Origin of the sequence: Enterobacter cloacae complex sp. P29RS (assembly GCF_014893445.1) — a bacterium.
Taxonomy (GTDB): domain Bacteria; phylum Pseudomonadota; class Gammaproteobacteria; order Enterobacterales; family Enterobacteriaceae; genus Enterobacter; species Enterobacter intestinihominis.
In genome coordinates this window covers 115,071-171,521 of sequence record NZ_JADBPZ010000008.1, presented here as the reverse complement: position 1 = coordinate 171,521, position 56,451 = coordinate 115,071, and the positions used below count along the sequence as shown (strand labels likewise).

Sequence of the window (56,451 nt, the reverse complement as noted above, 5' to 3'; positions counted from 1 at the left end):
TTTAGCATCCCGGGCACGGCGGAAAACGGCACCGTGAAGGACTGCTGTGAACCGTCCGCTTCACGCACCACCACCAGCAAATCGCCCGCAGAGCCGGTAGGCTGAATGCTGTCGAGGGTAAACTGGCCCGGCGGTACGTTCTCCTGATAGATCACGTTGCCATTCTGGATAACTTTCACCAGGGCGTTCGTCCGTGCCACGCCGTGAACCACCGGTGAAAAACCCTGCTGTGAATTTGGGCGCATCTTCATGTCCGACGCCAGCGACACGCCGCGCACGCGCAGGGAATCAAACAGATCGCCAGGAATATAAAAGTCACCCAGCGTCAGGTTGGATTTCAGCGAGGCCAGGGGACGGCGCAGGTAGCGGGTATTATTCTGCCAGCTACTCTCTCCGCTGGCCGTTTTCCGCCAGGCGCTGCTGTCGCGAAACTGCCAGCCGAACAGGTTGGCGCCGGAATCCAGCCCGGCATAAAAATCATCATTTGTGTCTTTCGCAGCGCCTTTTGCACGGGTGTTATACCAGGTCGTGTTCCACGAGAGCATCAGCGCCGGGATCCCCTCATCCCAAAACTGGGGGGCAATGTAACCTTCTTCAGTACGCAGCACAGCCGCCTGCGGAACGGTAAGCGCCAGACTCAGGGTGCTGGTATCGGTTTTGACTTCACCGCCCTGAACCAGATCGCGCAGCTGCACCTGCCCGTGCGCAATGGCGGGCGCAGGTACGGACGTGGTGTTGATGCCAAGCGACCGGGCATCTTTCCAGGCAAGGCGGATGTCGTCACGCTGCTCGCCGTAGATGACGGTATAACGTCCCTTCCAGCTGCCGTTTACGTAGATATCCATCTCCTGATTGCCGGCAGGCATGGCGTTGTTTTCGGAAAAGCGAGACAGATCGGACTCACCGGATGCGCCAGCAAGCAGGGAGGGATCAAACGAGACGGCCCCTGATTTATGCGAAAGCAGAAGCGTGCAGACTGCCAGCAGACAGAGTCTGTTTTGTTTCATTTTCATGGTGAGTCTTTCCGATCACTGACTGGTGAAAGTCCGGGTTTTATACGCGCCAAGATCGTCCACATACATCAGCTGGAAGGTCTGTCCGCGCTTAACCGTATTTTTTGCGGCGACCGTCAGCTGCCCAAACGGGGAAACCATCGGGGACTCCTGGAGCAATTTCGTTTTACCCAGCGAAATATTGGCGACCGTAATATGGAACGGACTGTTATTTGTAATGCGAAAGCGATCGCCTTCGGCGGCGAGCGTCAGTTTCGCCACCGCGTCATCCAGCGTGCCTTTCAGCGCAGCGGGCCGGTAAAAAAGTTTGATACGGGATTTAATCGCCAGCTGAACGGTATTCTGATTTTGCAGATTTTCAGGTCTGGGCGGAATGTCGAGGACATTCAGGAAAAAGACGGATTCGCGATCCGCAGGCAAGCTGGACGGCAGCTTTTTAATACGAAGCTGTTGGCCATTATGTTCGTTAACTTTTATCACCGGCGGCGACAGCAGAAACGGCACATTGGCTGTTTCCGGCGTGGAATTAATATCACCGTCATCTATCCAGGATTGCACCAGAGCAGGCGCATCGCCCGTATTCATTAACTGGACGATCACCTCTTTGTTATTTTCAGGATAAAGGACACGGGTGCCATTAATGACAATATTGGCCCATGAGTGACCGGTGCTTAGCAGTAAGCCTGCCAGCAAAATTGCCTTGCGCATGATTGCAACCTTAAATACAGGCTCTGCGAAAACAGAGCCTGAATAATCATTATTACAGGTAGGAAATGGTATACGTTACGTTGGAGCTTAACTCGCCCACGGTGGCGGCAGCGGCGTTCGTTTTATAGTAATAAACATCCAGCGTCAGCGTCTCGGAATCTGGCGCGGTCGCTGTACCCATAATATCCGTAGTGTAAGGCTGGTTCAGGGTAATTGGCGTAGACGAACCTGGCTCCACTAACGCAAAACCGACATTACGTGCCACACTGGCATCGCTTTCGTTCACGCTGTTATTCAGCAGGTATTTACCGTCAGTGGAAATATTATCCGCGCTGGAGAAATACACTTTCAGCGGGGTACCGGTTGTTCCGGCTGCTGGTGAACAACCTGAGAACGTCAGCGCAATAGATTTTTTATTCTTAGTGATCAGGCCAACCGTGGTGCCTGCATCTTTTACCGAAATAGGGGAAAGCGCAACGGTAAAGTCCGCGCTTTTACCGCCGTTAATGGTACAGGTTGTATCGGTAATAGCGCCGGTAAAGTTAATGATACCACCCGCTGAATTGTCTGCGGCAACTGCGCTGGTAGAAGCAATAGCGGCGGCCAGCAGTGATACGGTCATGATCGATTTGAACATGATAAACTCCATGAAGATTTGTGTTATTTAAAATGAATGTTAATCGGCTACACATGTCCCTGATGTACCGGCTAGACGCATGGCGACTCGGGAGAATGCTTTGACGATATTATGTTGCACTAAAAAAGTACATAACAAAACATTATTCCAACAACTTCTAAAGTTTAAGATTATAATCTTGCGAGTTAGTTTTTTTTAATGTTTTAACCTAAATGCGTTAGTTCGAATATTTTTATTAATGATTTAATAATTGTTAATTAATGAAGCTTTATGAATTCATCTCTCAATTAATATCACGCGACTTGACCACACAAACTTTAGACTTATTATTGCCTGGCAAATGCACATAATTTTAACAATGGCGTAATAATAATATGAAGTATCTCATTGATCTTACAATGCTTTATGAAGTCGACACCGGTATGATCATGATTAATGGAGAGGAAGAGTCATCCATTAAGTTATCTAACCAGGCGGGTCGTCTGCTTTATGAACTTATCATCAATAATGGTAAAACTCTCGACAGAGACGACCTGATAAAGAAGGTCTGGGAGGATCATGGTTTCTCTGGTTCTTCGGTGAGTCTGAATGTTGCCATAAGTGAAATCAGAAAAGCATTTCGTACATTAGGATGCGATCCTTTACTGATAAAAACGATACGTGGCAAGGGATTTAGCCTTGCCGCGCATATTGAACATCACACGGTCAGGCCGCCGGTCGTTTCAACGCTTAGTGAGCAATCTGCCTCTGAAGCATTCGATACGCTAGCGCATAAGAAAGATGCCGATCCGCCTAAACAATTAATATCGCTGCACAGACTCTTTATTTCTCTTTGCACGTTATTACTGATTACCGTTATCGGCACCGCTGTTTTACTGTTGCACCAAAGGGATTCCTATGCCGAGAGCCTGAAAGATTCTGATATGCATCTGCTCGGTAAAGTGGACCGGTGTACGGTGTACCTGATCGATAAGAATATGTATCAGCCGCGACAGCACTACTTTAATCACGTAAAAGAGGTCATTGCCAGTCAACATATCGACTGTCAACACCAGGTTGCAGATGCTTACTATTCCAGGTTTAAAAAGTCGCAGATAGAAAATTATTTCCTGGCCATCTGTTATCAGCAGGACAGTATCGACGATTATAAGAACTGCATTTCTTACAGAAGCCTGACCGGGAGTTAAAATATGTCAAGGACTAAAATGAGTGTACTGTTCAGTATCGTACTGGCGCTGTCTGCCATCGCGTTGTTGTGGATCTATTTTACCAGAACGCAGGATGAGGGGTTTGGCTGCCAGTCAGATACCATTTCCTGGAAAACCTATTCCACGGGTGAGTTAACCGATATGTCGCTAACCACGCTTTTCCTGTTTAACAACAAAGATGTTGTGACGGTTATTCATAAAGGCGTACTCAAGAAAGAGGGCAAAAGCTACCTGATTGACAGAAATTACACGCTCAGCGTGGAAAAAGTCGACGGAAGCAATATCTTTTATATTAAGGATAAAAAGCTGAATAAGTCTGAAGATGATGCGGCGCCGGATGGCGTTGTAAACGAAATGTTACTTGATAATATCAACTTCTTCTATATTACCCGCGTTAAACCGCACGCCTGGTTAATTAAGGGGCTGGTTTTGCCTGTAATGATGTGTGTGGCTGTTCCGACGTCCTGATATTTCTCTTTATTGAAAAATCGATATTTATCTATTGCTCGGGAAATTGAGTGATTTACTCAATACGTAACAATAAGATACGAGAAATTTATTTATATTTTTATTGTTATTCTCCGGCGAGTGAATTTTTCTGTATTGCCTCGTTATTTTGCGGCTGTCTATACTCCGCCTCGAAAAAGGGGCTCCCCTTTTTATACACGTGGATTCTTTTTTGAAGGACTAAATAAATGAACAAACTGAACGCTATCGTTCTGGGCTCCCTGCTGTCTGTTTCTGCCCTGAGCGCAGTTAATGCAGCAGAAACGACGGCTTCTGCCACCTGGCAGGCAACCGCGACCAAAGACAGCGAATCCGACCTGGTTGTTACGCCAACGCGTGCTTTGAACTTCGTTTACAGCGCCAATACCAAATCTTTCAACACCGATACCGGTCTGTTTGATGTGGCTATCCGTGGCGATCACTCTACGGCGACCAGCTTCAAACTCGAAGCTATCCTCGATGATTCAAACAACACGCTGTTCAGCGTGGGCGGTGAAGCGACCAAGCTGAAAGTGGGTGCGCGTTGGGGCGGTAACGACCTGGGCTCTATCGGTGGCACCGTGGGGGCGAAATCAACCGCATGGACCACGCTGGTTGATTCTTCTTCTAACACCGGCGTCTCTTCTGGCCTGTGGAACCTGACCACCAGCGCAGGCGCGGCGGCAGATACCGAAATTACCGGCCAGGACAAATTCGTCTTCTACGTTGACTCCGCTCAGGACAACGCGGGTACTGCGAAAGAGTTCAAAGACCTGACCAACAGCCTGTGGGAAGGGACCGTATCTGTTGCGTTCCGCGCAACCTGGGGCTAAGGCCTGATCGATCCAGGGGCGCAAGCCCCTGTTTAGGGAAATAGCATGTTTAACCTCAAATCCGCCTTCTTATTTTTATTATTTATCTCTTCCTCCGCGCTGGCCATTAATGTGGGAAAAGTCACCACCATTATTCCTGCGGATGCTGACTCCACCGCCAAGGAAATAAAAAACGAAGCAGACAGCGTGCGTATTGTTTCTGTTCGCGCACAGCGGATCAGCAGCCCAATGGATGAAGGGATCGTCATTAATCCGGAGAAAGTGGACGAACTGTTGCTGACGCCCACGCGCATGGTAATGCCCGCCGGTACCAGCAATATTGTCAAATTTTACTATCACGGAAACGCCGATAACAAAGAGCGTTACTACCGCATTACCTTCACGGATGAAGGGGTGAGCGAAGAGGTGGACAGCGGTTCACCAAAAAACGGTACCGGGATGACGCGCGCGGTGGTGAGCACCATTCTGGTGGTTCAGCCCCGTGATAAGAAGATCGACTTCGTCTATGTGGCGGGAAAAATAACCAATAAAGGGAACACCGCTTTTCGCGTCAATGCGACCGGAACCTGCCTGAAGCCGAATCCGGAATCACCGACTACGCCGTGTACCAAAAACTTCTACCTGATGCCGGATACCTCGCGCGCTATCGAGGATATCAACGTTACGGATAACCATTTTCATCTCGGAATATGGGACCTGAAACAGTTCATACCTGTTAAGTAAGGATGCATGGTGAAAAATAAATTAGTGTTGCCGGTGATGATGGCTTGCGCATCCGGCACGCTGCCCGCGCTTGCGCATGCAGCCTCAAGCTCCGTGGTTATCGCTAATTACCGTTTTCCCGACTCGCTTTATGCACTGCTGGAGCAGGGGATCAAAATTCCCGTCTATCTGGTGAATACGCGTCCACACTCAGCACAACAAGGGAACCACGAAGGCACGGCGAGCGAATATGTTCGTATCGGTGACGTGACGCTCTTTGCAAAAGATCTGAAGCTGGGGCTGAGGGACGTTCAGGTCCAGGAGTCTGATAACGGCATTCGTCTGTCAAAAGAGATGAGAACGTTATTGCAGAGCATTAACGACAAGCAGTTTGATGACCAGATGCGCATTCCGGTAAGTACGGGGTCCGCGTTCGAGCTGGATCAGAAAAAAATGCGCCTGTTGCTGAATCTGTCGCAGAGCGACTACGGGGTGAATATTCGCCCGCGTGAGGTGGACATTGATGCGCCGGAGTCTGACGACCTGAGCGGCACGTTCTCCTACAACCTCGGGGCGTATCACACCGAGAGCGGCTACGGTGACAGCTGGTCGTCGGGCTATCTGAACGCAAGAAACTGGATCTCAATGGGCGTTGATCATGTGCTGATCGACGGCTCTGGCTACGTCAACGAGAGCAGCAGCGATACCCAGATGAATGCGGTTATGTGGGAGCGCGACTATCAGGGGATGCGCTACGCCGCGGGCATGCTGAACGGCTGGGCGATGCAGTCTCTGGCGAGCGTCAGCGGGATTTCCGGCGGTGAAGTCTACGGCGTTTCCATGGGCAACCAGGCCAACTCCCGTAAGCGCGATAACACGCTCTCTCTGACGCCTGTGGTGGTCTATTTCCCCACGGCGGGCGAGGCCCGTATTCGTCGTGACGGGCAGCTTATCGGGATTCAGCGCTTTGATGTGGGTAATCACGAAATTGACACCAGCAGCCTACCCTACGGGATCTACAGCATCGAAGTTGAGGTGGTGAGCGGAAGCCGCACCGTGTCACGTAGCATGTACACCGTGAATAAGCCGTTCTCCAGCAACGTGTCGGAAACGCTGCGCTGGCAGATGTGGGGCGGGATGTATAGCCGCGATAAATCCGTCGTCAATTATAAAAAATACGCGAAACACAAAAACGAGCAGGACAACACCTACTACTACGATTACGACACCAAACATAAAGACACCATGTCGCTGGTGGGGGCCTCGTTCAGCAAGCGCAGCGGGATGGTCGACTGGAACGCCTCCACCTACATGATGCGCGAACACATCGTCAGCGAGCTGTGGGCCTCCCTGAACCTGACGGGCTATTTCTCGGTGAATACCCAGACCATGGCCGCCTCCGACGGAACGTACCGCGCCAACTACGGCGCGAATCTCAGCCTGCCGTGGCAGATCGGTTCGGTCTGGTACTCCCATGAACAGCTCTCCAGCGGCAAGTTCCTCGATATCTATGAGAGCAAGGGCAACACCTGGGGCGCCTCCTTTAGCCTGCCGTCGTTCGGCCTGCCCTCAGCGGGCAACCTGAGCCTGATGCGTCAGGAGGACGACCTCTATCGCTATAAACGCTATCAGCTGGACTACTCCCAGGGGTTATACGCCGGTCGCTACGGTACGGCGCGCCTGCGGGTGGGGATGTCGCGCAACAAATACGACGGGTATTACGAAGAGAAAGATCGTTACGTGATGCTCGATTTCGCCATACCGCTCGGCAATACCGTGTCGGTTGGCGTTTCCCACAATCGCGATACCGGCACGGCGCTGAACGTCAGCGCCAGCCGCCAGTTTGAAGGCGATTACCTGAAATCGGCCACAGCCAACGTCTCGAAAGCCTTTAACAGCCGCCAGGATCGCAGCGTAAGCGGCGGCGGCAGCGTGAACTTCGACACGCCGTGGAACAGCAACATCCTCAGCGTCCAGAGCGGCATGAGTAAAGGCTGGAACTCCACGCTGACCAGTGACGGCAGCGTGGGCTGGTCCAAAGAGGCCATCGCCGCCGGGAAAGGCACCGAAAGCGCAGGGGTGATTGTCAGTACCGGTCTCAAATCTGATGAAGCGCTGACCCTGAAGCTTAACGGCCGGGCAGAACGCATCAAAGGGGATAAAACCTGGCTGTCGCTGCCGGCATACCAGGCCTATGACCTGGAAGTGATGAACAGTGAAACCGGTACGGAGAGCTATGAGATTGGCGCGAATGCGCGTCGCCATATCACGGTTTATCCGGGCAATACCGTGGTGATGAAGCCGCAGGTGAAGAAAATCGTCACTCTGTTTGGTCGTCTTGTGGATGCAAACGGGGCCCCGATTGGCGCCATGCAGATCAAAAACCACGTCGGGCTGACCCGGACGGAAAACGACGGACGCTTCGTGATCGACGTTGATAAGAACAACCCTGTCCTGAGTATCGCCACGCCGGACGACAGCGTCTGCGAAGTGCGCCTGGACATCGAGTCTAACCGCGGTGCGCTGTGGCTTGGGGACATCTCCTGCGACAAAGGCGATTTCGTCTGGCAGGAAGCAAAAGGAACGCAGGAACGTGACGATGAAAAAGATATTCGCTCTTAATTTACTGCTGATGAGCGCGGCGGCCCAGGCGCAGGAGCTGCCCTATTTCGCCATTAATAACCCGGACAATAACGGGACGGGAAACAGCGCGGGGCTGTTTAGTCTGAACAGCACGTCGACCGCGTTTTTACACGGTTCGCGCGAGTGGCCGACCCTGAGTGCGAAAACGAATAACGGTATCGCCACTTACATCCCGGACAACAGCTACAGCGGTCCGGCAGGCAGCGCGCTGACCATCAACTTTTCGGTGACCGGTTCCAGCGCTTCTCCGTTCTTTAAAGGGACGGCGTGTTCCTCGTCCTGCGGCAACACGGGGTACACCCCGACGACCCGCTATACCGATACGTCGATGGTGGTTAAGCCGCCGGTGATGGAGCCCGGCACGTCATACGGGCGCTGGGTACTGGGCGATCCGTTCTTTAACTATTTGCTCAACGCCGCGCCAGGGGATGAAGTGACCATCACCTCCACGCCGCAAATCAGCTCCATCAACAAAGTGACCACCACCAATACGCTTCACAAGGTGGGTACGCTGACTATGACCAACGCCAGGGCGCTCAACCTGGGGATTGACCCGATCAGCGGCGAGGTGACGATTGTCGATGGATCAACAGGGGCCACCTGCACCAAATACACCCGCAACACGATCTCTGGCGTGCTGTGCGACCTGCTTGAATACACGTTTGTTGGGGAAGATATCTCCGGTTACAACGGGGGGCTGGCGCTCACCTCTTCCCGCGTCAACAGCGTGCTGCAATCGCACATGAACGGCGGCACCGGGCTTGCCGCCGAGCTGACCTTCGATGAAAACACCTGGTACAGTATCTCCGGCGGTATCCTGAGTGATACGCGTGTCCTGGCAAACACCTTCCTCGCGGCGCCGCAGAAAAACGGCGGCAAAGCGTACCTTAAAATATTTTTGCCGAAAGCGTTAATTCTGAGCGTGGCGCAGGCGGGGGACGGCAGCAGCATTGGCAATATCGTCAGCCTGTGCCTGACGCCCGGCAACAGCTCGCTGGCGGCGGATTTCTGCTTCCAGCCGGGGGGCGGCCTGGTGATTAACCCTATTCAGCCGGGGCTGGAGATTACGCCCGACAACCCGGATTACGCCCTCGATCCTGACGGTCTGGGCGGCTCCGGGAAAGGCGCCATCGGCGAAACGCCCATTGAGATCCCCTACACCATCACCTACAGCGGGGCGCAAAAAGATGCGGCGATTGCGGTCACGGTAAAAGTCACCGGGCCTACTCAAAGCCTGAATGGGGTGGACTACTGCGCCTTCAGCGGCAACGGCTTTACGGTTCCCATTCCGGGCAACGTGCTGGTGGGGAAAAGCCAGACGCGCATGGCGCATAACTGTAAAGGCGAGGTATTGTCGATCCCGGCGCCGGCCACCCATGCGGAAGAGTGGGACAAAATGAGTTCCGGCGTGACCGATATGTGGCTCTGGAAAACACCGCTGATCCTCCAGTTCGTTATGGATAATCCGGTATCGAAGACCACCTATGACGGAAATAGCTGGTTTGGCGAAGTGACCGCGCAGGGAAGAATAGATGTTAGCGCATCCTGGAATTAATCAACCATGACTGGAAAATTCCTGGCTATTTTTGCAATAAATTGCTTCATTTCCACAGGGGCAAATGCTTTAATTATCGAAAGTCTGAATATTGATTTTCTTCCCGAAAGAGAAGTTGTTTTTCAGCCGATAAAAAACGATACCAGCGAACGTCAGAATTATACCGTTTCGCTTATTCAGGTAGACGTTCCTAAAGAGAAGGGAAAAGAAACCGAAATAAAAGACGGCGAAGTCATGTATTCGCCTAAGCAATTAACGCTGGGGAGCGGTGAGCGCGCGGGTTTTAAATTTTACTATACCGGCCCGCATGACAACAAAGAGCGATACTATCGCGTAAAATTCACCGAGACGCCGCTCCAGGCAAAGGTCATCACGCGCAAAGGCCAGCGCATCCAGTCGGATGTGGTGGTCTCGCTTGAGGCTATTTTGATTGTCCGTCCATGGACACGACATTTTGATTATGCGTTTAGCAACGGGGTGGTGAGTAATACCGGGAATACCTATTTTAAATATGTTTCCTCGGTCGGGTGCAGTACGCAATACAATAATTCAAAATATATTCCTCCGGGGCAACGGCTGGAAATAGATAATGCCGGGCAGGCTGCAAGACGAATGATTATTTATGGCAATAAAATCATTCCGCTGACCACCTGCCCGTAGCAACCGCTTTCCTTCATAAAAGGAAATTAGCCTTTAGCATCATGCTAAAGATCCATCACTACAGGAGATAAAAATGAAAGCGATTTCATTCGTAGAAGCGAAAGACATTATTGGCGGCGCGTTAAACCCGTTCGCTGGTCTGGTTAAAGGTGCACAGCTGGGTTACGACACTGGCGCCAGCATCATGGGCATGGTTGGCGGTGTGGTTGGCGGAGTTCTGGGTGGCGCAATGGGCTTCCTGGGCGCGCTGGTTGGTAGCTACAACTAATTCACGTTTACAGGAAAAGTATCATGCAAGTTATCGATTTCAAAAAAGCACAGGCCATCATCGGTGGTTGGGATCCGTTTGCTGCCGCTATTCAGGGCGCAAGCGCGGGCTATAACGCGGGCAGCCAGATGTTAGGCGCGCTGGGCGGCACCATCGGTGGCGTATTCGGCCTGGTGGGCGGCTTCATCGGCGGTTTCTTCAGCGCTTAAGCGAGAAGCACGTTGTACGCATGGCCCGCATTGCCGGGCCATTTTTTTATTTCAGCCACGGATCATTATGTTTTCGCTCTTTCAGTATAAAAAACAGGGTAAGACCCCTGTTATTCGCCAGCATGAATTTACCGAATGTGGACTGGCCTGCCTGGCGATGGTGTTGGGGCACTATGACCACCATGTCTCCGTCAGCCAGCTGCGCCGGGAGATTTCCGTTTCCGCCGATGCGGGAACCTCAATGGCGGAATTGTTGACCCTTGCCAGCGATAAAAATATGTCTGGCCGGGTGCTTAAAGGCGAAATCACTGAAATAGAAACGTCTGAGCTGCCGCTCATCGCCTTCTGGCGCGGCAACCATTTCGTGGTCATCGTGAAGATCGACAGCCGCAGCGTGACCGTTCACGACCCGGCCAGCGGCGTGCGTCGTTACCGCCTGAAAGAGGCGGAAAAACTGTTTTCCGGGTATGTGCTTGAGCTTAAGCCCACGCCGTGTTTCGAAAAGAAATCCCCGGATGAAAAGCTCACGCTTGGCCGGTTAGCCAATAAATCTCCGAGCCTGTTCCAGCGCCAGCTGCTGCTGTTTGTGCTCTGTATTTTTACTCTCATCACCATGGTGGCGAGCCCCACCTACGTGCAGCTGATTATGGATGAGGCCATTTCCCGCAGCGACAGCGATCTGGTGATCCTGCTCACCGCGATCTTCGCTATCGTCTTTATCTTTGAAGTCATCGGTAAATTCCTCAAGCAGCTGCTTGAGATCCTGATGCGTAACATTGCCTATGACGATTTAAGCCAGTCCGTGCGCCACTACATGCTGCGCACCCAGACCAGCTGGTTCCGCTCGCGCCCGCCGGGCATCGTGCTGGCTATTGAAAAATCGCTCCACGCCTGCGCGGAGTTCATCAGCAATGGCTACGTGCAAATTCTCTTTTCCAGCCTGATCGCCGTCACCAGCCTGCTGTTTATGCTGCTGTATAACGTCAAAATTGCGCTGCTGACGATGCTGCTGATGGGCGTGTTTTTCCTGATCCGCTTTTCGCTGATCGGCCCCTATCAACGCGCGGTGGATGACTCCATCGAACGTACCGCCCAGTATGAATCTCTGCTGGTAGAGACACAGAAAGGGATCATTACGCTCAAGGCGAACAATATGGAGCAGGCCCGGGATGCGGTGATGGACAAATCCCAGCGCGAACACATCGCCGGGCTGATGCGTAAAGAGCGGCTGCTGGCCCGCTTTGACGTGGCTTCGCTGCTGGTGATCAATGCCGAGCAGCTGCTGGTGGTCTGCTTTGGCGCGTGGCTGATCCTGGAAGGGCAGATGAGCATCGGGATGCTGTACGCCTATATCAGCTATAAGCGCTATTTTTCCGATGCCATGGTGCAGGTGGCGCAGAAGCTGCTGGACAAAAATGCCCTTAAGGGGCCGCTGGATCGCGTGGGCGACCTGCTGTTTGCCCCCTCTGAAACCAGCCAGTTTGGGAAGCGGATTGTCACCTCGCCGGTCTGTCTGCAATTTGAGGATGTCTCATTTGCTTATCCAGGCCGGGAGGCCACGCTACAGCATATCAACATGACCCTGAAGCAGGGCGAAGAGGCGGTGATCGTGGGCCAGAGCGGGTCGGGAAAAACCACGCTGCTGCGTCTGATCTCCGGCATGTTGCTGTCATCGTCTGGCACGCTGCGGATCAATAAGATCCCCATTGAAGAGTGCGATCTTTCCTCGCTGCGCCAGCACATCCGCATTGTTCATGCAGACGATATTCTCTTCACCGGCTCGATTCTGGACAACATCGCCTGCTTTGACAGCGCGCCGGATAAAGAGCAGGTCATCGCCGCGTGTCGGCTGGCGGAAGTGGACCACGTCGTCGCCCGTCTGCCGCACGGTTACGAAACGGAGATGCTGCCGGGGAACACCTTTTTCTCAGCCGGGGAGATGCAGCGTCTGGTCCTGGCGCGCGCCCTGTACAGCCAGCCTAAGCTACTGCTCTGCGACGAAGTGACGGCGAACCTGGATAAGACCACCGCGCAAAAGGTGCTGGCGAACCTGCGTAGCCTGGGGATTGGCCTGGTATTTGTTACCCACTCGCCGGACGTGGTGGGCTGTCAGGGGCGTCTCTATACCATGGAAAACGGCACCCTGCGGGAGAGTGAGCAATGATGTTTCTGCCGCGTCTCTATGCCCGACTCTGCGCGCGCCAGGCCGGACGCACCTTAATGGCAAACCGGATTGCGCAAAACTACAGCCAGTTTATGCCCTGCCCGGAGGCCGATGTGCCGGCTGATTTTCTGCATCAGAACGCCCATGAGCTGAGCGGGTTTAACTTCGTGGAACAGATTTTCCCGCCCGCGCTGTGGGCGCGCAACGTTCGCTTCGATCTGCATGCGTACGTGGCGCAGTGGACGCAGGATCAGGGGTTTTACAGTTCATCTCGCACCCTGCTACTGGGCATGCGCTGGGCGGGCTTTGGCCTGATTATGGATGCGCTGCTCGCCACCGCGCCAGATGATGTGCGCTTTCAGTTTATTACCCGCCACCCTGCGCTGCACAAGCTGATGGCCACACACGACGGACGGCGCGCCGGCTCGTTTTTCGCCCCTCAGCGCCTGGTGACGGTGCTGCTGATGGATGAACGCCTGCCGGATGCGCCGCTGTTCCCAATTCAGGCAGGCGATCGCAAGGCGTGGTTAACGGACGTCTCCACGCGGTTTTTATCGCGTTATGGCTACAGCGTCCGAACGCTGCTGCCGGTCTGTTCGCTGCACGCGGTAGAGTTTGGGCTGGAGAGCCAGGCGTATGCGCCAGAGGATTACCGTCTGGCCGCCGCCGACACGCTGAACGCGCTGCGCAAAACCCCCACGCTCTGGAGTGGATGGGACGATCTTTCAGTGATTTATCATGGATGACATATCGTGAAATTAAAAAACCGAAGCCGACAGCGTCGGGCGCTAATCCCGCACCACTTCTCAAAAAGCTATCAAATCAACGCGCCGCGGCTGAAAACCGTGCTGACGCTGTTCATCGCCTTTTTTCTCTGCCTGCTGGTCTTTGCGATTGCTTTCAACTTTTCGGAAACCACGCTGGCACGCGGGGTGCTGATCCCGGCGCAGGGCGATGTGGAGGTGCGCGCCAGAGAGTCCGGAACCCTTGTTGATTTTGCCGTCCGGCCCGGCCAGTACGTGAAGGAAAACGATCCGCTGTTCACCGTGTCGCAGGACTATGGCGGCAAGCAGGGCTCGGTGGTGCAGTTTGACCGCCAGCAGATGGAAGCGGAGAAAAAGCGCAGCGAGCAGCGCATCCAGGCCATTGAGGACTCGATTGCGTCGTATCGCAAAAATCTGGCGCAGCAGCTGGCTCTCACTGACAAGCAGATCGCCGTTTCCCGCGATAAGGTGAAGAAGCTGCGCGCGCTGTTAAAAAACAGCACCGACACCTACGAGGCGTGGAAATCCGTCTCCGGGAAGGGCTATGTCTCCAAAGTGGATCTCGATAAAAGCCATAACGATGTGCTCAACGCCCAGCTCAACCTGACGCTGGAGGAGAGCACTATTCTTGAGCTTGAGGCGCGCAAAACCAGCCTGACCGACAGCACCCAGTCGCAAATTGATTCGCTGAGCGAAGAGCAGCTGTACGTGAAAAACCGCATCAGCGAAATCGATCGCAACCTGTCCAGCCGGGGGAGTTCCACCATGGCGATGCTGGCCCCTTCAGATGGCTACGTGGTGGCGATTAACTTCCCGCCAGGCCGGGCCATTACGCAAAACAGCGAGGTGGTGGTGGTGATCCGTAAAAATACCGCGGCGACGATGGAGGGGTACCTGTATGTTCCGGCAACGGGGGTGGGGCGCGTGGCGAAAGGCGATAAGGTTAAGCTGCGCTTCGACTCCTGGCCCGTGGACAAATACGGTTCCGTGGAGGCGACGCTGTCCGATTTCTATGAGGTAAACATTGATGCCCATTCGGCGCTGATCCCGCTCCAGGAAGGGCAGAACTACTACCTGGCTAAAGTGCGCGTCCCCTCCTGGTTTACCGACCCGGACAAGAAAAAGCGCATGCTGATGGGCGGGATGACGGTGAACGCCGATATCGTTATCGATCGTAAGCCGCTTATCAATCTGCTGATTGCGCCGCTGGAAAGGGTGCGCAAGCGGTTTATCGATTGACCCGATTTCATCGATCATCGCCCTTTAGCCCACATTCTTAACGGCACCCTGGGGCTATTCTCCTTCTCATACCAACCGGAGGATAGCCCATGAACATTACGCAAATTCGCAACGCCACCCAGCTGATCACTTACGCAGGAAAACGCTTTTTAATCGACCCAATGCTGGCGCCAAAAGGCGCTTATCCGGGTTTTCCCGGCACCGCGCGGGCCGATATTCGCAACCCGATGGTCGAGCTTCCCGTTGACGTTCAAACGCTGCTGGACACCGATGCGGTGATCGTCACCCATACCCATGACGATCACTGGGATCAGTATGCCGTTGAGCTGATCGCCAAACACAAGCCGATCTACGTGCAAAATGATAGCGATGCCGCGCTGCTGCGCGGACAGGGCTTTCACAACCTGACGGTCATGACCGACGAAACGACGTTCGGCGATATCCGGATTGCGAAAACTTATGGCGGCCAGCACGGCACTGACCGCGCTTATGCCGTGCCGGAGCTGGCAGAGCGTCTGGGTGAAGCCTGCGGCGTGGTCTTCCGTCATCCCGATGAGAAGACGCTTTATATCGCAGGGGATACCATCTGGCGCGACGCGGTTGCGGCCGATCTACAAAAGCATCAACCGGACGTTGTCGTGCTCAACGCTGGTTACGCCCACGTCATCGGGTTTGGGCCAATTATCATGGGGGAAGAAGATCTGCTTAACGTGCATTTCCTGCTGCCGCAGGCGAAAATCGTGGCGACCCATATGGAAGCTATCAACCACTGCCTGCTGACCCGCCGCGCGCTGCGCGAGTATGTTGACGCCAACGAGATAAGTGACGCGGTGAGCATTCCTCAGGACGGCGAAACCGTTATATTCTGAGTGTTAAAGGGGAAAGGAGAGACAGATGCCGCTTGTTAACGTTGCTATTGTCGCGGTGGACGGGTTTAGCCCGTTCCACTACTCCGTCCCCTGCATTCTGTTTGGCGATACGGTATCCGGGGAAAAGCGCTTTAACGTCACGATCTGCGCTGAAAAACCGGGATTCCTGACCTCGAAAGACGGTTTTGCCCTGCATGCGACGCAGGATTTTTCCGCGATCGCATCGGCTGAAATTGTGGTTGTACCCTACTGGCAGCACGTACTGGAGCGCCCGCCTCAGACGCTGCTCGACAGCCTGGTTAAGGCCAGAGACAACGGGGCGGAAATTGTTGGGCTGTGTCTGGGATCGTTTGTGCTGGGCTATGCCGGCATACTCAGCGGCAAACGGGCCGCCACCCATTGGGAGTTTGAACACCAGTTTCAGACGCTGTTTCCGGACGTTCGACTGGACATCAACGCGCTCTACGTGGACGACGGCAATGTGATCACCTCGGCAGGTACCGCCGCCGCGCTCGACTGCTGTTTGTATATCATCCGCCAGCGCTTTGGCAGCGTCGTCGCCAATCAGATTGCCCGCCGGATGATCGTCCCGCCGCACCGCGAGGGCGGGCAGGCGCAGTTTATTGCGCAGCCTGTGCCGAAAGATACCCGCGACGGGCGGATTAACTGTCTCATAGACTACCTTCAGCAGCACATTTCCGAGCCGCATAACCTGGATTCGCTGGCGGACGTGGTGTCGATGAGCCGACGCACGCTGACCCGCCATTTTATCAAGGCGACGGGCATGAGCGTTGCCGACTGGCTTACCGCCGAGCGACTGCGGCGCAGCCAGATCCTGCTGGAGTCCGGCAGTCTGCCAATCGAAAGCGTCGCTGAGCAGGTGGGGTTTTTATCAGCGGTGACGTATCGGCAGCAGTTTAAGGCGCGCTTTGGCGTCAGTCCGGCGGAGTGGCGTAAGACGTTTCGCGTTAAGCCGTTTGCAGCGAAAAATAATGCTGGCGAGATGGAATAAAAAGACGTGGGCGACTTCTTTGCCTTTAAAGCGGGCGGTAATGGGTATGCATCAGACGGGTTACTAGCACTTCTCTTCCGGTTAAGATAATCCACGTTACTTTCCAGAAGAAAAGGTAGTGGCATGAACAATATTGAAACGCAGTTACTTGAATCAGGTTTCACCGTAAAAGAATTAGCGTATCTGAACCGAAACGTTAGCCGTTATGGTTCATCCCTGCTCGAGGTGGTGCTTGAGTTGGGCAAGCGTTTCATCATGGTACTGTGTATTACTGCGGCTGTGGCTCTGATTTTCCTGGCGCTTCTTTTTTTCGCTGAACATTACAATATTGTTTCCGGCGGTATTTCTCTTTTCATCGTATTGATTATTGCCTGGTTTTTTCAACCCCCAATCATTGCTTACAAAGCCTGGCGCTTCAGAAAGAAATACATTAGTTCTGGCAAGACGCATTAGAAATTAAATCAAACGAGACTTTTGCAGAGACACCCCAGCCGACAATTTTCATAGTGAGCGCTGCGCGATTCATTCCGTCGACTTTGCGGTAGAAATCCAGCGGGAGATAACGTGACCGACGACTTTGTTATTTTCTTTAACTAGTTAATCTGAGCAAAAAGCTGAGCAGTACGGGAGCGAAGCATTCTGCTTTGCTCAAGAAGACTTTCGTTCTCAGCCCGGATGTTTTTCAGGCACTCCATGCACTCCTCATCACTTCTGGCCGCCCGGGTAGCGCTAAATTGTTGCATCACAAACTGCCGAATATCATCCATAAATTTAATCCGTGCGAGTCCGTCGCTGAGATGTTGCCCTCCGACAATATTCGCAGTATTGATAATCTGTCGCGAGCGCAGAATTCGCCGAAGGTATATACCGACGGAAATCATCTTCGTCGTTGATGGCGACCTTGAAAGTGGTGACTGCATAAAAGAAATGCATTACCCCAGCCGCTCCATCCGCGTCTCCCCCTCCATCATCGACAGCTGATACAGCGAAAACGATCGGTGCTTCTCAATCAACTGCGCCAGCTCCGGCGAGTGGCTGGTGAGCCAGATCTGCGAGTAGCGGCTGGCCTCGGCAATGAGGCTTGCCAGAGCGGGCAGCATCTGCGGATGCAGGCTGTTTTCCGGTTCGTTGAGGGCGATGAATGCGGGAGGGCGCGGGCTTAGCAGCGCCACCGCCAGGCACAGAAAACGCAGCGTCCCGTCGGAGAACTCTGCCGGTTCCAGCGGCCTGCTTAGCCCCTCGCGCTGCATCATCATGCGGAAGCGCCCGCCGGTGTTGTCGCTGTAAAACACGCAGCCGGGGAAGGCCTGGTCGAGAATGCGCATCAGCAGCAGCTCGTCGCCAATTTCGACAATGGTCTGAAACGCGGCGGCCAGGTTCGCGCCGTCGCTGGCCAGCACCGGGGAACGAAAACCCACCTGCGGCGCACGGATCGCCGAGCCGGATGAGACGGAAAACTCATGATAAAATCGCCAGTTACGCAGGGACTCGCGCATCTGCGACACTTCGGGGTAGAGGTGCGGTTCACCGAGTTGCCCGAACACCGACTCGTTCTCATACAGCGTACCGCTGTGGGTCACTTTTTCGTGATGCACGTTGTTCAGGAAAACCGCCTGATTCTTACGCTTCATCAGCTGTGACGACGGACGACGGTGCTGGCCGCTCAGCCAGATAGCTTCCTCTTTGATCACCGGATCGAGCTGAAACTGTGAGGGATAGGGCAGCTTTTCCACGAACCCGACCTGAAGCTCATATTCATAGGTTTCCGTTTCCACCGCCAGGTTCATGCGCCGCAGCTGATCGCTGCGGGTTTTGCCCGCCCAGAACACTTTCAAAATCCCCCCCTCGTTTGCCAGCGCCTGGGAGAATTGCCCCTGCGCCGCGCTGTGCATCAGGTAAATCGCTTTATAAATATTGGATTTTCCGGTGCCGTTGGGGCCGAACACGATATTGAGCTGTTCCAGCTCAAGCGACATATCGCGAATTGAGCGGTAGTTTTGAATATGCAGATTTTTGATCATCGGGGTACTCCGCTGTGCACGCTTAACCTGTACAGAATTACAGTATTTTACGCTGAGCGCAAAAAAAAGACGACAGTGAGGGTGTCGTCTAAACGGGGTACAGCTTTGGGCCTCTGTGGGTCAATGGGGCCTTCGCTTCTTTCTTATCAGGTAACGGCCAGACGCAGACCCAAATCATCAGGATAGGGATCAAAGTAGTTTTGCGTCATCAGATACCGGTCAGGGTATTCAGCCAGATAATGCTTAAGCAGCGTCAGCGGCGCGAGGATCGGCAGCAGCCCGTCCCGGTAATGCAGGATCACATCACGCAGTTCTCCGCGCTGGCGGCTGTTCAGCTGGTTACGGAAATAGCCCTGAATGTGCATCAGCACGTTAGTGTGATTCTTCCGCGAAGCGGGTTTTTTCAGGATGGTCATCAGCTTGTCGCGATAGGCCACGAAAAACGCGTCCAGATCGTCCCACTCGTGCAGTGATGCCACGAACGGGCCAATTTCACGGTAGCCTGCCTGATGGTGCGCCAGAAGCTGAAGCTTATAGCGGCTGTGAAAGTCCAGCAGGGCACGGCGCGTCAGGCCATTTTTACGCATTACGTTCAGTTCGTGGAGAGCAAAAACGCGCTCAACAAAGTTTTCCCGCAGTACCGGATCGTGCAGGCGACCGTCTTCTTCGACGGGCAGCCAGGGGAAAGTTTCAAGGAGGGCGGCGGTGAACAGCCCGACACCCTCCTTGCGGCCCCGGTTGCCGTTTTCGTCGTACAGCCGCACGCGCTCCATGCCGCAGCTAGGGGATTTTGCACAGACGATAAACCCTGACAGATCGCCGATTTTCGGCAGATAATCTGCCGTAAATGCGGCCATCTTCTGCGTGACGTCATCGTGCGGCGCTTTGCTGAATTGCATTTCTGTCTCGCCGCCAGTGGTCATCACCAGGCGCAGCGCCGGACGAGGCGTGGGCAGGCCGATAGCCATTTCAGGGCATACCGGGCGGAAAGCGACCCACTGCGCCAGCTCATCCATCACAAAGCCCATACGCTTATGTCCGCCGTCAAAGCGAACGGCGGAACCGGTCAAACATCCGCTAATACCCAGCACAGGTTTTGTTGTCATGATGTGCACCTCCCGATCTCATATCTAAAAGTTACACAACAATGCGTATTTGTCCAAGTATTGACGGGATTATTTTTTAATCGTCTTTAAAATCAAGAGCAATCAGCTGCCCTTGTAGGTTGAGTAACCGTACTGGCTGAGCAGAAGCGGGATGTGCAGTTTTTCATTGGTGCGGGTGACGGTGAACAGCACCGGCACTTCCGGGAAGAAGGAGTCCAGCTTTTTGCCGTGGAAGTAATCTGCGGTTTTGAAGGTCACTTTATACACGCCTGGCGCCATATCCTGATCCTGCGGATAGAGCGATTTGATGCGCCCGTCGTGGTCAGTTTTACCGCTGGCAATCGGGGTCCACTTGTTCTGCTCCTGCTTTTCCAGCGTGACGGCCACATCTGCTGGCGGCATACCGGTTTGCTGGTCCAGAACGTGGACGCTCAGGGTGCCTGCCGGGGCGCTGAACGCGGCAGGGGCGAAAGCCATTGTAGCCAGCATCATCAGAGGGAGTGTCTTTTTCATCGTGTTTTCCTGTTGAGTTGTCGGTGACAGGAAAACGTTAGCACTCGCTGCGCGAAAAAATATTCAACTTTTCGTGAAGTTTGCCACAGCAGAAAATAATCAGAGGATAATTACCTCAAGGGAAACCTGCTGCTGCCACTGCGCAACCTGCTTTTTCCGCGCGGCGGTAAGTTTACCGCTGGTAACCAGCAGCCATTTGCGATCCGGAAAAATTTCCGGGGCCAGCGCGGCAGGGGGAACCGGCAGTATGTCGATGCGGTGGCCCTGGCCGGTGCGCGTCAGGGCTTCAAGCCAGATCTCACACGGGTCGTTCAGATGCCAGCCGCTGATGAGGATGTTATCGCCCGGCGCTTTTTTATCGCCCTCAAGGCAAAACGAGGTGTAGGCGATGAGGATGCCGTCGAGGATCTCACGCAGCGTCATGGCGGCGGCGACGTTGGCCGATATCTGGCTGCGCAACGGACGCAGCACGTTAGTGACCAGCTCTGGCCTTGGGTATTCGCGTCCGGCGTCGTAAATCATCTGACGCAGGGATTCAATTTTCCCCTCCTGCAACTTTTGCAGCATGGCCTGTTGCAGGGTTTGCCAGTTATTGGCGCGGCGCGGCACAGGGCGTTCCAGCAGTGATTTTACCTGGCCGATGGGTACGCCTTTTTTAACCCAGTCGAGGATTTTCAGCGCCTGCTGAACGTCCTCATCGCTGTACAGGCGGTGACCGCCGTCCGTACGCTCGGGTTTGAGTAATCCATAGCGTCGCTGCCACGCCCGCAGCGTGGTGGCGGTGATGCCGCTGAGTCTGGCGAATTCGCCGATGGAGTAAGCCATGTCTGCATCCGAAGAGAAGGAGTAGTCTCAATATACTACGAATATTCCCCGACGGGATGAAGCGCCGCACGGGTGCGCTACACTTAACGTCCAACCGCGTAATTGAAAGGAGTTCTCATGAGGCTATGGCCTGTCGTTACCGGTGTCGCCATTGCGCTGACGCTGGTTGCCTGTAAATCTCCCACGCCGCCGAAAGGCGTGCAGCCCATTACCGGCTTTGATGCCAGCCGCTATCTCGGCAAATGGTATGAAGTCGCCCGACTGGAAAATCGCTTCGAGCGCGGTCTGGAACAGGTGACCGCGACGTACGGCAAGCGCAGCGATGGCGGTATCAGCGTACTGAATCGTGGCTATGATCCGGTGAAGAACAAGTGGAATGAGAGCGAAGGAAAGGCGTACTTTACCGGCGAACCGACTACGGCTGCGCTGAAGGTATCGTTCTTCGGCCCGTTCTACGGCGGCTATAACGTGATCAAGCTGGACGATAAGTACCAGTACGCGCTGGTCAGCGGCCCGAACCGCGACTACCTGTGGATTTTATCGCGCACCCCGACCATTCCGGATGCGGTAAAACAGGACTACCTGAATACCGCACGCGATCTGGGCTTCCGGGTCGATCAGCTGGTGTGGGTTAAACACTGACCTACTGATACGAAAACGTAATGCTCGCCAGGGCGTTAGCCGAGCCGGGGACCAGCTCTCCGGTTCGGATGTACTGCGCCTGGAACGGCAGCGACAGCGTTTGTGCTGCGCTGGTGGTCTGGATGAAAAACTGTCCCGTCGTGCCTGCGGCCGAGCTGTCTGGCCCCATCATCAGCGGCCCGGTACCGTTATAGAAAAACTGCACGCCAATGCCGGAGGCCGTGGAGTCCCCGGTCAGCGTCACGACCGACGAGGTATTTGACGGCGTGGTCTGATCGGTCATTACTGCGTTAACCGCCACGTTCTCATCGCAGGTCAGGCTGAGGTTAAACGCCTCCGATGGCGAGGTGCTGCCTACGCTGGGTAGCGTGTGAACATCAATGGTGCCCAGGTCGACGTTGGCGCTTTTCGTGCCTACCGTGCAGCCGCTTGCCGTCACCGTGATGGTGGTCGGGTTGATGATCACCTGCGCGGTTTTCACTTCGTTGTTATAGGCCGTCAGGATCGCCGCATTAATGGTGGGGGTCTGGTATACGCCGGATTTCAGCGGAACGCCGGTCTTGATAAACGTCACTTTTGCCGACCAGCCCAGTGTGGAGGCGTAACCGTTAGTCCCGTCGGCCGGATAACTCTGCGTAATGCCCGTCTGCATCGGGACATAGGTGGTGCCGTTATAATCTTTAAGCCCAAGAATGAAGCCGATGCCGGGCACGCCCGTTTCAAATACCATGTAACTGGCGCCATCAAGAATAACCGTGATGCCGGTGGCCGTTACGCTGCTGCTCGGCTCCAGCGTCCCTTTGGAGCAGGTAAATACCAGGCCGCACCAAAATACTTCCGAGACGCTCGCAGTGGCGCTCCATTCAGAGCCGATCGTCTTTCCGGGCACGATGGAGTCTGCCGGGCCGGACCAGGACATGGGCGTGGGTGAAAGTGTGATATCCGATGTCCAGGAGAGGGCAAGTGCCTGAGACGTCATGAAAAACAGACCTAAAAACAGTAAACGCATTATTGATACTCCGTCGTCCAGGTCGCCACTGCCGAAACGTCTCCGGCATTGACCGGCGCACCCGTGGCGGCCAGTCGCGCATAGAAGGTCATTTTTACGCTGTCATCCCCCGCCGCGCCGTAAGCAGTGGTTTGGGTGTCCAGCGGGATAAGTACGCTGTCTTTATCCAGAATCTGCACCGCCACGCCGGTCGCGCCGCCGTCAGCGACTTTCAGAAGCTGCGGGTTTTCGTCATCCGGCGTACCGCTGAAGCGGATTTTCACGCCAGCAAAGGTAGGGCCGCACGCTTCAAGGGTGAGCGTGAAGGGCGTTTTGATATTGCTGACTGCCCCCGCCTCGCTAAATTGCTTCACGCCGAGGGTGCCCAGCGGCACGTTTTGCTCCTTCGAATCTTCCGAGACAATACAGGTATTGCCGATCACGTTGCCGGTCACGGAAACCAGCACGTCATAGCCGTGTACGGGGACGGTGATGAACATCAGCAGGATCAGGGGGAGAAACCGGACGGTTACTGACATATGACCTCCTGGGAATACAGCCCGGTGCGGGCCTGATAATTTTTCGGGTTCAACGCATAGCGGATCGTGCAGCGCTGGGCGCTGTCGCGTCCCCATACGGCATGCAATGTTCCCTTCGCTGACAGGCCGGTCAGATACACGCTGCCGCCATCGCCGACGATACCGCTGGCGTTGTCATCCTCTGACGAGACCAGCGTGCCGAAGGGGAGCACGTCTTTAGCGTGATGCACGATAAACATCGCTTTTGCCCCCTGACGCGTGGTGAGGATGGCGCGAACCAGTGCCCCGTCGGTGGGGATTTTATTGGCGATGGCGTTCTCAAGTTCCACGTCATTGCCCACGGTGGTGACATCTAGCGCAACCTGATTAACGCGATACGGCGTGGCGTACGGGATCACCGCATAGCCCAGGCTGTCGGTTTTGATGCCCCTGTGGTTGAGCACGGCGACATGGCTGGCGCCCGGGGCTTTCACCAGGATATTGGTGTTCCCGAGCGGCTGGCTCAGCGTCAGGCCATCCTCATGCAGCACCGCGCCGCCGCTCATCCCGTAGCTGAGGTTGCGGGAGTCACCGGCGTAGCTGTAGCCCAGGTTATAGTCTCCCCACGCGCCCTCGTATTGCAGCGCGGCATCGCCGCCGTAGTGCTGCTGCGCGCTGTAGCGCTGGTTGACGCTATAGAAAAGATTCTCCTGTCCTGGCAGATAACCACTGACACCGGTACTCGCGGTGGTGCCAGCGGGATCCGCATGGGTAGCGGTAAAACGGAGACGGGTCGACAGCGCCGGGTTACCCAGCGGCACCGACAGGGACAACGCAAGGATATTGTCTTTCTTGTTGTCGTACAGGCTAGAGCTACGCTGGGCGCTGATGCCAAGCGACAGATTACGAAACGTTGCGTTCCACGCGAACTGCAAACTTTGCGTGGTTTTTGACGTATTCCAGTAGGTTTGTTGATCCCAGGACAGCGACAGCGCGCCGTATTCGCCCATCGGCTGCGACAACAGCAGCTGATTTTTTGCCTTACGCGACATATGCAGGTTGTAAACCGTGTCGTAGCGGGTGGTGACGGTGCCATCGTCTTCTACGGTCTGTTCTGGCGCTCCGCCCGCCATGCCTTTGTAAGTGGTATCGCTGAGAGTATAAAACCCTGCCGTTGAGTAACGCAGCGAGAAGAAATTGACCCGCGTACCGATATCGTTCAGCAGCTTGCTGTACCGCAGGCGCACCGAATCCCCGGTGTAGTGCTGATTATCAGCCAGCTGGCTGCGGGCATGGGTGAGGTCGAGGGAGTAGGCGCCAAAGCGGCCGAGATTCTGCCCGATACCTAAGGCCAGGCCGTTGTAGCGATCGGAAAACTGCGCCCCGCCATAAAACGTGAGACCGTATCGCCAGCCCAGGAACAGCTCGCCCTGCGCGAAGGAGGGCGAGATCTGATTGCCCGCAGGGCGGTATTTCCCGGCCCCCAGAGCATATTTCACCTGACCGTTACGCACCAGATTCGGCACGCTGGCAAAGGGCAGGGTGTATTGCGTCTGGCTGCCGTCGCTCTCCTGAATGGTGACCGCGAGATCGCCGCCGGAAGAGGTTGGATAGAGATCTTTCAGCACAAACGCCCCCGGCGGAACCGAGGTTTGATAGATAACGTTACCGTTCTGGCGAACCGTCACCGTGGCATTGCTGCGCGCGATGCCGCGCACTTCAGGCGCGTAACCGCTCAGGCTGGCGGGCAACATATTGTCATCGGTCTTCAGGGCAATCCCACGCAGGCCAACGGCGTCAAACACCTGCGATGAGGTGAACGTTTCACCGGCATAAACCTGGGCACGCAAGGCGCGGATATCCCGCTGTAGCCAGGTCTGGACGTGGGTGAGCTCGTTACTCTCTTTGGTCCACGTGGTGAAATCACGCAGCCGCCATGCGCCCAGGTTGGCGCCGCTGTTCAGGCTCACAAACAGCTGTTGTTCCCGCGTGCGCGTCTCGCCCCGGTAGTCATTATTCGCGCCATTGACCACATAGTTCAGCCACGCGGCAGGGATGCCGGATTCCCAGCTCTCCGGGCTGACGTACCCGCGCGGCAGAGCGCGCATCGCGCTTTGCGGTACGGTGAAGTTGAGGGTAAGCGTCCTCTGGTCAAAATCAAACCGGGTATCGGCGAACGACCGGGTTAAAAAAATGCAGCGCTGCGCAGGCGACAGCTCACCCCCTTTCGCCTGACGGCTGTCGATGCCAAGTGCGGCGAATTGCGCAGTTGTAAGGCACGGTAGGGCTTCACCGGCGGTGTTTTCAGCGACGCGAAACGTGACGTTTCCTGTGAACGCGAACTGGGTGTTGATATACACGTTAAGATTGTACTCGCCCGGCGGCAACGCGCTCCCGGCGTTGACCCAGGCGAGGTCGGCGCTGTTTGCCTGTTCGCCGTTAAGAAACGCAGGATTAAAGTGCAGCTCGCTTTCGGCAGCCACGGCTTGCCGAATCACCAGGGCGATCGCCGTGGCGCACAGGATTTTAATTTTCATGTGGTCACGCCTTACTGTTTTTATTATTGGGACAATGACGTGCGGGTGACGGGCGTCCAGGCCCCATAATCGTTAATCGTCTGGTAGCTCATGCTGCTCGCATGGCTGAAGGTGTCTGCCAGCGTCACGCTGGCTTTCGGCGGCACCATGACGGGCGACACCGGCCTGCCATCAATTTTCAGGTTAATGGTGGTGAGGTAATACGGCGTTGGGTTGGTCAGCGTGACCTTGCCCGCGCGGTAGGCGCCTGCAAGGTTTTTCCATGCCTCTCCTGCGCCTTCCCGAAGCGACTCAGGGCGATAAAAGACCTTGATGCGGTTGGCAGAGGCGAATTGCAGCGAATTGCCGGAACCGTTTTTAACCTGCTGTGGGATAGCTTTGACCGTCATCCAGTACAGCGTTTCGCGATCGGCTGGCAGTGCGTTGCCGCTGAACATGATTTTCACCGCGCTTTCGCTGGCGGGCTTCATGACGTACAGCGGCGGCGTGATGACGAAGTCGTTGGTACGGCTCCCTTTCTCGTCTTCCATCCATGACTGGATCAGGAACGTGGCATCAGGGTGGGTATTTCTTACCTGCATCATCGTCTGCGTCGTCGCGCCTGCGTAGACCAGCCGCGTTGCACCCAACCCCACGCCGCCTGCATACACGGCGGATGAACATAACGTGCCAGCCAGACAAATCCATGTGTTTACGCGCATTGTGCGTCTCCTGAAAGCTGAGTCAGACCCGGCCAGCAGACCGGGCCTGAAGATTACGAATAGGTCACGGTGTAGGTTGCGACCGCGCTGGCATCACCCGCCGTGGCGTTGCCCAGTGGGGAGTAATATTTCGCGCTGAAGTTCAGGGTGTTCGCCCCCGCACGCAGGGGGATCGCTGCTGCCGGCTCACCCAGCCTGACGACGTTGCCCTGTTCATCATAAAGACGGATAGCGACATGCTGCGCCGAGCCCGCGCCGCCGTTTACTCCCGCGGCCAGGCTATTCACATCGGTACTGTCCGGCGTACCGGTGAAGGTGATAGCCACGGTCGTTGCGGCAATGGGGTTATCTTCCGTGGACGCGGAGGTATCGGCGATTTCGCAATCCTCCAGCGTGATGGAGAAGGCTTTTGCGGTACTGGCTTCACTGCCTGCGGCAGCCAGCGTGGCGGTACGCACTTCACCCATGTCGACGTCGATATTCGCGCTACCGGCGCTGATGGCACAGGCGGAGGTCACCACTTTACCGCTAAAGTTAACCGTGCCGCCGCTGGTGGTGGCGGCCAGTGCTGAGCCCGCTGGCAGCAGGGCGGCAATGCTTAATGCCAGCAGAGATTGGCAAGTAAGGCGTGCTTTCATTTCATGGTTCCTTGGTTTTTTTATTACGAGATTTGCTCTGAAAGCGGCAGGTCTAACTGGTTAAAAAGACCAGCAAATCTGTCTTATTCCTGAGCCCGAGTTTTCTTATCGCTGAGCTTTTTAAAGCGCTCACGCGGCGATAAGAAAGTTTCTCCAGTTCTGCGATGTAACGTATATCCAGTCCGTTCCTGAGTTCCTTTAATACCCTCCTTTCTCCAGGCGTCAGCGATAACGCCGCTGGCTGCTTTTGGGGCCGATAATGGCTATCGACCATTTTTGCTAGCTTTATCCGCCACTGATAAACCGTGTTCTGTAGCGAGATATAGGCATCAATATCTTCCCTGGCCCATAACAGGGAATGGGCAGAGGTTGAGTACAGGCAGATAATCACCTCTGGATGCGTGGCTTTGATTTTTTTTAAATATTTCAGTGAGCCATACCCTGTATGGTATTTCTCTGCGCCGGATATAAATAAGATATCGATACGAATCGACGACAGCGCCTTATCCAGTTCCTGATAACCTCCTTCTATGATAATGATGTGAAGGTCGTCGCGGATGCTGCGTAATAACGTTTTAATGCCGTTTCTTGCATAATGATCGCCGCCCATCAATGCAACAGTAATATGCTGTGTTATTTGGTTATTGTTCGTCATGTTATTCCTCGATTTATAATAGTAATCAGGCGAATTATTTATAAGGGTATCGCCAGTATTCTCGAAGCAATGACGTATTGCATAGTGTAGGCCTACTATACGTCGGCCAATAAAGAGGTAATCTGAATTAATCTAAAATTGTATTAATTACTGAGATCGAGACCGGTTACGACGCTTCCCTCTGATTGGTCTTATTCCGCTTCGCTTTCTGTAAATTATGATAGCCGCTATTTTTAATGAAAATTTAGCTTTGATAAATGTTTTGTAAGGAGTTTGTCGTCTGGTGTCAGTGCGGGTGTGAAGTTGCTGACGGGGAATAACAATTTACGAATGTTATCATCGATAAAAACTGATAGAGAGGTGGCTGAAAAGCATACAAAAACCATGTAAATTATTGATATTTGTCAGGTTGAGAAAACTTAAGGCTTAAGAGTACTGAATATTTCAGACACGCATGTCCGTGGCGTACAATGTTTTTTTATGTAGATATTTGTCAATGTCAAGAGGCGATGAGAGCGCCAAAAGGAGAGGCTCTGATAAAAGAGATGCTGTCGATAGTCAGATACTTCTGTGGAGCGGAAATTCACTTCACAAAACATCATAATGAGGATGATCGCGGATGAATCGGCTCTGCAAGCCGCATTCTACAAGGGTTGAGTTCTTATGCAGGTTCAGTGAAGCTTAAGGGATGAAATATAAATTAAGATTTTTCGCCAATGGCGAAGATATACAGCATGCCGTTAATCAGTCACATTAATCCCGACGCGAATGTCATCACATACATGCGGTGACTCAGGTTCAACATCTGTTAACCGGAGAATTCATACTGCCCCTATGCATAAGCATTACATTATAAATAATATCGTCGAATTTCATCCTGCGGCCAGCACGTTACGTGATATCAACAATCCTGACCGTGTGGTTGTGTTAAATTCGCCAGCAGGCCGATGCCTGTTGTTATTAATCGACAGAGCGGGGTCGATTGTCACTCAGCAAGAGTTCCTTGATATTGTCTGGCAAAGCCGCGGCATGCTTGTCTCCTCCAATACCTATTACCAGAACATCTCCATCCTGCGCAAAGGGCTCAAAAAGATTGGTTTTGAAACTGACCCTATCGTTACCATTCCCCGTATTGGGCTGACGCTGGCAAGCGACACGCAAATAACCGTCAGAGAGTCTTCGCCTGTCGCGCCTCAACCCGCAGAGGGACAATGTGTGGAGGCACCAGCGATCGAGGAGGTAGCAACATCTTCCGCGCCAGCAACGCCCGTTGCCAGGAAGCCCACGCGCTGGCTGGCTGTCGTCATGGGGCTATTGATCATCCTGGCCGGGGCAGGCGTGACGGGATATATGAGCGCCACAGAAAACCGGTTTGTTGAGGATTACCGTTTTGCGGCATCCGTCGGGGCCTGTCGCGTTTATCTTGCGAACGACATTCAGACCCACGCTGAACGCGCTTCCGCGCTGACCTATGTGGAACAATTCAAGGCTGAATGCGCGCAATATCCCTGGGTTTACATCAGCTGGTACGCTCTGCTTCCTCGTGCGTCGGTTATTCGCTGCGACCGGCCAATGAAAGAACCGAACCGCTGTATATCTGATTATTTCCTGAAGGATAGCTAGCATGACTCGTTTTCGGCAGATGCTGTATGTCATCGTGACGGGCCTCGTCACGGCAGGCGTGCTGACGGGCTATTACCTGTGGCACCGATCTTACGTTCAGCCTTTTTCATGCCAGGCTAATCTGGTCCAGCACCATCCGAATGAGACGCTGACGGTCTGGCTGAATTACACCTTCGACGGGAAATTCGGCACCCTGAGCATGAATGGCCGGGCAAAGAGCGATCCGGGTAAAACCATCGACAGGAAAATTTCCTTTCGGGTGGAGAGAAAAGATCGCCTCTATTTGCTGACGTCAGAAAAAAATATGACGTTCCCGGACGATAATGTCGAAGACAGCTGGCTGGAAAAATATGAACCGCAATTTTTTGTCTATCCGGGCAAGAGTATTTATATGCGTATCAATGAACAACATAATGGTAACTATATCTTTACCTTAGGAACATTACCGACATATGTGTGTCGTGGTTCAAAAAAAGAATGATGTAAACGAGAAAAGCATTATATTTTCCTCCCGTCTCATTTATGCTTGATTTAAAATATCAGGATTATCTTAGAAATATAAAGTGCGACAGATCATGTTGCGATAATGTAATTAATTTTAAATTTGGCAAGTAAATGAAAAGTGTATTTGACTCCTCCGATGGGGGGAAATCAGTACCGGAAAAGTGTCTGCATATTGGGTTGATATTATGGCCCCGTTATTCACTTCTGGCGGTATCTGGATTGCTGGAAGCGCTGCGTTATGCAGCGAAAGCTCAGGATAAATTAGCATTTAAAATCAGCCTGATAAGTGAATTTCCTGATATCCCGATTATCAGCAATGCGGGGATTATCATGAGGCCGGATTCTCCCCATGGGCCGCCGGACAGTTTTAACTACCTTGCTGTTATCGGCGGTGAATTGCAGTATCTGGACTTAGGATATCAGGGGGATAAAGCGTATCTGGCACATGCCCACCATGCCGGGGTTCCGCTCATTGGCATTGGCACCGGCAGTTTTGTCCTCGCACAGGAAGGATTGCTGAATGAACGACGAGCGTCCATCCATCCTTTCCACCTTGATGCATTTCGGCAGGCTTTCCCGCTGGTTTATGCTGAGCAAGGGTATGATTTCATCGACGATGGCGATGTGCTGACCTGCCCGGGCGGTATTTCCACCCTGACGCTGGCAACTGAGCTTATCCGCGCCCATGCCGGGGATGATATCGCCAGCACCACCTGTCAGCGTTTGTCGCTCGTTCCGCATGAAATTGCCACCCCACGTCCGGCGAATCTTGCGCTTATCCCTGACTCGCGGTTGCGCCGCGCCGTCATGCTGATTGAACAGTTCCTGACCCGGCCGCTCACTACCGCCGGGCTTGCGCGAGAAGTGGCATTGAGTGAACGCCAGCTCAACCGTCTGTTCCACGCAGAATTCGGCAAAACGGCCCGCGAATTTATCCGCAGCGCCAGACTGCGCTATGCTTGCTGGCTGCTGAAGAACTCGCAGCAAAGCGTGACGGATATTGCGCAGCGGATGGGATTCAGCGACTGCGCGCACTTTATTCGTCATTTTCAGACGGAGTATGGTTGTACGCCTGGGGTATGGCGCACGTCGCAGAATTAATTTTCTGAGGTGGATGTAAAATGCGGCTTATATAGTTGCGCCATCAACTACAGATACAATCGCGCTAGAGATGAAACGCAACCTGCTTGCCAGTGGGTAGTTCCACGTTAATGCTAAGTTTTCCGCCCATCGCTTCGATGTAACGCTTAAGCGTAGCAATCTTCAGATCGTTTCCACGCTGCTCCAGCTGTGTTACCGCAGGTTGACTTACGCCCATAAGATCGGCGACATGTTTTTGCGAAAGCTGGAGCTCTTCACGCAGAAGTTGCAGACCGGTTTCGAGGAACATTTCCTCTGCCATCTCCTGAATGCGCTGTTGGCTTTCCGGTGAGCGTGACGCAATCACTTCATTTAAGGTTTTCACTTAGCTGCCTCGCTGGCAGTTGTTCGATAAAACCGAACAACTGCATTTTCGACCCGTCCACCCTTATCAGAAATGCTTCATAAGGATAATGTCTGTAAGCTCGTAGTATGCCAGAAACAGCCGCTAAGCCAGGTGGTTTGTATTTGATTTTGCGAGGCGCTTTCCAGCATGTGGAATTTGGATCGCTGCAAGCGCGTCCTCTATCTCAATAAGCTTTGCTTTCGTCCGTTTATAATCGTCCTGCAAACGCTGCTCCTGCTCGTTATACGCCACCAGAACGATGCATCCTTTCATGACCTTTACCGTGACCTGCTGTCCAGTATCAAACCCCGCCGCGCGCAGCCACTTGCCGGAAAGGATGATTTTTGGTGTAGATTTGTCGTAAACATTCGGGCGGTATCCCACAATTAATGAACGCTCGATTCCGGATTGGTCGGTGTCTGGGGTAGAATGCGAAACAGCCATAATCAACTCCTTGATAGTTGGTGAGGTTAGACGCCCTTTAGTGCTCCAACACTGCTGGGCGTTGTCAGAATTCCGAATCCATGTGGTAGGTACCACATGCGGATAAATTAACCGAAGTGGTACCTACCATGCAAGAGAAAAAGAAACCAAATTTTGACCGCACCAAGAGCACGATGAAGAACATCCGGTTCGAGGATGAGCTTTTGGAGCAGATTGAGAAGGCTGCGGGGAAAGGAAATTTTAGTAAGTGGGTTAAAGAAGCTTGTTTAGAACGACTGAAGAAAGTTGAGTAGCTATTCTTCTTTCTTCAATAATCGCTCGTTTATTATGAATGTTGCTTCTTTGAGTACATAATAAATATATGCCATACTTGCAACAATGTTTTCTTCATGTGGTTTCAGTGTTCTATTTGAAGCCCATGATATACTCGAACTATTAGAAGACATGAGTTGTAAAAACTTTCGAGCTAACTCAGTACCTTTTACGCCAAAAAAATCTGCGTATGTGTAATTCCATTCATTTCTGATTGCGCTAGGTAATTTCCACGCTGACTCTTGCTCACTACATATATTTAAATATAGTGTTTGATGCTGTTTTATTTTATCATTTACATCAAGTTTTTTTATTATAGATGATAAATTTTTCCACACTTCAACATGTGGACGAGGCGAACTCTTTGTAAGAGTTAAAAGGACATGGTCGGCAAAACTTGACGGAGATACAGTGACTTTAAAACTATTGTTAGGTTCAATGTTTAATGTCGCGGGTATTGTATTTCTCGCATGAAATAGTAACGCTTTAAATTCCTCAGAAGAAAAGTTGATGATATATGAGCCACACAACTTAGAGATTTCATTTGCCATGAAAAAGCTGGCATAATAAGTAGATATAATAATCCAAGCTGGTTGAGAGTTTGAGTTTATGAGATTAGTAATATTTTCTACTTGAGAAGATATCCTACTGGCACCAAAGAAATAGTCCGTGAATAAGCTTTCAAGATAGTCATCACTAGCTAGCTCAATTGTTATCTTATGATCTTGCAAAATTTTAAGGTCAATATTGTATCCTTGATTAATAAGGATTTTTTTTATCGAATTTTTATACTGCGGCTTCGATGCAGAAGCTTCAGCCAAAGAACCCAAAGTTCCTATTTTTTTTATCGCAGCCTTTGCTAAATCTTCTTGTATCATAATAATAAGTCATTAGGAGTATCAAGAGTAGAGCTATGCAAAGAAATCAAATCTTGCATTTCTGTTGACATGGCAGAAATAGCTTGTTGATTCGAGCCACTGTGCCGATCAAAGTCAATACGCTTGATGCCAAGCAGGATTTCATATAGAGACTCTTCTTTATAGTTTTTAAAATGTAATAGTGATAAAGAACAAACAGGTTCAAAAATTTTAAAAACAGCTTGGAAAAATGCTGAAGTAGTTAGTCTTGAAGATGATTGTTCAATTTCTCTTAATATTCTCTCTATTGCATTTAAATAATTTATTAACAAGGCTTTCTTTTGTTCATAATTTAGATTTTTAAATACAGAACCCTCTAAAAGGGGATCTAGAGCTGTTTGGAAAGGGACATGAGAAAGTTTTCCAGGGGCAGAAACTGTAGCTGTAGTTTTACCATACAATGGGGAATTAACATCAGTGTTTAAGTCATTAAATAACTTATTTCTGATCGCATCTTTAGAATCTGGCTCTGAGAGAAATTTCAATAGCTCAATTCGTAAAGTTTTAGGTACACCCTTTTGATTTGAATTAATATCTAAGAAATATTGGACTTCTTGCTGAAGATTTAATCCTGTAAAGATGCAAACGGGTAAATATACAGAGTCGTCACATAAACTAGCTCCATAGAGACGATGCTGGCCATCGATTATAAATAAATCACCATCATCAGTATCTATGCTCAGCAAGTTTTTTTTATCATCAAATGAAACCGTGCAACCATTTTGAGCGCTTAAAATGATTGATCCGGGAATTATATTTCCACTATTAATATATGAGGCGATGTCTTGCGCTCTGGATTTATTTAAAAGACGCTGATACCCTCTGTCAGGATCATCATCAGCTCGAGACACTGTTGCAATTTTATAAAGCTCTTTAGCATCTAGAACAGTGACAAAACAACCAATATCATCGTTGCCTATATTGAAACCGAGTTTAGATATTTTGGGCATAGTAAAAAACCTGAGTGTAATTAACTGCCAAGAGTATACCAATCAGTATTGAGTGAGCAAAGAGAATAAAAAGATTAAATAATTTTTTGGCGGAAGATCACAGGAGTCGAACCTGCCCGGGAACGCTGGCGTCCCCAACTGGATTTGAAGTCCAGCCACCTCACCGGAGATGACGATCTTCCGCGCCTCGATTGCTACATGGAGGCGGGGCGCATTATAGCTACTTTCAGGCATTTACCACATACCCCACACCACTTTTTTCACCTCTCTTTTGACCTGAATCCCCCTGTTTCAGCTAATTCTTAAGAAAATCCTCAGGTTAGCATTTCGTGCTCATCAACTTTTATCCCGATCACAAAAAACAAGAAACGTAATCTCTTAACCAGAAAACGCAATACCCGCATCTGAAACAATGGTTTAAAACCAATGCAACCGGTCTCAGCGCCCCCTACAGCGTGAAGGATAAAAATATGAGCGAAGTATTGTCAGTAAAAGAGAAGATTGGCTACGGCATGGGAGACGCCGCCAGCCATATCATTTTTGATAACGTCATGCTTTACATGATGTTTTTCTACACCGATATTTTTGGTATTCCCGCCGGGTTTGTCGGCACCATGTTCCTGCTGGCCCGCGCGCTGGATGCGATCTCCGACCCGTGCATGGGGCTGATTGCCGACCGCACCCGCAGCCGCTGGGGCAAGTTCCGTCCGTGGATTTTGTTCGGCGCGATCCCGTTCGGCATCGTCTGCGTGCTGGCCTACACCACGCCGGACCTCAGCCTCAACGGCAAAATGGTTTACGCCGCTATCACCTACACGCTGCTGACCCTGCTTTATACCGTGGTCAACATCCCGTACTGCGCGCTGGGCGGGGTGATCACCAACGACCCGACGCAGCGTATCTCCCTTCAGTCCTGGCGCTTTGTGCTGGCGACGGCGGGCGGCATGCTCTCCACGGTGCTGATGATGCCGCTGGTGAACCTGATTGGCGGCGACGATAAAGCGTTCGGCTTCCAGGGCGGGATCGCCGTGCTGTCGGTGGTCGCGTTCCTGATGCTGGCGTTCTGCTTCTTTACCACCAAAGAGCGCATCCAGGTGCCGCCGAGCACCACCTCCATGCGTGAAGATTTGCGTGATATCTGGCAAAACGACCAGTGGCGCATCGTCGGCGTGCTGACCATCCTCAACATTCTCGCCGTTTGCGTGCGCGGCGGCGCGATGATGTACTACTGCACCTGGATCATGGGCTCGCCGGAGGTGTTCGTCGCGTTCCTGACCACCTACTGCGTCGGCAACCTGATTGGCTCGGCGCTGGCGAAACCGCTCACCGACTGGAAGTGCAAGGTCAGCATCTTCTGGTGGACCAACGCCGCGCTGGCGGTGGTCAGCGTGGCGATGTTCTTCGTGCCGATGCATGCCACCGTGCTGATGTTCGGCTTCATCTTCGTTATCGGCGTGCTGCACCAGCTGGTGACGCCGATTCAGTGGGTAATGATGTCCGATACCGTCGACTACGGCGAATGGACCAACGGCAAACGTCTGACCGGCATCAGCTTTGCGGGCACGCTGTTCGTGCTGAAACTCGGCCTGGCGCTGGGCGGGGCGATGATCGGCTGGATGCTGGCAGGCGGCGGCTACGACGCGGCAGCCAAAACCCAGAACAGCGCGACCATCAGCATCATTATCGGTCTGTTTACGCTGGCTCCGGCGATCTGCTACGTGCTGAGCGCCATTATCGCCAGACGCTACTACACGCTGAAAACCCCCTTCCTGACCAAAATCCTGCGCGAGCTGGCGCAGGGCGCGCGCCGCAATCAGCAGGAGTTTGAAAACCTGCCGGTCAGCAAAGAATTGCAGAACTAAGAGGACGTAAGCATGAAAATCAGTGATGGAAACTGGCTTATCCAACCGGGCCTTAACGTGACGTATCCGGTACAGGTGTTCGACGTGGAGCAGCAGGGCAATGACCTGGTGGTGTATGTGGCGCCGCGTGACGTGCGCGAACGCACCTGGCAGCTCGACACGTTGATGTTCACGGTGCGCCTGTTTGCTCCGCAGGAAGGGATTATCGGGGTGCGCATTGAGCACTTCCAGGGCGCGCTGAACAACGGCCCGCACTATCCGCTGAACGTTCTGAAGGATGTAAAAGTTGAGATTGAAAACAACGCCGAATTTGCCGAGCTGAAAAGCGGCAGCGTCAGCGTGCGCGTCGCCAAAGGCGAGTTCTGGGCGCTGGATTTCCTGCGCAACGGCCAGCGCATTACCGGCAGCCAGCTGAAAAACAACGGCTACGTGCAGGATACCAACACCGATCGCAACTATGTGTTTGAACGTCTGGATCTGGGCGTGGGGGAAACGGTCTACGGCCTGGGCGAGCGCTTTACCGCGCTGGTGCGCAACGGCCAGACGGTCGAAACCTGGAACCGCGACGGGGGCACCAGCACCGAGCAGTCCTACAAAAACATCCCGTTCTACCTGACCAACCGCGGCTACGGCGTGCTGGTGAATCACCCCGAGAACGTCTCGTTTGAAGTCGGCTCCGAAAAAGTCTCCAAAGTGCAGTTCAGCGTGGAAGGGGAGTATCTGGAGTACTTCGTGATCGACGGCCCGACGCCAAAAGAGGTATTAAACCGCTATACGCAGTTCACCGACCGTCCGGCGCTGCCGCCTGCGTGGTCGTTCGGCCTGTGGCTGACCACCTCCTTCACCACTAACTACGACGAAGCGACGGTCAATAGCTTTATCGACGGCATGGCCGAGCGCGACCTGCCGCTGCACGTGTTCCACTTCGACTGCTTCTGGATGAAAGCCTTCCAGTGGTGCGACTTCGAGTGGGACCCGGTGACCTTCCCGGATCCGGAAGGCATGATCCGCCGCCTGAAAGAGAAAGGGCTGAAGGTCTGCGTGTGGATCAACCCGTACATCGGCCAGAAATCGCCGATCTTCCGTGAGCTGAAAGAGAAGGGCTACCTGCTGAAGCGCCCGGACGGCTCCCTGTGGCAGTGGGACAAATGGCAGCCGGGGCTGGCGATCTACGACTTCACCAACCCGGACGCGTGCAGGTGGTATGCGGACAAACTGAAAGGCCTGGTGGAGATCGGCGTCGACTGCTTCAAGACCGACTTCGGCGAGCGTATCCCGACGGACGTCCAGTGGTTTGACGGTTCCGATCCGCAGAAGATGCACAACCATTACGCCTACATCTACAACGAACTGGTGTGGAACGTGCTGAAAGAGACGGTGGGAGAAGAAGAGGCGGTGCTGTTTGCCCGTTCTGCCTCCGTGGGTGCGCAACAGTTCCCGGTGCATTGGGGCGGCGACTGCTACGCCAACTATGAATCGATGGCGGAAAGCCTGCGCGGCGGGCTGTCGATTGGCCTGTCCGGCTTCGGATTCTGGAGCCACGATATCGGCGGGTTCGAAAACACCGCTCCGGCGCACGTCTACAAACGCTGGTGCGCTTTCGGGCTGTTCTCCAGCCACAGCCGCCTGCACGGCAGCAAATCCTACCGCGTGCCGTGGGCGTACGATGATGAGTCCTGCGACGTGGTGCGCCACTTCACCCAGCTGAAATGCCAGCTGATGCCGTACCTGTATCGTCAGGCTGCGCTGGCCCGCGAGTTCGGCACGCCGATGCTGCGGGCGATGATGCTGGAGTTCCCGGACGACCCGGCGTGCGATTACCTTGACCGCCAGTACATGCTGGGGGATTCGATGATGGTGGCGCCGGTGTTCTCCGAGGCGGGCGACGTGCAGTTCTGGCTGCCGGAAGGGCGCTGGACGCACCTGTGGCACAACGATGAAATCGAGGGCAGCCGCTGGCATAAGCAGCAGCACGATTTCCAGAGCCTGCCGGTCTATGTGCGCGACAACACGCTGCTGGCGCTCGGCAATAATAACCAGAAGCCGGACTATGCGTGGCACGAGGGGACAGCCTTCCAGCTCTTCAACCTGAGCGATGGCGCAACGGCGGTAAGCGAAGTGCCTGCGGCGGACGGTTCTGTGGTGTTTACGCTGAAGGCGTCACGTCAGGGCGACGTCGTGACCTTTACCGGCGCGGGAGATGCGCAAAACTGGTCGGTGTGCTTGCGCAACGTGCAAAAGGTTGGCGGCGTGAAAGGCGGTTCACATGCGGGCAGCGAGTGGGGTGTGGTGGTGAAAGCCGAGGGGGATGAGGTGGTGATCCACCTCTGAGCTGGAAAAATGCCCGGTGGCGCTTCGCTTACCGGGCCTACGGTAATTATGCGGTCTGATGCCCTCACCCACGGGGAGAGGGAACCAAAACCTCGTAGGCCGGGTAAGGCGAAGCCGCCACCCGGCTTTTTACTGTGCCGGAGCCACCGCCGACACCATCCCGCCGGTCATCGTCTGTTGCACCTGCTGTTTATCCATATTCACCGCGCTCAGCTTCCCGTTCACCGTCGGCTTCAGCGGCGCATTCGCCTGCACGCTGCCGCTGGCGGTGAGCTGAATATTGCCGTCGCCCGCAATCGGCAGCGCTGGCCAGCCCCACTGCTGCAAAACGTTGAGTGGTACACCGCGCCCGTTCAGGCTCACGGTGGTTTGTCGCTGTGGCAGCTGTGACACGGTGGCGGTCGCTTCCAGGATCCCTTTCTCGGTAAAGGCGCTCAGGTCGGTAATGTTTACCGTTGCGGCGTTGGCATTCAGCGCCAGCGACGGGCGTCGCACGTCGACGCGGTTAAAGGTTGCTGCCGCCCCGTTCAGGGTTGCGTTACCGCCCCACACGCCCCACTTATGGTCTTGCGCCAGACGCAGATTAGCGCCATAACCGTCGAGGGAGGTGATCTGCCATGGGAACGCCGGATCGATGTCGATCACCAGGTTGCGGCTCAGGCCGAATTTTTTCAGCGTCACGCTGTTCAGCCATGCCGGGAGCGGATCCATCCACAGCGTTTTCCAGTTTTCCGGAAGCGTATATTCCAGCCCGGCAATGGCAACGTCGTCCAGCACCAGCGCGTTCCCGTCGCGCAGCCAGTTGCCGGAGGTGCGCACCATGCCCCCTTCCCAGCGGGAAGTGAACTGACGCAGCGCAATGCCCTGTGGGGAGAATTCCGCGTTCAGGATAGGGTCAAAAAGATGCAGCGAGCCGTAGATAAATTCGCTGGCGTTCATGGATAACCGTCCCTCCTGGCTTTGCCAGTCCCCTTTACTCAGGGTGAGGTTACGCAGGCTAAGATCAAGGTCGGTTACCGCCCAGTCTGGCCCCTGTAGACGGGCATCGGTCACTTCCAGCCGCCCAATCTGTAACGAAGGCAGGGTGGAGAGAGGGGCGAAGAAATCCAGCAGCGATTTGTCGCTTTGCAGGCGTATCTCATTCAGACGCAGGGTGTCGATAACCCAGCCACCGTCGGCATTACGCTGAGCCGACCCCGTAAGCGAGCCGCGCGCCATATCGGCACCGATGGTATTGAGCACCACCTCTTTGCCGTTGAGTTGTCCCTGAATCAGCACGTTGTTGGCCGGTATGCCGTTGAGCGTGAGCGACCCGGCGCTCATCTGGATTTGCGCATTTTTCCCCAGTACGTTCCCCGCCTCGGGCTGCCACGGGCTGACGCCACCGGTCACCTTTTGCGCACTGAGATCCCACTCCGTATTCGGGCTGTTAAAGGCCATGTTATTCAGTTGCAGACGATCGGCCTGGAACGGCAGCGGCGCCGTCTGTGGAGATAAATTCAGCGTGCCATCGAACAGGGTGATGGCGTCCATATGCAGCGGGTCGGTGATCTGGCGGCTGCTTAAGCCAATATCCACTTTTTTAGCGACCAGCGTGGCCGGTTTGCCATCTCGTCCGAAGGTAACGTTTTCCAGAAGGATGTGAGAAGGGGATGAAAAGCGGTGATCCATCAGGTCAAAGTTGAGCTCGTAATCGGTATTCACCGTGATCCAGCTGCTGACCTGCGATGCGCCCCAGCGGGTCTGGAGCAGAAAATAAAAGGCGAGCACTACAATGAGCAGGGCTACCAGAAGATAGATAAGCAGCTTTCCAATAAATTTCATGGTCTTCCTTCCCGCGAAACGCACATAAGGGTGTTATGCACGAATTATGCGCAATGCTCAAGGCGGGAATGGTGTAAAGAGATGTCACGGCAGGCATTGACAGCCTGCCGTGTGGGGATCAGTTCTTTTCAGGCGGGAAAATGAGATTCAGCACGATAGCGGTAATACCGCCCGCGGCGATGCCGGAAGAGAGCAGGTTTTTCACCCAGTCCGGGGCAAACTGCAAAATCATCGGCTGCTGGGAGACGCCAAGTCCTACGGCGAGAGACAGCGCAATAATCATGATTGCGCGGCGGTTCAGCGGCTCGCGGGAGACGATACGCACGCCGGAGGCCGCGATGGTACCGAACATGACCAGCGTCGCGCCGCCCAGGACCGGCTCAGGGATGTGCTGCACAAACCCGCTTACCGCCGGGAACAGGCCGAGGACCACTAGCATTAGCGCCACCACGAAGCCCACGTAGCGGCTGGCCACGCCGGTCAACTGGATCACGCCATTGTTCTGGCCGAAGCAGGAGTTCGGGAATGTGTTGAACACCGCCGAGACAAACGAGTTCAGTCCGTTCGCCAGCACGCCGCCTTTCAGACGTTTCATGTACAGCGGGCCGGAGACCGGCTGCTCGGACACGTCGGAGGTGGCAGTGATATCGCCAATGGTTTCCAGCGAGGTGATCATAAAGACCAGCATCAGTGGCAGGAGCAGACTCCAGTCAATGCCCAGGCCGTAGTAGAGCGGCGTTGGCACGGTAATCAACGCGCTGTTGGTTGGGGTGGTGTTTTCCGGCAGCATGCCCAGCGCCCACGCCAGCAGGTAACCGGCCGCCATGGCGATCACCAGCGAAGCCACGCGCAGGTACGGGTTACGCTGGCGGTTAAGCAGAATAATGATCGCCAGCACCACGCCTGCCAGCAGCAGGTTTTTCGGCGCGCCGAAGGTATGGTCGCTCATTGCCGCGTAGCCGCCCCCGATGGAGGTCAGACCCACCTGAATCAGCGACAGGCCGATAATCATCACCACCACGCCGGAGACCAGCGGGGTGATCACCCGGCGCGCAAGGTGCAGAACGCGGGAGATGATCATCTCTGTGCAGCTTGCCAGCATCAGGGTGCCGAATAGCGCCGCCATCATCGTCGGGACATCTGCGCCGCCGGTTTTCAGTGCCGTACCGCCCATGATCAGCGGCGCCACAAAGTTAAAGCTGGTGCCCTGAATCGACAGCAAACCTGAACCCACCGGACCCCAGGCTTTAATTTGAATGATGGAGGCCACGCCGGAAGCGAACAGAGACATACTGATGATGTGTTGCGTATCCTGCGCCGGTAACCCCAGCGCCTGGCAAATCAGCAGAGCCGGCGTGATGACCGCAACGAACATCGCCAGCAGGTGCTGGCAGGCGGCAAACAGGGTTTGAGGCAGCGGGGGACGATCTTCAAGGCGGTAAATCAGTTCGCTGTTTTGCTTCTGCGCAATCGGTTGCGCAGAAGCAGACTCCAGAGTGTTAACAGACATCGGCGGCAATCCCACGGTGGAAAAGCGGGCATTTTAGCTGACCACCTGGTAAAAGCAAACGATTGCCAGCAAAAAAAAGAGAGAAAATCTGCCGGTGTGAGCAGGTTTTCTACAACGAACAGGAAAAAAAAATTACACTTTTCGCGCCGGCGGCTCATGACGAGCAACACCCGGCCCAGGATAACGCCGCGTGTGTATGGAACACGCGCATAACAGGAGCCTTTTATGATTCATCTCGATACGTTGTCGACCCTTGTTGCCGCAACGCTGGTTCTTCTGCTTGGTCGCAAGCTGGTACACAGTGTTTCCTTTCTGAAAAAGTACACCATTCCTGAACCTGTCGCCGGTGGATTGCTGGTGGCGCTGGCCCTGCTGGTACTGAAAAAAAGCATGGGCTGGGAAATTGATTTTGATATGTCCCTGAAAGATCCGTTGATGCTGGCCTTCTTTGCCACTATCGGCCTGAACGCTAACCTCGCAAGCCTGCGTTCAGGCGGCAAGGTGCTGGGCGTGTTTTTGATTGTCGTGGTGGGCCTGCTGCTGATGCAAAACGCCATCGGCATCGGTATGGCGTCGCTGCTGGGGCTGGATCCGCTGATGGGTCTGCTGGCGGGGTCGATTACCCTGTCAGGTGGCCACGGAACGGGCGCGGCGTGGAGCAAGCTGTTCATCGAACGCTATGGCTTTGAAAACGCAACGGAAGTGGCAATGGCCTGCGCGACCTTTGGCCTGGTGCTTGGCGGGCTGATTGGCGGCCCGGTGGCGCGCTATCTGGTGAAACATTCCACTACGCCGGAAGGCAGACCAGACGATGAAATGGTGCCGACCGCGTTCGAAAAACCGGACGTTGGTCGCAGCATCACCTCGTTGGTGATGATTGAAACCATCGCCATGATTGCCATCTGCCTCACCGTGGGCAAAATCGTTGCGCAATGGCTGGCGGGAACGGCTTTCGAACTGCCAACCTTTGTCTGCGTGCTGTTTATCGGGGTGATCCTGAGCAACGGTCTGGCGCAGATGGGCTTCTACCGCGTCTTTGAGCGCGCAGTGTCCGTGCTGGGGAACGTCAGCCTGTCGCTGTTCCTGGCGATGGCGCTGATGAGCCTCAAGCTGTGGGAGCTGGCCTCGCTGGCGCTGCCGATGGTGGCGATCCTGGCGGTACAGGCCGTGTTTATGGCGCTGTATGCCATCTTTGTTACCTGGCGCATGATGGGCAAAAACTATGATGCGGCGGTACTGGCTGCGGGTCACTGTGGATTTGGTCTGGGAGCGACACCAACGGCCATCGCGAATATGCAGGCGATCACCGAACGGTTCGGCCCGTCGCACATGGCGTTTCTGGTGGTGCCGATGGTGGGCGCATTCTTCATTGATATCGTCAACGCGCTGGTCATTAAGCTCTACCTGATGCTGCCAATGTTTGGCTGACCGTCAGGCGTTGGAATACCGCTCGGTTTCCGGCATCCAGCGTTCAATTAACGCTGCCGCCTGTTCGGGGTAGCGTTCATGAATATGACGCGCTAGGCGTTGTACTTCGGGGATCATGGCCTGATCGCGCAGCAAATCCGCCACTTTAAATTCGGCGTTACCCGTCTGACGCGTGCCCAGCAGTTCACCCGGGCCGCGGATCTCCAGATCTTTTTGCGCAATGACGAAGCCGTCATTGCTGTCGCGTAATACCTGCAAACGCATCTGCGCGGTTTTCGACAGCGGGGCTTTGTAGAGCAGCACGCAGTGAGAGGCGATCGCGCCACGGCCCACGCGGCCTCGTAGCTGGTGGAGCTGCGCCAGGCCCAGACGCTCCGGGTTCTCAATAATCATCAGGCTGGAGTTCGGCACATCCACGCCCACTTCGATAACCGTGGTCGCAACGAGTAAGTGCAGCTCGCCCTGTTTGAACGACTGCATCACCGCCTGCTTCTCGGCAGGCTTCATGCGCCCGTGAACCAGACCGACGTTCAGCTCTGGCAGGGCGAGCTTTAACTCTTCCCATGTGGCTTCGGCAGCCTGCGCTTCCAGCAGCTCAGACTCTTCAATCAGGGTGCAGACCCAGTACGCCTGACGCCCTTCCTGCGTACAGGCGTTGCGCACGCGGTCAATGATGTCGCTGCGCCGCGTGTCCGGTATGGCAACCGTGGTCACCGGCGTTCGGCCCGGCGGCAACTCGTCGATGGTGGAGGTATCCAGATCGGCATAGGCCGTCATCGCCAGGGTGCGCGGAATCGGCGTGGCGGTCATGATCAGCTGATGCGGGTGGAAGCCCTGTTGCAGACCTTTCTCCCACAGCGCCAGACGCTGATGAACACCAAAGCGGTGCTGTTCGTCGATAATGACCAGCGCCAGGCCGTTAAACTGCACCTGTTCCTGGAAAATGGCGTGCGTGCCGACAATCATCTGCACCTGCCCGCTGGCAATAGCTTCCTGTTGCGCAAGACGTGCTTTGCCCTTCTGCTTCCCGGCCAGCCAGCCCACTTCGATCCCCAGTGGGGCGAACCAGTTACGGAAATTGTTGGCGTGCTGCTCGGCCAGCAGTTCTGTCGGCGCCATCAGCGCCACCTGCTTGCCGTGGGCGATAGCGCGTAAAGCGGCCAATGCGGCAACCAGCGTTTTCCCGGAACCCACGTCGCCCTGCACCAGGCGCATCATCGGCACATTCAGCGCCATATCGCGTTCGATCTCGGCGGTGACCCGCGCCTGGGCGCCAGTGGGTTTAAACGGCAGTGTGGCCAGCAGCTTATCTTTGAGCTCATCATGCGGGCTTAATGGCTGCGCGTGGAAACGCTGCGCACCTGCGCGCAGGGCCAGCATGCTCAGGTTGTGAGCCAGTAATTCCTCAAGGATAAGACGCCGTTGGGCGGGATGTTTACCGCTTTCTAAATCAACGAGCTGAAGCGTTGGCGGTGGACGGTGCAGGGTGCGCAACGCCTCCGGCAGGCTCATCATGCCCTGCGCAAGCTCTGGCGGCAGCAGCTCGTTAATGGCGCAGGTATCAAGCAGCTCCAGCGCCTGGTCGGTGAGCTTGCGCAGCGTGGCCTGCTTAATGCCTTCGGTGGTTGGATAGACCGGGGTGAGCGTCTCCTGTAGCTCAGGTGAGCTGAGATCGCCCTGCACGCGGTATTCCGGGTGGATCATCTCCGCGCCGTATTTGCCCCGTTTGGCTTCACCGTACGCAAGTACGCGTCGTCCGGTGGCAAGGCTGTTTTTCATCGCCGCATTGAAGTTGAAAAAGCGCATGGTGAGAATGCCGGTGCCGTCGCTGATCTGGCAGGTCATCATCCTGCGTCCGCCAAAGGTGATGTTGCAGTTCAGCACTTCCCCTTCAACGGTGGCGTAAATAGCGGGCAGCAGATCGCCAATTTTATAAAGTTGAGTACGGTCTTCGTAACGCAGGGGGAGGTGGAGCAGGAGATCCTGCACGGTGTGCAGGCCAATCTTCGCCAGTTTACTGCTTTGTGCCGCGCCCACGCCCGTCAGGCTGTTGAGCGGTATGGCGTCCAGCAGGCGGCCTTTCATGATTTACCCTGCGTACTGCATGGTGGACCACCACTCGGCATCGGCTTCAATTTCGCCCTGCGCGTTGACGTGGGGGTAAGGCAATTTCTTCTGCTTCGCAACGCGAGCCAGCACCGGATAGCCACCTTCAAACAGCAGGCGCTGCTGCTCCTCTTCCGGCAGCATGCTGTTGCTGCGCTCGTACATTCCGGCATTCTGACGCTGGCGCTGCGCTTCATACAGGATCAGCGCTGAGGCGACCGACACGTTGAGTGACTGGACCATGCCGATCATCGGAATGATGATGTCCCGGTCAGCCAAATCCAGTGCTTCCTGCGTGATCCCCGTTTTCTCCTGGCCCATTAAAATGCAGGTCGGGCGGGTGTAGTCGATCTCACGGAAATCCACGGCTTTAGCAGAGAGGTTGGTTGCCAGAACCTGCATGCCACGCCCTTTCAGGTGCGAGACCGCTTCACCAATAGTCTGGTGAGTTTTCACGGATACCCAGCTGTTGCTGCCTGCGGCGGTGGAGGCCATGGTACGCATACGTGCGCCTGGCCAGACGGCGTGGACTTCATGCACGCCGACGGCATCTGCGGTGCGAACGATAGCAGAGACGTTATGAGGTTTATGGACCTGCTCCATGCAGACCGTCAGATCAGGCTGACGCCTAACGAGCATTTCGCAGATTCGCTCGTAACGTGTTGAATTCATAATGCTAGTTTCGGTTACGGGTGACTTTAATGACATCCGGCATCACGCGGATCTTGCGCATAATATTGGCCAGATGTACGCGGTCACGGGCGGTCAGGCGAATAAAGGCGCTGTAAACGCGGCCATCTTTTTCTTCAGTATTCAGGCTCTGAATGTTTGACGAGGCCGTGTTGATCGCTGCCGTCAGGTTCGCCAGTGCACCCTGGTGGTTAAACATATCCACCTTGATTTCAGTGATAAATTCCTGCGCTGTCTCTTTATCCCATTCGACCGCCATGAACTTCTCAGGCTCTTTCTGATAGCCACGGATGTTACGGCAGGATTCGTGGTGGATCACCAGCCCTTTACCCGGGCTGACGTGCGCAATAATCGGGTCGCCCGGGATAGGGCGGCAGCATTTGGCGAAGGTGATGAGCACCCCGTCAGCGCCTTTGATTGGCAGGTGACCATGATTTTGCGCGTTAGCAGGAACGGCTGTCGTTTCGCCCTGTTGCAGGTTCTTCGCCACGACCACGCTCATGGCGTTTCCGAGGCCAATCTCTGCCAGCAGGTCATCCAGCGAGGCGAGCTTCATACGCTCCAGCTCATGCTGAATGTTTTCTGGTGGGATCTCTGCCAGTTTGCGGCTGCCACCCAGCGCGTGATTGAGCAGACGACGCCCCAGGCTAACGGAGTCGTCGCGCTTGAGATTTTTCAGCAGCTGGCGGATTTTTGCGCGCGCTTTTGAGCTCACGACAAAGTTCAGCCAGGCGGCGTTAGGACGTGCGCCCGGCGCGGTAATAATTTCGACAGTCTGCCCACTGAAAAGCGGCTGCGACAGCGGATAAGGCTGCCTGTCGACGCGGGCACCCACGCAGGCATGGCCGATATCGGTATGCACGGCGTAAGCGAAGTCGACCGGCGTCGCGCCCGCAGGCAGTTCGACAATGCGCCCTTCCGGCGTGAAAACGTAAATCTCATCCGGGAAGAGATCGGATTTAACGCTCTCGATAAATTCAAACGAGCTACCTGCACTCTGTTGCAGCTCCAGCAGGCTCTGCATCCAGCGCTGGGCGCGGATTTGCGCGGTGGTGCTGCTTTCGCCGCCGTGCTCTTTATAAGCCCAGTGCGCCGCGACACCCATTTCCGCCATCTGATCCATGTCTTCGGTACGAATTTGCACCTCAACCGGAACGCCGTGCGGGCCAATCATGGAGGTGTGCAAAGATTGATATCCGTTCGCTTTTGGAATGGCGATGTAATCTTTGACGCGCCCCGGACGTGGCTTGTACAGGCTATGCATCTGCCCCAGCACGCGGTAGCAGGTGTCAGAGTCGTGGACGATGACGCGGAACGCGTAGATATCCATGATCGAGTGGAAACGCTGCTCTTTGAGCACCATTTTGCAGTAGATAGAGTACAAATGCTTTTCGCGACCGCTGACGCGGCACGGAATACCGGCTTCCTGCAAGCGCCCTTCGATTTCAGAGAGGATCTTTTGAATCATCTCTTTACGGTTACCGCGAGCGGCTTTCACCACCTCTTTAATCACGCGATAGCGGTTCGGGTATAACGCTTCAAAACCCAGCTCTTCCAGCTCGGTTTTAATGTGATGAATACCTAAACGGTGCGCCAGCGGACTGTAGATTTCGAGGGTTTCTCGGGCGATGCGGCGACGTTTATCCGGGCGAAGTGAGCCCAGCGTGCGCATATTGTGGGTGCGGTCAGCAAGTTTGATGAGAATGACGCGGATATCCTGCACCATCGCCATGATCATCTTGCGAAAGTTTTCGGCCTGCGCCTCTTTCTTATCGCGGAATTTCAGCTTATCAAGCTTAGAGACCCCTTCCACCAGCTCGGCAACGCTTTTGCCAAACAGCTGTTCCATGTCCTGGTAGGTGGCAGGGGTATCTTCAATCACGTCATGCAGCAGGGCGGCCATGAGCGTTTCGTAGTCGAGTTTCATCTCGGCCAGAATACAGGCCACCGCTACCGGGTGCGTGATATAGGGTTCACCGCTTGAACGTGTCTGGCCCTCGTGAGCGTCACGTGCAACGAGATACGCCTGCTGAAGACGCTTAATCTGGTCTTCAGGCAGGTAGGTTTGAATCAGTTGATTCAGGCTTTCAAACAGATACAAGGGCGACCCGCAGGTTTAATTAACGACGACCTTCAGCAATGGCGGTTACGGCCTGCAGTTCTGCGGCTTCCTGCTCTTGCTGCTCCTGGCGCTCACGCACGTCGAGGATCTGGTTGTTGATCAGACCTTCTTCGATTTCGCGAAGTGCAATAACGGTGGTTTTATCGTTTTCTTCCGGTACCAGCGGATCTTTACCGCCTACCTGCATCTGACGAGCGCGACGCGCGGCGACCAGTACCAGGTCAAAACGGTTACCAATTTTCTCTACAGCGTCCTGAACAGTTACGCGTGCCATACTTAAAATGCTCCACAGGTGAAGAAATGACTGGGCATGATACTGAAAGTGGGTTCAGTCTGCCAACAGTTTGGTGATTAATGCGTCATGTCGCTGCTTCTGGCGGCTCATACGCAGACGTTCTGCGCGAAGGATAGTTTTGAGATCGCTCAGCGCGGCATCAAAATCATCATTCACAATAAGGTAATCATATTCCGCGTAATGGCTCATTTCTGCAACAGCCTGTGCCATACGCTTCGCGATAACTTCTTCGCTATCCTGGCCGCGACCACGCAGGCGACGATCCAGTTCATCTTTCGATGGCGGTAGAATAAAAATACTGCGCGAATCAGGCATTTTCTTACGAATTTGCTGCGCGCCCTGCCAGTCGATATCCAGGAACACGTTCACGCCGGTCGCCAGAACCTGCTCAATGGTTTCACGCGAAGTACCGTAGTAGTTACCGAATACTTCTGCGTGTTCAAGAAACGCGTCTCTGCCAATCATCGCTCTGAATTCGTCGTGATTCACAAAGAAATAGTGTTCACCGTGCACCTCACCCGGACGCGGTGCTCGCGTGGTGTGAGAAACAGAAACCTGCGTATCGTACAACGGTTGGGTTTTTAACAGTGCCTGAATAAGGCTGGATTTACCCGCGCCACTAGGGGCAGAAACAATATAAAGCGTGCCTTGAGCCATGAGAGTCTTTTGTACGTGTTAACGAAGAAGTCCTACATACGGGCTTATTATACACGTCGCCGCTGTGTGACGTAGCCTTTGTCACACTTTTTCCCGTGGATGATTAAATTTTGCGTGCTGTTTTCAGGTTTTGTCTGCGGTTTGCAGCAACAAAAAGAAACGCTGGATAACGCCTCGTAAAGCGTAACGTTGCCATTCGCGTCGTTTTCAATACCGGGTTATACCTCCTCCAACGCAAAGGAGGGGTAATAATGTGGCGATGGATAAGCGGGTTTGCGCTGTTGTGGTGTAGCACCGGGTTAGCGGTATGCCCGGTATGGTCGCAGGCAAAAGCAGAAAAGGAAATTGTAGCGCTGAGCGCGCAGATCAAACGCTGGGACGATGCTTACTGGAAGCAGGGAGTCAGTGACGTTGATGACGGGGTTTACGATCAGCTTAACGCGCGGTTGAACCAGTGGCAGCGCTGCTTTGGTCATGTCTCTTCCGAAGAGAGACCGCCACCTCTGACAGGTAGTGTGACACACCCGGTTGCGCATACGGGCGTGCATAAGGTTGCCAGTAAAGCTGAGCTCAGCCAGTGGATGCGAGCCCGGCAACATCTCTGGATGCAGCCCAAAGTGGATGGCGTGGCTGTGACGCTGGTGTACCAGGGCGGGAAGCTTGTCCGGGCCATTAGCCGTGGCAACGGTGTGAAAGGTGAAGACTGGACGGCGCAGGTTCGATCAATCCCCTCTGTTCCGCAAAACCTGTCCGGCCCCCTGGCAAATAGCGTCTTACAGGGTGAACTGTTCTGGATTCATGAAAACCACATCCAGCGTCAGATGGGGGGGATGAACATGCGGGCAAAAGTGGCGGGCGCCATGATGCGTCATAACGATAGCGCACTTCTCAGGCAGCTCGGCGTGTTTATCTGGGCCTGGCCGGATGGACCTAAAGAGATGCAGGTATCTCTGGATGCTTTGTCAAAAGCCGGGTTCACCCTGACGGCGCGTTATACGCTGCCCGCCGCGTCTGTGAATGTGGTCGAAGCGCAGCGTTCAGCGTGGCATACAACAGCATTGCCCTTTGCCACGGACGGCATTGTGGTGCGTTCAGCGGATGAACCCGCGGGCGACGGTTGGTTACCCGGTGAAGGCCGTTGGGTTGTCGCATGGAAATATACGCCTGTCGCTCAGGTTGCTGAAGTGCGAGGGATACAGTTTGGCGTCGGGCGAACGGGCAAGGTGTCCGTTGTAGCCGAACTGGATCCAGTAAAGCTTGATGATAAACAGGTGCGGCGGGTGAGCCTGGGGTCGGTCACACGCTGGCAGCGGCTGGATATTGTTCCCGGCGATCAGGTTCTGATAAGCCTCGCCGGGCAGGGGATCCCCCGATTCGATCGAGTTGTCTGGCGGGGAGCGAACAGGGAAAAACCAGAACCTCCGGCCCTGCAGTACCACTCGCTGACCTGTTTTTATGCCTCACCAGCGTGTATGGAACAGTTCTTTGCCCGGTTGACGTGGCTTAGCTCGAAACAAGGGCTAGGGATCGAGGGGTTAGGCGAGGCGGGCTGGCGAACGCTTCATCAGACGCATCGTTTCGAGCATATTTTTTCGTGGTTAACACTGACGCAGGCGCAGCTACAGTCCACGCCTGGCTTTTCCGCCGGGCGCGGGTTATCGCTCTGGCATCGTTTTAATATTGTGCGCAAACAACCTTTTATTCGCTGGGTCACAGCGATGGGGATCCCGCTGACAAAAGCCACGTTGAATGCGGTTGGGGCGGCGTCGTGGCAGGCGCTGAATCAGCGGAGCGCCGCTGACTGGCAGGCTTTGCCGGGAACAGGTGAAGAGAAGGCGCAGCAGGTCGTTAACTGGCTGCATGCGCCTCCCGTTGATAGGCTGGCAAGGTGGCTGGCTGAGCAGCACATTAACGGGTTCTGACCTTAATGCGCGTTGTGCTTGTAATGAAAAACCGGCAGGCCCAGCTTCAGGCGCAATGCCAGCATACGCGCGGTGAAGCCAAACAGCAGGGTAGAGATAACCACCACATCGTGGTTGGTGACATAGTGCTGCAAGGCGACATAAAGCACTGCCGCGGCAAAGGAGATGCCGGCGTACAGTTCCTTCTGGAAAACCAGCGGGATACGTTTGCAGAACATATCGCGCAGCACCCCGCCAAACACGCCCGTGATCACCGCCGCAATGGTGGCGATAACCGGGCCTTCACCCATATCGAGAGCAATTTGTGCGCCAATGATGGAAAAAACAATCAGCCCAAGCGCATCCAGCACCAGGAACAAGCGGCGCAAATGAGGCATCACCGGGGCTACAATCGTAGTTAACACGGCTGCCGTTGCCACGATAATGACGTACTCAGGGTTTTTAACCCAGCCGAGCGGATAATGGCCAAGCAGGATATCGCGCACGGACCCGCCGCCGAGCGCAGTGGCCGTGGCAATAATGATCACGCCGAAGGTGTCCATTCGGCGACGTCCAGCGGCAAGCGCGCCGGTCATGGCTTCAGCGGTAATGCCAATAAGATAGAGAATGTGAAGCAGCATAAACCCTCCGGAATGAAGTGGAGGAGGTTAGCGATTTGTGCGCAAGATCACGATTGAGATTTTCTAAGGCGAGGAGATTTGCCCTAAAGGAATTTATCAACGCATGCCAGGCGGGCTTGTGATAAGGCGGGAGGCAAAGAAAGTAAGGATAAATAAGGATTAGAAAAAGTAATGGGTGATGTGCCAGACACCACCCTGAAAGGTATTACTCGATATTCTGGATCTGCTCGCGCATCTGCTCAATCAGGACCTTCAGTTCAATTGCTGAATTGGTCACCTCTGCATTGATAGACTTAGACGCCAGCGTGTTCGACTCGCGGTTGAACTCCTGCATCATAAAGTCGAGACGGCGGCCTACCGCTTCTTTCTTCTTCAGGATGTTGTAGGTCTCTTTAACGTGCGCTTCCAGACGATCCAGCTCTTCAGCCACGTCTACACGCTGCGCCATCAGCACCAGCTCTTGTTCCAGACGGTTGTTTTCCAGCTGGACTTCCGCCTCTTCCAGTTTGGCGACAAGACGCTCACGCTGCCATTGCAGCACTTCTGGCATATGAGCGCGCACTTTAGCCACTTCGGCGCTCACGCCTTCAAGGCGTTGCTCAATCATCGCTTTCAGCGCCTGGCCTTCGGTTTCGCGGGCAACGATAAAGTCATCCAGCGTGCCGTCGAGTGCAGCCAGGATTTCAGCGGTAATCGCGTCCAGATCCTGCTCTCCGGCGGCCATCACGCCAGGCCAGCGCAGAATATCAACCGGGTTGATCTCGCCTTCATCGCTTTGCATTTTGACCCAGTTCGCCGCATTAACCAGCTGTTTTGCCAGCTTTTCGTTCAGGATCAGTTCGCCCTGGGCACTGGCATCGGGCTCAAAACGCAGGTTACATTCCACTTTCCCGCGGGTCAGACGCGTACGGATACGCTCACGCACCACAGGCTCCAGGCTGCGGAACTGTTCCGGCATACGGAAATATGTTTCCAGATAGCGCTGGTTTACCGAGCGCATTTCCCAGGTAGCGCTACCCCAGCTACCCTTGATTTCACGCCGGGCGTAGGCGGTCATACTGCGGATCATAGACATTCCCGTTTTTAAAGGAGAGATGGGGGGATTATAGCTTTCAGGGGCTTCTCAGGATAGGAATAAGCGTCCTTTATCCGTATAATGCGCAGCCACATTCGTTTCAAGCCGGAGAATCCATCATGCGTCCAGCAGGTCGTAGCGCCAACCAGGTGCGTCCCGTCACCCTGACCCGTAACTATACAAAACACGCTGAAGGCTCCGTGCTGGTTGAGTTTGGTGACACCAAAGTGCTTTGCACCGCGTCCATCGAAGAGGGCGTGCCTCGCTTCCTGAAAGGTCAGGGGCAGGGGTGGATCACCGCGGAATACGGTATGTTGCCGCGCGCAACCCATACCCGTAATGCTCGTGAAGCGGCAAAAGGTAAGCAGGGCGGCCGTACTATGGAGATCCAGCGCCTGATCGCACGTGCGCTCCGCGCCGCGGTTGACTTAAAAACGCTGGGTGAGTTCACCATCACGCTGGACTGCGACGTGATCCAGGCCGATGGCGGCACGCGTACGGCCTCCATTACCGGTGCCTGTGTGGCGCTGGCAGATGCGCTGAACAAGCTGGTTGCCGCCGGTAAGCTGAAAACCAACCCAATGAAAGGGATGGTTGCTGCTGTCTCCGTTGGTATTGTTAACGGCGAAGCGCTTTGCGATCTGGAATACGTTGAAGATTCTGCCGCAGAAACCGACATGAACGTGGTGATGACCGAAGATGGTCGCATCATTGAAGTGCAGGGCACGGCAGAAGGCGAGCCATTCACTCACGAAGAACTGCTCACCTTGCTGGCGTTGGCCCGAGGGGGTATTGAATCTATTGTAGCGACGCAGAAAGCGGCGTTAGAAAATTGATTTTAAGGCGACCAATGAGTCGCCTTTTTTTTGCCTGTAAGACTGAAAAGACAAAGGAGCAAATCCATGAAATCGTATCAGCGCCAGTTTATTGAGTTTGCGCTTAACAAGCAGGTACTTAAGTTTGGCGAGTTCACGCTGAAATCCGGGCGTAAAAGCCCGTATTTCTTCAACGCCGGGCTGTTTAATACCGGGCGCGACCTGGCACTGTTAGGCCGCTTCTATGCCGAAGCGCTGGTAGATTCCGGGATTGATTTCGATCTGCTGTTTGGCCCCGCGTACAAAGGCATTCCAATTGCAACCACCACGGCGGTGGCGCTGGCGGAGCACCATGACCGCGACGTACCGTACTGCTTTAACCGTAAAGAGGCCAAAACCCACGGTGAAGGCGGCAATCTGGTCGGCAGTGCGTTGCAGGGCCGCGTGATGCTGGTGGATGACGTGATCACCGCAGGCACCGCGATCCGTGAATCGATGGAAATTATCCAGGCTAACGGTGCAACGCTTGCGGGTGTGCTGATTTCGCTCGATCGTCAGGAGCGTGGGCGTGGCGACATCTCTGCTATTCAGGAAGTGGAACGCGATTATGGCTGCAAAGTGATCTCTATCATCACGCTGACAGACCTGATTGCATATCTGGAAGAGAAGCCTGAGATGGCGGATCACCTGGCGGCGGTAAAAGCGTATCGCGAAGAGTTCGGGGTTTAATTGCGTTGCCCGGTGGCGCTACGCTTACCGGGCCTACCTGTTCGTAGGCCGGATAAGGCGAAGCCGCCATCCGGCGATGGCGTTACTGTAATTGTGCTGCCACTAACGGCCAGCGGGCGTCAAAATCGTCCGTTGGTCGATATTTAAACTCGCTGCGCACAAACCGGGAGAGCATCCCTTCGCAAAATGCCAGGATCTGGCTTGCCAGCAGCGTCTCATCCGTATTATATCCCTCACCTTCCCGCATTTTCTTCTCGCGCAGAACCTGACGAAGCTGGGCTTCGATACGCTCAAAAAGCTGGTTTATACGGCCTTGCAGACGATCCTGTTCAAACATCAGCGCGTGGCCAGTCAGAATACGGGTCAGACCCGGGTTACGTTCACCAAAGCCCAGAATCAGCAGCACAATCAGACGCAGACGCGTGCTGGTGTCTTTTTCATCCTTCAGAATCAGGTTGATGCGCGTGATCAGGCTATCTTCGATAAACTCGATCAGGCTGTCGAACATCCGGGTTTTGCTCGGGAAATGACGATACAGCGCCGCCTCTGACACGCCCACAGAGGCCGCCAGCTTGGCGGTGGTGATGCGTTGACTGCCGTCGCTGGATTCAAGCATCAGAGCCAGAGATTGAAGTATTTCTTCGCGACGATTCCTTTTCGCGGTTTGTTTTTCTGCCATGTTACAAAATACCCCTGAAAATAAGCACTTGTCAGGCTGGCAACCACACAGCGACCCGCAAACTGACGTTTGCGGTTTGTTATTGCATTATGGCGCTGTGAGATGCGTGTTTGTCGGGCGGTTATTTGCGCCCGGAATGGCCGAAGCCGCCTTCGCCACGGTCGGTAGCGTCGAAGTCTGCCACCAGGTTAAATTCTGCCTGCACCACCGGTACAAACACCATCTGCGCAATACGCTCGCCCGGTTCAATGGTGAAGCTGTCCTGGCCACGGTTCCAGACGGAAACCATCAGCTGACCCTGATAGTCAGAGTCGATCAGGCCGACCAGGTTACCCAGCACGACGCCATGCTTATGGCCCAGGCCAGAGCGCGGCAGGATCACCGCTGCCAGTGACGGGTCAGCAATGTGAATCGCCAGCCCGGTCGGGATCAGGGTCGTTGCACCCGGCGCCAGTTCTACGGCGTCATCGAGACAGGCGCGCAGGTCAAGACCGGCAGAGCCGGAGGTGGCATACGTTGGCAGCGGAAATTGCTCGCCAACGCGCGGGTCCAGAATCTTAACGTCGATTTTTTTCATCATAACGGGTAACGATCTCGTCCAGTAATTGTTGGCCCAGGAGTTCTTTGCGCTCAAGCGGTAAGACTTTATCTCCATCCTGCCAGAAAAGGTGCAATGCGTTGCTGTCGCTGTTAAATCCTTGCGTGGACAGCGATACGTCGTTCGCGCAAATCAAATCGAGGTTTTTGCGGGTACGTTTTTGCCGGGCATATTCTTCCACATTATTCGTTTCTGCGGCAAACCCAACAACGTAAGGACGATGAGTTTTCAATGCGGCGACACCGGCAACGATATCCGGGTTCTTCACCATTTTTATTGTTAATTCATCACCTTGCTTTTTAATTTTGGCGTCGGCAATGGTTTCGGCGCGGTAATCAGCGACGGCCGCACAGCCGATAAAAATATGCTGTTGTTGAGCATGCGCCTGTACGGCGGCTTCCATTTCCAGCGCGGTAGTTACATCAATACGCCGCACAAACGCAGGGGTGGTAAGCGACACCGGGCCGCTCACCAGCGTCACGTTCGCGCCGCGTTTGGCTGCCGCGGCAGCAATTGCAAAGCCCATTTTGCCGGAGCTGTGGTTGGTGATGTATCGCACCGGATCCAGCGGCTCGCGCGTGGGGCCCGCGGTAATCATGATGTTGAGATGTTGCAGATCGTTGACAGGCGAGAAATGGGCGGCGGCCATATCAACAATCGTCAATGGGTCGAGCATACGCCCTGGCCCCACGTCGCCACAGGCCTGGCTGCCGCTCTCCGGTCCCCAAATTAGCAGGCCGCGCGAGGCCAGCGTATCCAGATTATGCTGGGTAGCGGCGTTGCGATACATCTGCTGGTTCATTGCGGGTACAACCGCGACGTGCGCAGGCGTGGCGAG

At 54.4% G+C, this 56,451-nt stretch carries 56 protein-coding genes and 1 tRNA gene (2 of these 57 running past the window's edge); 26 read left to right on the top strand and 31 right to left on the bottom strand.

Annotated features, from left to right (window positions below):
* The 3 genes in view from IM282_RS08445 to IM282_RS08435 are tightly spaced (at most 52 nt apart) and all read right to left on the bottom strand, a layout consistent with a single transcriptional unit that may run on beyond the window.
* Positions 1-1,013, bottom strand: the 5' end (the start) of a protein-coding gene (locus tag IM282_RS08445) for a fimbria/pilus outer membrane usher protein (protein WP_032626649.1). It extends 1,480 nt beyond the left edge of the window; only the first 1,013 of its 2,493 coding nucleotides appear in the window; it begins with the start codon at positions 1,011-1,013; the stop codon falls past the left edge of the window.
* Positions 1,014-1,028: 15 nt separating this feature from the next.
* Positions 1,029-1,721, bottom strand: coding sequence for a molecular chaperone (locus IM282_RS08440; protein WP_001223973.1), 693 nt, complete (start codon positions 1,719-1,721; stop codon positions 1,029-1,031).
* A 52-nt stretch (positions 1,722-1,773) separates the two neighbouring features.
* Positions 1,774-2,358 (bottom strand): fimbrial protein, encoded by a 585-nt coding sequence (locus IM282_RS08435; RefSeq protein ID WP_022646579.1) that lies wholly within the window; start codon positions 2,356-2,358, stop codon positions 1,774-1,776.
* Positions 2,359-2,732: 374 nt separating this feature from the next.
* On the opposite strand from IM282_RS08435, the gene IM282_RS08430 reads away from it, so the two are divergent.
* The 15 genes from IM282_RS08430 to IM282_RS08360 all read left to right on the top strand — a co-directional run bounded on the left by IM282_RS08430 (position 2,733) and on the right by IM282_RS08360 (position 17,423).
* Positions 2,733-3,545, top strand: coding sequence for a winged helix-turn-helix domain-containing protein (locus tag IM282_RS08430; protein WP_022646580.1), 813 nt, complete (start codon positions 2,733-2,735; stop codon positions 3,543-3,545).
* Between the two features lie 18 nt (positions 3,546-3,563).
* Positions 3,564-4,034, top strand: a complete 471-nt coding sequence (locus tag IM282_RS08425) for a hypothetical protein (protein WP_022646581.1) — start codon at positions 3,564-3,566, stop codon at positions 4,032-4,034.
* Positions 4,035-4,261: 227 nt separating this feature from the next.
* Positions 4,262-4,885: a common pilus major fimbrillin subunit EcpA gene (locus IM282_RS08420; RefSeq protein WP_003860995.1), complete on the top strand. Its 624-nt coding sequence runs from the start codon at positions 4,262-4,264 to the stop codon at positions 4,883-4,885.
* A gap of 45 nt (positions 4,886-4,930) precedes the next feature.
* Entirely contained in the window at positions 4,931-5,608 is a 678-nt protein-coding gene (locus tag IM282_RS08415; protein WP_022646582.1) for a fimbria/pilus periplasmic chaperone, read from the top strand.
* Positions 5,609-5,614: 6 nt separating this feature from the next.
* Entirely contained in the window at positions 5,615-8,209 is a 2,595-nt protein-coding gene (locus IM282_RS08410) for a CS1-pili formation C-terminal domain-containing protein (protein ID WP_192970316.1), read from the top strand.
* Complete coding sequence (locus tag IM282_RS08405) at positions 8,187-9,785, top strand: receptor (protein WP_163346862.1); 1,599 nt, start codon at positions 8,187-8,189, stop codon at positions 9,783-9,785. The genes IM282_RS08410 and IM282_RS08405 overlap by 23 nt, the downstream gene beginning before the upstream one ends.
* 6 nt (positions 9,786-9,791) lie before the next feature.
* A complete protein-coding gene (locus IM282_RS08400) occupies positions 9,792-10,445 on the top strand; it encodes a hypothetical protein (RefSeq protein ID WP_006812468.1) in 654 nt (217 codons plus the stop codon).
* 73 nt (positions 10,446-10,518) lie between these two features.
* The gene (locus IM282_RS08395; RefSeq protein ID WP_022646586.1) at positions 10,519-10,713 is read left to right on the top strand and encodes a hypothetical protein; all 195 of its coding nucleotides are present in this window, start codon (positions 10,519-10,521) and stop codon (positions 10,711-10,713) included.
* A 23-nt stretch (positions 10,714-10,736) separates the two neighbouring features.
* Complete coding sequence (locus IM282_RS08390) at positions 10,737-10,922, top strand: hypothetical protein (protein WP_001196016.1); 186 nt, start codon at positions 10,737-10,739, stop codon at positions 10,920-10,922.
* A 67-nt stretch (positions 10,923-10,989) separates the two neighbouring features.
* A complete protein-coding gene (locus IM282_RS08385) occupies positions 10,990-13,086 on the top strand; it encodes a peptidase domain-containing ABC transporter (protein ID WP_192970315.1) in 2,097 nt (698 codons plus the stop codon).
* Positions 13,083-13,832: a hypothetical protein gene (locus tag IM282_RS08380; protein ID WP_023298991.1), complete on the top strand. Its 750-nt coding sequence runs from the start codon at positions 13,083-13,085 to the stop codon at positions 13,830-13,832. The genes IM282_RS08385 and IM282_RS08380 overlap by 4 nt, the downstream gene beginning before the upstream one ends.
* 6 nt (positions 13,833-13,838) lie before the next feature.
* Positions 13,839-15,089, top strand: coding sequence for an HlyD family secretion protein (locus tag IM282_RS22010; RefSeq protein WP_023298992.1), 1,251 nt, complete (start codon positions 13,839-13,841; stop codon positions 15,087-15,089).
* An 89-nt stretch (positions 15,090-15,178) separates the two neighbouring features.
* Positions 15,179-15,958, top strand: a complete 780-nt coding sequence (locus IM282_RS08370; protein ID WP_032626633.1) for an MBL fold metallo-hydrolase — start codon at positions 15,179-15,181, stop codon at positions 15,956-15,958.
* Positions 15,959-15,983: 25 nt separating this feature from the next.
* Positions 15,984-16,970, top strand: coding sequence for a GlxA family transcriptional regulator (locus IM282_RS08365; RefSeq protein WP_045621011.1), 987 nt, complete (start codon positions 15,984-15,986; stop codon positions 16,968-16,970).
* Between the two features lie 123 nt (positions 16,971-17,093).
* Positions 17,094-17,423 carry a hypothetical protein gene (locus tag IM282_RS08360; protein WP_192970314.1) on the top strand — a complete coding sequence of 110 codons (330 nt, stop codon included), beginning with the start codon at positions 17,094-17,096 and terminating at the stop codon, positions 17,421-17,423.
* Between the two features lie 140 nt (positions 17,424-17,563).
* Here IM282_RS08360 and IM282_RS08355 read toward each other — a convergent pair whose 3' ends face one another.
* The 5 genes from IM282_RS08355 to IM282_RS08335 form a co-directional block, all read right to left on the bottom strand.
* On the bottom strand, positions 17,564-17,737 hold the full coding sequence (locus IM282_RS08355) for a hypothetical protein (RefSeq protein ID WP_159425306.1): 174 nt from the start codon (positions 17,735-17,737) through the stop codon (positions 17,564-17,566).
* Positions 17,738-17,902: 165 nt separating this feature from the next.
* Positions 17,903-18,991, bottom strand: coding sequence for an AAA family ATPase (locus IM282_RS08350; RefSeq protein ID WP_023305168.1), 1,089 nt, complete (start codon positions 18,989-18,991; stop codon positions 17,903-17,905).
* A gap of 146 nt (positions 18,992-19,137) precedes the next feature.
* Positions 19,138-20,097: a DUF523 and DUF1722 domain-containing protein gene (locus IM282_RS08345; protein ID WP_063937971.1), complete on the bottom strand. Its 960-nt coding sequence runs from the start codon at positions 20,095-20,097 to the stop codon at positions 19,138-19,140.
* A gap of 102 nt (positions 20,098-20,199) precedes the next feature.
* Positions 20,200-20,610: a hydroxyisourate hydrolase gene (gene uraH / locus IM282_RS08340; protein WP_023298998.1), complete on the bottom strand. Its 411-nt coding sequence runs from the start codon at positions 20,608-20,610 to the stop codon at positions 20,200-20,202.
* A gap of 99 nt (positions 20,611-20,709) precedes the next feature.
* Positions 20,710-21,435 (bottom strand): MerR family transcriptional regulator, encoded by a 726-nt coding sequence (locus IM282_RS08335; protein ID WP_022646597.1) that lies wholly within the window; start codon positions 21,433-21,435, stop codon positions 20,710-20,712.
* Between the two features lie 117 nt (positions 21,436-21,552).
* Between IM282_RS08335 and IM282_RS08330 the strand changes: the two genes are divergently transcribed.
* Positions 21,553-22,077: a lipocalin family protein gene (locus IM282_RS08330; RefSeq protein WP_023305169.1), complete on the top strand. Its 525-nt coding sequence runs from the start codon at positions 21,553-21,555 to the stop codon at positions 22,075-22,077.
* Between the two features lies 1 nt (position 22,078).
* On the opposite strand, the gene IM282_RS08325 is transcribed toward IM282_RS08330, so the two are convergent.
* Genes IM282_RS08325 through IM282_RS08300 form a run of 6 tightly spaced genes read right to left on the bottom strand, consistent with a single transcriptional unit; the run spans position 22,079 to position 28,114 of the window.
* Positions 22,079-23,086: a fimbrial protein gene (locus IM282_RS08325; protein ID WP_192970313.1), complete on the bottom strand. Its 1,008-nt coding sequence runs from the start codon at positions 23,084-23,086 to the stop codon at positions 22,079-22,081.
* Entirely contained in the window at positions 23,086-23,604 is a 519-nt protein-coding gene (locus IM282_RS08320) for a fimbrial protein (RefSeq protein WP_022646600.1), read from the bottom strand. Before IM282_RS08320 ends, IM282_RS08325 begins: the two co-directional genes overlap by 1 nt.
* Positions 23,595-26,120, bottom strand: coding sequence for a fimbria/pilus outer membrane usher protein (locus IM282_RS08315; RefSeq protein WP_192970312.1), 2,526 nt, complete (start codon positions 26,118-26,120; stop codon positions 23,595-23,597). Before IM282_RS08315 ends, IM282_RS08320 begins: the two co-directional genes overlap by 10 nt.
* 23 nt (positions 26,121-26,143) lie before the next feature.
* Positions 26,144-26,821: a molecular chaperone gene (locus IM282_RS08310; RefSeq protein WP_022646602.1), complete on the bottom strand. Its 678-nt coding sequence runs from the start codon at positions 26,819-26,821 to the stop codon at positions 26,144-26,146.
* 53 nt (positions 26,822-26,874) lie between these two features.
* Entirely contained in the window at positions 26,875-27,459 is a 585-nt protein-coding gene (locus tag IM282_RS08305; RefSeq protein WP_022646603.1) for a fimbrial protein, read from the bottom strand.
* A 52-nt stretch (positions 27,460-27,511) separates the two neighbouring features.
* Positions 27,512-28,114 carry a helix-turn-helix transcriptional regulator gene (locus tag IM282_RS08300; protein WP_022646604.1) on the bottom strand — a complete coding sequence of 201 codons (603 nt, stop codon included), beginning with the start codon at positions 28,112-28,114 and terminating at the stop codon, positions 27,512-27,514.
* Between the two features lie 834 nt (positions 28,115-28,948).
* On the opposite strand from IM282_RS08300, the gene IM282_RS08295 reads away from it, so the two are divergent.
* The 3 genes from IM282_RS08295 (at position 28,949) to IM282_RS08285 (ending at position 31,342) form a co-directional block, all read left to right on the top strand.
* On the top strand, positions 28,949-29,737 hold the full coding sequence (locus IM282_RS08295; RefSeq protein WP_063200584.1) for a winged helix-turn-helix domain-containing protein: 789 nt from the start codon (positions 28,949-28,951) through the stop codon (positions 29,735-29,737).
* Position 29,738: 1 nt separating this feature from the next.
* Positions 29,739-30,218 carry a hypothetical protein gene (locus IM282_RS08290; RefSeq protein ID WP_192970311.1) on the top strand — a complete coding sequence of 160 codons (480 nt, stop codon included), beginning with the start codon at positions 29,739-29,741 and terminating at the stop codon, positions 30,216-30,218.
* A 242-nt stretch (positions 30,219-30,460) separates the two neighbouring features.
* Positions 30,461-31,342, top strand: coding sequence for a GlxA family transcriptional regulator (locus IM282_RS08285; RefSeq protein ID WP_038415011.1), 882 nt, complete (start codon positions 30,461-30,463; stop codon positions 31,340-31,342).
* A 64-nt stretch (positions 31,343-31,406) separates the two neighbouring features.
* Here IM282_RS08285 and IM282_RS08280 read toward each other — a convergent pair whose 3' ends face one another.
* A complete protein-coding gene (locus IM282_RS08280) occupies positions 31,407-31,706 on the bottom strand; it encodes an XRE family transcriptional regulator (protein ID WP_023299004.1) in 300 nt (99 codons plus the stop codon).
* Between the two features lie 123 nt (positions 31,707-31,829).
* On the bottom strand, positions 31,830-32,171 hold the full coding sequence (locus tag IM282_RS08275) for a SymE family type I addiction module toxin (RefSeq protein WP_192970310.1): 342 nt from the start codon (positions 32,169-32,171) through the stop codon (positions 31,830-31,832).
* Positions 32,172-32,299: 128 nt separating this feature from the next.
* Between IM282_RS08275 and IM282_RS08270 the strand changes: the two genes are divergently transcribed.
* Positions 32,300-32,464: a YlcI/YnfO family protein gene (locus IM282_RS08270; RefSeq protein WP_192970309.1), complete on the top strand. Its 165-nt coding sequence runs from the start codon at positions 32,300-32,302 to the stop codon at positions 32,462-32,464.
* On the opposite strand, the gene IM282_RS08265 is transcribed toward IM282_RS08270, so the two are convergent.
* The 3 genes from IM282_RS08265 to IM282_RS08255 form a co-directional block, all read right to left on the bottom strand.
* Positions 32,465-33,361 carry a hypothetical protein gene (locus IM282_RS08265; protein ID WP_192970308.1) on the bottom strand — a complete coding sequence of 299 codons (897 nt, stop codon included), beginning with the start codon at positions 33,359-33,361 and terminating at the stop codon, positions 32,465-32,467.
* Positions 33,358-34,350 (bottom strand): DGQHR domain-containing protein, encoded by a 993-nt coding sequence (locus tag IM282_RS08260; RefSeq protein WP_192970307.1) that lies wholly within the window; start codon positions 34,348-34,350, stop codon positions 33,358-33,360. The genes IM282_RS08265 and IM282_RS08260 overlap by 4 nt, the downstream gene beginning before the upstream one ends.
* 87 nt (positions 34,351-34,437) lie before the next feature.
* Positions 34,438-34,532, bottom strand: a tRNA-Sec gene (locus IM282_RS08255).
* A gap of 288 nt (positions 34,533-34,820) precedes the next feature.
* Between IM282_RS08255 and IM282_RS08250 the strand changes: the two genes are divergently transcribed.
* Positions 34,821-36,212: a glycoside-pentoside-hexuronide family transporter gene (locus IM282_RS08250; RefSeq protein ID WP_063136741.1), complete on the top strand. Its 1,392-nt coding sequence runs from the start codon at positions 34,821-34,823 to the stop codon at positions 36,210-36,212.
* 12 nt (positions 36,213-36,224) lie between these two features.
* Positions 36,225-38,543, top strand: a complete 2,319-nt coding sequence (yicI, locus tag IM282_RS08245; protein ID WP_192970306.1) for an alpha-xylosidase — start codon at positions 36,225-36,227, stop codon at positions 38,541-38,543.
* Between the two features lie 129 nt (positions 38,544-38,672).
* Here yicI and IM282_RS08240 read toward each other — a convergent pair whose 3' ends face one another.
* Positions 38,673-40,367: an AsmA family protein gene (locus IM282_RS08240; RefSeq protein ID WP_045621023.1), complete on the bottom strand. Its 1,695-nt coding sequence runs from the start codon at positions 40,365-40,367 to the stop codon at positions 38,673-38,675.
* 118 nt (positions 40,368-40,485) lie between these two features.
* On the bottom strand, positions 40,486-41,877 hold the full coding sequence (gene xanP / locus IM282_RS08235) for a xanthine/proton symporter XanP (RefSeq protein WP_059295070.1): 1,392 nt from the start codon (positions 41,875-41,877) through the stop codon (positions 40,486-40,488).
* A 225-nt stretch (positions 41,878-42,102) separates the two neighbouring features.
* Between xanP and gltS the strand changes: the two genes are divergently transcribed.
* Positions 42,103-43,305: a sodium/glutamate symporter gene (gene gltS, locus IM282_RS08230; protein WP_006812438.1), complete on the top strand. Its 1,203-nt coding sequence runs from the start codon at positions 42,103-42,105 to the stop codon at positions 43,303-43,305.
* Between the two features lie 3 nt (positions 43,306-43,308).
* Here the strand turns inward: gltS and recG are convergent, their stop codons facing one another.
* From recG to gmk, 5 genes are read right to left on the bottom strand one after another with little or no spacing between them, the layout of a single operon-like run.
* Positions 43,309-45,390, bottom strand: coding sequence for an ATP-dependent DNA helicase RecG (gene recG, locus IM282_RS08225; protein WP_023299014.1), 2,082 nt, complete (start codon positions 45,388-45,390; stop codon positions 43,309-43,311).
* A gap of 3 nt (positions 45,391-45,393) precedes the next feature.
* Positions 45,394-46,083, bottom strand: coding sequence for a tRNA (guanosine(18)-2'-O)-methyltransferase TrmH (gene trmH / locus IM282_RS08220; RefSeq protein WP_192970305.1), 690 nt, complete (start codon positions 46,081-46,083; stop codon positions 45,394-45,396).
* Positions 46,084-46,087: 4 nt separating this feature from the next.
* Entirely contained in the window at positions 46,088-48,202 is a 2,115-nt protein-coding gene (spoT, locus tag IM282_RS08215) for a bifunctional GTP diphosphokinase/guanosine-3',5'-bis pyrophosphate 3'-pyrophosphohydrolase (protein WP_022646616.1), read from the bottom strand.
* Positions 48,203-48,221: 19 nt separating this feature from the next.
* On the bottom strand, positions 48,222-48,497 hold the full coding sequence (gene rpoZ / locus IM282_RS08210; RefSeq protein ID WP_000135058.1) for a DNA-directed RNA polymerase subunit omega: 276 nt from the start codon (positions 48,495-48,497) through the stop codon (positions 48,222-48,224).
* A 54-nt stretch (positions 48,498-48,551) separates the two neighbouring features.
* Complete coding sequence (gmk, locus tag IM282_RS08205; RefSeq protein WP_006177710.1) at positions 48,552-49,175, bottom strand: guanylate kinase; 624 nt, start codon at positions 49,173-49,175, stop codon at positions 48,552-48,554.
* A 251-nt stretch (positions 49,176-49,426) separates the two neighbouring features.
* Here gmk and ligB point away from each other — a divergent pair, with 251 nt between their 5' ends.
* Positions 49,427-51,097 carry an NAD-dependent DNA ligase LigB gene (ligB, locus tag IM282_RS08200; RefSeq protein ID WP_192970304.1) on the top strand — a complete coding sequence of 557 codons (1,671 nt, stop codon included), beginning with the start codon at positions 49,427-49,429 and terminating at the stop codon, positions 51,095-51,097.
* Between the two features lie 2 nt (positions 51,098-51,099).
* Here the strand turns inward: ligB and IM282_RS08195 are convergent, their stop codons facing one another.
* Both IM282_RS08195 and IM282_RS08190 read right to left on the bottom strand, forming a co-directional pair.
* Positions 51,100-51,717, bottom strand: coding sequence for a trimeric intracellular cation channel family protein (locus IM282_RS08195; RefSeq protein ID WP_023299016.1), 618 nt, complete (start codon positions 51,715-51,717; stop codon positions 51,100-51,102).
* A 205-nt stretch (positions 51,718-51,922) separates the two neighbouring features.
* A complete protein-coding gene (locus IM282_RS08190) occupies positions 51,923-52,786 on the bottom strand; it encodes a YicC/YloC family endoribonuclease (RefSeq protein WP_003860907.1) in 864 nt (287 codons plus the stop codon).
* A gap of 125 nt (positions 52,787-52,911) precedes the next feature.
* Between IM282_RS08190 and rph the strand changes: the two genes are divergently transcribed.
* A complete protein-coding gene (gene rph, locus IM282_RS08185; protein ID WP_015570044.1) occupies positions 52,912-53,628 on the top strand; it encodes a ribonuclease PH in 717 nt (238 codons plus the stop codon).
* Positions 53,629-53,694: 66 nt separating this feature from the next.
* Positions 53,695-54,336, top strand: a complete 642-nt coding sequence (pyrE, locus tag IM282_RS08180) for an orotate phosphoribosyltransferase (RefSeq protein WP_023305206.1) — start codon at positions 53,695-53,697, stop codon at positions 54,334-54,336.
* An 82-nt stretch (positions 54,337-54,418) separates the two neighbouring features.
* On the opposite strand, the gene slmA is transcribed toward pyrE, so the two are convergent.
* The 3 genes from slmA to coaBC form a co-directional block, all read right to left on the bottom strand.
* Positions 54,419-55,015 carry a nucleoid occlusion factor SlmA gene (gene slmA / locus IM282_RS08175; protein ID WP_003860901.1) on the bottom strand — a complete coding sequence of 199 codons (597 nt, stop codon included), beginning with the start codon at positions 55,013-55,015 and terminating at the stop codon, positions 54,419-54,421.
* A 121-nt stretch (positions 55,016-55,136) separates the two neighbouring features.
* Complete coding sequence (dut, locus tag IM282_RS08170; protein ID WP_015570042.1) at positions 55,137-55,595, bottom strand: dUTP diphosphatase; 459 nt, start codon at positions 55,593-55,595, stop codon at positions 55,137-55,139.
* Positions 55,573-56,451 carry the 3' portion of a bifunctional phosphopantothenoylcysteine decarboxylase/phosphopantothenate--cysteine ligase CoaBC gene (coaBC, locus tag IM282_RS08165; protein WP_192970318.1) on the bottom strand. 333 nt of this gene lie beyond the right edge of the window, so the window shows 879 of its 1,212 coding nt (coding positions 334-1,212); its start codon lies beyond the right edge, outside the window — the gene reads right to left on this strand; its stop codon occupies positions 55,573-55,575. Before coaBC ends, dut begins: the two co-directional genes overlap by 23 nt.

Excerpts from the sequence above, each read along its gene's own strand:
- IM282_RS08440 (WP_001223973.1), bottom strand. The coding sequence starts at position 1,721 with ATGCGCAAGGCAATTTTGCTGGCAGGCTTACTGCTAAGCACCGGTCAC.
- IM282_RS08435 (WP_022646579.1), bottom strand. The coding sequence starts at position 2,358 with ATGTTCAAATCGATCATGACCGTATCACTGCTGGCCGCCGCTATTGCT.
- IM282_RS08430 (WP_022646580.1), top strand. The coding sequence starts at position 2,733 with ATGAAGTATCTCATTGATCTTACAATGCTTTATGAAGTCGACACCGGT.
- IM282_RS08425 (WP_022646581.1), top strand. The coding sequence starts at position 3,564 with ATGAGTGTACTGTTCAGTATCGTACTGGCGCTGTCTGCCATCGCGTTG.
- IM282_RS08420 (WP_003860995.1), top strand. The coding sequence starts at position 4,262 with ATGAACAAACTGAACGCTATCGTTCTGGGCTCCCTGCTGTCTGTTTCT.
- IM282_RS08415 (WP_022646582.1), top strand. The coding sequence starts at position 4,931 with ATGTTTAACCTCAAATCCGCCTTCTTATTTTTATTATTTATCTCTTCC.
- IM282_RS08410 (WP_192970316.1), top strand. The coding sequence starts at position 5,615 with ATGGTGAAAAATAAATTAGTGTTGCCGGTGATGATGGCTTGCGCATCC.
- IM282_RS08405 (WP_163346862.1), top strand. The coding sequence starts at position 8,187 with ATGAAAAAGATATTCGCTCTTAATTTACTGCTGATGAGCGCGGCGGCC.
- IM282_RS08400 (WP_006812468.1), top strand. The coding sequence starts at position 9,792 with ATGACTGGAAAATTCCTGGCTATTTTTGCAATAAATTGCTTCATTTCC.
- IM282_RS08395 (WP_022646586.1), top strand. The coding sequence starts at position 10,519 with ATGAAAGCGATTTCATTCGTAGAAGCGAAAGACATTATTGGCGGCGCG.
- IM282_RS08390 (WP_001196016.1), top strand. The coding sequence starts at position 10,737 with ATGCAAGTTATCGATTTCAAAAAAGCACAGGCCATCATCGGTGGTTGG.
- IM282_RS08385 (WP_192970315.1), top strand. The coding sequence starts at position 10,990 with ATGTTTTCGCTCTTTCAGTATAAAAAACAGGGTAAGACCCCTGTTATT.
- IM282_RS08380 (WP_023298991.1), top strand. The coding sequence starts at position 13,083 with ATGATGTTTCTGCCGCGTCTCTATGCCCGACTCTGCGCGCGCCAGGCC.
- IM282_RS08370 (WP_032626633.1), top strand. The coding sequence starts at position 15,179 with ATGAACATTACGCAAATTCGCAACGCCACCCAGCTGATCACTTACGCA.
- IM282_RS08365 (WP_045621011.1), top strand. The coding sequence starts at position 15,984 with ATGCCGCTTGTTAACGTTGCTATTGTCGCGGTGGACGGGTTTAGCCCG.
- IM282_RS08360 (WP_192970314.1), top strand. The coding sequence starts at position 17,094 with ATGAACAATATTGAAACGCAGTTACTTGAATCAGGTTTCACCGTAAAA.
- IM282_RS08355 (WP_159425306.1), bottom strand. The coding sequence starts at position 17,737 with ATGGATGATATTCGGCAGTTTGTGATGCAACAATTTAGCGCTACCCGG.
- IM282_RS08350 (WP_023305168.1), bottom strand. The coding sequence starts at position 18,991 with ATGATCAAAAATCTGCATATTCAAAACTACCGCTCAATTCGCGATATG.
- IM282_RS08345 (WP_063937971.1), bottom strand. The coding sequence starts at position 20,097 with ATGACAACAAAACCTGTGCTGGGTATTAGCGGATGTTTGACCGGTTCC.
- uraH (WP_023298998.1), bottom strand. The coding sequence starts at position 20,610 with ATGAAAAAGACACTCCCTCTGATGATGCTGGCTACAATGGCTTTCGCC.
- IM282_RS08335 (WP_022646597.1), bottom strand. The coding sequence starts at position 21,435 with ATGGCTTACTCCATCGGCGAATTCGCCAGACTCAGCGGCATCACCGCC.
- IM282_RS08330 (WP_023305169.1), top strand. The coding sequence starts at position 21,553 with ATGAGGCTATGGCCTGTCGTTACCGGTGTCGCCATTGCGCTGACGCTG.
- IM282_RS08325 (WP_192970313.1), bottom strand. The coding sequence starts at position 23,086 with ATGCGTTTACTGTTTTTAGGTCTGTTTTTCATGACGTCTCAGGCACTT.
- IM282_RS08320 (WP_022646600.1), bottom strand. The coding sequence starts at position 23,604 with ATGTCAGTAACCGTCCGGTTTCTCCCCCTGATCCTGCTGATGTTCATC.
- IM282_RS08315 (WP_192970312.1), bottom strand. The coding sequence starts at position 26,120 with ATGAAAATTAAAATCCTGTGCGCCACGGCGATCGCCCTGGTGATTCGG.
- IM282_RS08310 (WP_022646602.1), bottom strand. The coding sequence starts at position 26,821 with ATGCGCGTAAACACATGGATTTGTCTGGCTGGCACGTTATGTTCATCC.
- IM282_RS08305 (WP_022646603.1), bottom strand. The coding sequence starts at position 27,459 with ATGAAAGCACGCCTTACTTGCCAATCTCTGCTGGCATTAAGCATTGCC.
- IM282_RS08300 (WP_022646604.1), bottom strand. The coding sequence starts at position 28,114 with ATGACGAACAATAACCAAATAACACAGCATATTACTGTTGCATTGATG.
- IM282_RS08295 (WP_063200584.1), top strand. The coding sequence starts at position 28,949 with ATGCATAAGCATTACATTATAAATAATATCGTCGAATTTCATCCTGCG.
- IM282_RS08290 (WP_192970311.1), top strand. The coding sequence starts at position 29,739 with ATGACTCGTTTTCGGCAGATGCTGTATGTCATCGTGACGGGCCTCGTC.
- IM282_RS08275 (WP_192970310.1), bottom strand. The coding sequence starts at position 32,171 with ATGGCTGTTTCGCATTCTACCCCAGACACCGACCAATCCGGAATCGAG.
- IM282_RS08270 (WP_192970309.1), top strand. The coding sequence starts at position 32,300 with ATGCAAGAGAAAAAGAAACCAAATTTTGACCGCACCAAGAGCACGATG.
- IM282_RS08265 (WP_192970308.1), bottom strand. The coding sequence starts at position 33,361 with ATGATACAAGAAGATTTAGCAAAGGCTGCGATAAAAAAAATAGGAACT.
- IM282_RS08260 (WP_192970307.1), bottom strand. The coding sequence starts at position 34,350 with ATGCCCAAAATATCTAAACTCGGTTTCAATATAGGCAACGATGATATT.
- IM282_RS08250 (WP_063136741.1), top strand. The coding sequence starts at position 34,821 with ATGAGCGAAGTATTGTCAGTAAAAGAGAAGATTGGCTACGGCATGGGA.
- yicI (WP_192970306.1), top strand. The coding sequence starts at position 36,225 with ATGAAAATCAGTGATGGAAACTGGCTTATCCAACCGGGCCTTAACGTG.
- IM282_RS08240 (WP_045621023.1), bottom strand. The coding sequence starts at position 40,367 with ATGAAATTTATTGGAAAGCTGCTTATCTATCTTCTGGTAGCCCTGCTC.
- xanP (WP_059295070.1), bottom strand. The coding sequence starts at position 41,877 with ATGTCTGTTAACACTCTGGAGTCTGCTTCTGCGCAACCGATTGCGCAG.
- gltS (WP_006812438.1), top strand. The coding sequence starts at position 42,103 with ATGATTCATCTCGATACGTTGTCGACCCTTGTTGCCGCAACGCTGGTT.
- recG (WP_023299014.1), bottom strand. The coding sequence starts at position 45,390 with ATGAAAGGCCGCCTGCTGGACGCCATACCGCTCAACAGCCTGACGGGC.
- trmH (WP_192970305.1), bottom strand. The coding sequence starts at position 46,083 with ATGAATTCAACACGTTACGAGCGAATCTGCGAAATGCTCGTTAGGCGT.
- rpoZ (WP_000135058.1), bottom strand. The coding sequence starts at position 48,497 with ATGGCACGCGTAACTGTTCAGGACGCTGTAGAGAAAATTGGTAACCGT.
- gmk (WP_006177710.1), bottom strand. The coding sequence starts at position 49,175 with ATGGCTCAAGGCACGCTTTATATTGTTTCTGCCCCTAGTGGCGCGGGT.
- ligB (WP_192970304.1), top strand. The coding sequence starts at position 49,427 with ATGTGGCGATGGATAAGCGGGTTTGCGCTGTTGTGGTGTAGCACCGGG.
- IM282_RS08195 (WP_023299016.1), bottom strand. The coding sequence starts at position 51,717 with ATGCTGCTTCACATTCTCTATCTTATTGGCATTACCGCTGAAGCCATG.
- IM282_RS08190 (WP_003860907.1), bottom strand. The coding sequence starts at position 52,786 with ATGATCCGCAGTATGACCGCCTACGCCCGGCGTGAAATCAAGGGTAGC.
- rph (WP_015570044.1), top strand. The coding sequence starts at position 52,912 with ATGCGTCCAGCAGGTCGTAGCGCCAACCAGGTGCGTCCCGTCACCCTG.
- pyrE (WP_023305206.1), top strand. The coding sequence starts at position 53,695 with ATGAAATCGTATCAGCGCCAGTTTATTGAGTTTGCGCTTAACAAGCAG.
- slmA (WP_003860901.1), bottom strand. The coding sequence starts at position 55,015 with ATGGCAGAAAAACAAACCGCGAAAAGGAATCGTCGCGAAGAAATACTT.
- dut (WP_015570042.1), bottom strand. The coding sequence starts at position 55,595 with ATGATGAAAAAAATCGACGTTAAGATTCTGGACCCGCGCGTTGGCGAG.